The 57,671-nt window shown below is 44.1% G+C and carries 52 protein-coding genes and 2 pseudogenes (2 of these 54 running past the window's edge); 4 read left to right on the top strand and 50 right to left on the bottom strand.

Features of this window, described 5'->3' with window-relative positions:
- The 32 genes and pseudogenes from GC102_RS34695 to GC102_RS34845 all read right to left on the bottom strand — a co-directional run.
- Positions 1-169, bottom strand: partial view of an ABC transporter ATP-binding protein gene (locus GC102_RS34695; RefSeq protein WP_171693553.1) — the start only. Its footprint begins 536 nt before the window's first position; the window shows 169 of its 705 coding nt (coding positions 1-169); the start codon lies at positions 167-169; the stop codon falls past the left edge of the window.
- Positions 153-428 (bottom strand): ABC transporter ATP-binding protein C-terminal domain-containing protein, encoded by a 276-nt coding sequence (locus GC102_RS40815; protein ID WP_376769433.1) that lies wholly within the window; start codon positions 426-428, stop codon positions 153-155. The genes GC102_RS34695 and GC102_RS40815 overlap by 17 nt, the downstream gene beginning before the upstream one ends.
- Before the next feature lie 2 nt (positions 429-430).
- Positions 431-965, bottom strand: a pseudogene (locus GC102_RS34700) (ABC transporter ATP-binding protein); the annotation flags it as partial.
- Positions 958-1,902 (bottom strand): branched-chain amino acid ABC transporter permease, encoded by a 945-nt coding sequence (locus GC102_RS34705; RefSeq protein WP_171693554.1) that lies wholly within the window; start codon positions 1,900-1,902, stop codon positions 958-960. The gene GC102_RS34705 and the pseudogene GC102_RS34700, both read right to left, overlap by 8 nt.
- 10 nt (positions 1,903-1,912) lie before the next feature.
- Positions 1,913-2,797, bottom strand: coding sequence for a branched-chain amino acid ABC transporter permease (locus GC102_RS34710; RefSeq protein ID WP_171693555.1), 885 nt, complete (start codon positions 2,795-2,797; stop codon positions 1,913-1,915).
- Between the two features lie 29 nt (positions 2,798-2,826).
- A complete protein-coding gene (locus GC102_RS34715; protein ID WP_171693556.1) occupies positions 2,827-3,996 on the bottom strand; it encodes an ABC transporter substrate-binding protein in 1,170 nt (389 codons plus the stop codon).
- A gap of 78 nt (positions 3,997-4,074) precedes the next feature.
- The gene (locus tag GC102_RS34720; protein WP_171693557.1) at positions 4,075-5,268 is read right to left on the bottom strand and encodes a helix-turn-helix domain-containing protein; all 1,194 of its coding nucleotides are present in this window, start codon (positions 5,266-5,268) and stop codon (positions 4,075-4,077) included.
- A 1,018-nt stretch (positions 5,269-6,286) separates the two neighbouring features.
- The gene (locus GC102_RS34725) at positions 6,287-7,384 is read right to left on the bottom strand and encodes a GerAB/ArcD/ProY family transporter (RefSeq protein ID WP_171693558.1); all 1,098 of its coding nucleotides are present in this window, start codon (positions 7,382-7,384) and stop codon (positions 6,287-6,289) included.
- Positions 7,381-8,571, bottom strand: coding sequence for a Ger(x)C family spore germination protein (locus GC102_RS34730; RefSeq protein WP_171693559.1), 1,191 nt, complete (start codon positions 8,569-8,571; stop codon positions 7,381-7,383). Before GC102_RS34730 ends, GC102_RS34725 begins: the two co-directional genes overlap by 4 nt.
- A gap of 31 nt (positions 8,572-8,602) precedes the next feature.
- Entirely contained in the window at positions 8,603-10,048 is a 1,446-nt protein-coding gene (locus GC102_RS34735; protein WP_171693560.1) for a spore germination protein, read from the bottom strand.
- Positions 10,049-10,215: 167 nt separating this feature from the next.
- Positions 10,216-11,181, bottom strand: a complete 966-nt coding sequence (gene glpX, locus GC102_RS34740; RefSeq protein ID WP_171693561.1) for a class II fructose-bisphosphatase — start codon at positions 11,179-11,181, stop codon at positions 10,216-10,218.
- Positions 11,182-11,241: 60 nt separating this feature from the next.
- Positions 11,242-12,945, bottom strand: a complete 1,704-nt coding sequence (locus GC102_RS34745) for a methyl-accepting chemotaxis protein (RefSeq protein ID WP_171693562.1) — start codon at positions 12,943-12,945, stop codon at positions 11,242-11,244.
- Positions 12,946-13,023: 78 nt separating this feature from the next.
- Positions 13,024-13,821, bottom strand: a complete 798-nt coding sequence (locus GC102_RS34750; RefSeq protein WP_171693563.1) for an SDR family NAD(P)-dependent oxidoreductase — start codon at positions 13,819-13,821, stop codon at positions 13,024-13,026.
- A 27-nt stretch (positions 13,822-13,848) separates the two neighbouring features.
- Positions 13,849-14,724 (bottom strand): D-psicose 3-epimerase, encoded by an 876-nt coding sequence (locus tag GC102_RS34755; protein ID WP_171693564.1) that lies wholly within the window; start codon positions 14,722-14,724, stop codon positions 13,849-13,851.
- A 31-nt stretch (positions 14,725-14,755) separates the two neighbouring features.
- A complete protein-coding gene (locus tag GC102_RS34760) occupies positions 14,756-15,748 on the bottom strand; it encodes an ABC transporter permease (protein ID WP_171693565.1) in 993 nt (330 codons plus the stop codon).
- A 3-nt stretch (positions 15,749-15,751) separates the two neighbouring features.
- Positions 15,752-17,245, bottom strand: coding sequence for a sugar ABC transporter ATP-binding protein (locus GC102_RS34765; protein ID WP_171693566.1), 1,494 nt, complete (start codon positions 17,243-17,245; stop codon positions 15,752-15,754).
- A gap of 35 nt (positions 17,246-17,280) precedes the next feature.
- The gene (locus tag GC102_RS34770) at positions 17,281-18,477 is read right to left on the bottom strand and encodes a sugar ABC transporter substrate-binding protein (RefSeq protein ID WP_216628260.1); all 1,197 of its coding nucleotides are present in this window, start codon (positions 18,475-18,477) and stop codon (positions 17,281-17,283) included.
- A 212-nt stretch (positions 18,478-18,689) separates the two neighbouring features.
- Entirely contained in the window at positions 18,690-19,271 is a 582-nt protein-coding gene (locus GC102_RS34775) for a glucose-6-phosphate isomerase (RefSeq protein WP_171693567.1), read from the bottom strand.
- A 27-nt stretch (positions 19,272-19,298) separates the two neighbouring features.
- Entirely contained in the window at positions 19,299-20,237 is a 939-nt protein-coding gene (locus tag GC102_RS34780; RefSeq protein WP_171693568.1) for a shikimate dehydrogenase family protein, read from the bottom strand.
- A 15-nt stretch (positions 20,238-20,252) separates the two neighbouring features.
- A complete protein-coding gene (locus tag GC102_RS34785; protein WP_216628261.1) occupies positions 20,253-21,305 on the bottom strand; it encodes a galactitol-1-phosphate 5-dehydrogenase in 1,053 nt (350 codons plus the stop codon).
- 17 nt (positions 21,306-21,322) lie between these two features.
- The gene (locus GC102_RS34790; RefSeq protein WP_171693569.1) at positions 21,323-22,363 is read right to left on the bottom strand and encodes a zinc-dependent dehydrogenase; all 1,041 of its coding nucleotides are present in this window, start codon (positions 22,361-22,363) and stop codon (positions 21,323-21,325) included.
- Positions 22,364-22,525: 162 nt separating this feature from the next.
- Positions 22,526-23,452, bottom strand: a complete 927-nt coding sequence (locus tag GC102_RS34795; protein WP_171693570.1) for a MurR/RpiR family transcriptional regulator — start codon at positions 23,450-23,452, stop codon at positions 22,526-22,528.
- A gap of 106 nt (positions 23,453-23,558) precedes the next feature.
- Positions 23,559-24,551 carry an ABC transporter permease gene (locus GC102_RS34800; protein WP_171693571.1) on the bottom strand — a complete coding sequence of 331 codons (993 nt, stop codon included), beginning with the start codon at positions 24,549-24,551 and terminating at the stop codon, positions 23,559-23,561.
- A complete protein-coding gene (locus tag GC102_RS34805; protein WP_171693572.1) occupies positions 24,535-26,055 on the bottom strand; it encodes a sugar ABC transporter ATP-binding protein in 1,521 nt (506 codons plus the stop codon). Before GC102_RS34805 ends, GC102_RS34800 begins: the two co-directional genes overlap by 17 nt.
- A 37-nt stretch (positions 26,056-26,092) precedes the next feature.
- On the bottom strand, positions 26,093-27,064 hold the full coding sequence (locus tag GC102_RS34810) for a sugar ABC transporter substrate-binding protein (RefSeq protein ID WP_171693573.1): 972 nt from the start codon (positions 27,062-27,064) through the stop codon (positions 26,093-26,095).
- 31 nt (positions 27,065-27,095) lie between these two features.
- On the bottom strand, positions 27,096-28,592 hold the full coding sequence (glpK, locus tag GC102_RS34815; protein WP_312883466.1) for a glycerol kinase GlpK: 1,497 nt from the start codon (positions 28,590-28,592) through the stop codon (positions 27,096-27,098).
- A 175-nt stretch (positions 28,593-28,767) separates the two neighbouring features.
- Complete coding sequence (locus GC102_RS34820; protein WP_171693574.1) at positions 28,768-29,589, bottom strand: SDR family oxidoreductase; 822 nt, start codon at positions 29,587-29,589, stop codon at positions 28,768-28,770.
- Between the two features lie 142 nt (positions 29,590-29,731).
- Positions 29,732-30,556, bottom strand: coding sequence for a glucosamine-6-phosphate deaminase (nagB, locus tag GC102_RS34825; RefSeq protein WP_171693575.1), 825 nt, complete (start codon positions 30,554-30,556; stop codon positions 29,732-29,734).
- Positions 30,557-30,561: 5 nt separating this feature from the next.
- Positions 30,562-31,212, bottom strand: coding sequence for a bifunctional 2-keto-4-hydroxyglutarate aldolase/2-keto-3-deoxy-6-phosphogluconate aldolase (locus GC102_RS34830; protein WP_312883468.1), 651 nt, complete (start codon positions 31,210-31,212; stop codon positions 30,562-30,564).
- Positions 31,213-31,239: 27 nt separating this feature from the next.
- On the bottom strand, positions 31,240-32,166 hold the full coding sequence (locus GC102_RS34835; protein WP_312883469.1) for a phosphoglycerate dehydrogenase: 927 nt from the start codon (positions 32,164-32,166) through the stop codon (positions 31,240-31,242).
- On the bottom strand, positions 32,163-33,155 hold the full coding sequence (locus GC102_RS34840; protein WP_171693576.1) for a phosphotriesterase family protein: 993 nt from the start codon (positions 33,153-33,155) through the stop codon (positions 32,163-32,165). Before GC102_RS34840 ends, GC102_RS34835 begins: the two co-directional genes overlap by 4 nt.
- Positions 33,156-33,725: 570 nt before the next feature.
- Complete coding sequence (locus GC102_RS34845; protein ID WP_312883470.1) at positions 33,726-34,100, bottom strand: helix-turn-helix domain-containing protein; 375 nt, start codon at positions 34,098-34,100, stop codon at positions 33,726-33,728.
- Between the two features lie 104 nt (positions 34,101-34,204).
- Here GC102_RS34845 and GC102_RS34850 point away from each other — a divergent pair, with 104 nt between their 5' ends.
- Positions 34,205-34,855, top strand: coding sequence for a nitroreductase family protein (locus GC102_RS34850; protein WP_171693577.1), 651 nt, complete (start codon positions 34,205-34,207; stop codon positions 34,853-34,855).
- A 477-nt stretch (positions 34,856-35,332) separates the two neighbouring features.
- Here the strand turns inward: GC102_RS34850 and GC102_RS34855 are convergent, their stop codons facing one another.
- From GC102_RS34855 to GC102_RS34910, 12 genes are all read right to left on the bottom strand, one after another.
- A complete protein-coding gene (locus GC102_RS34855) occupies positions 35,333-36,736 on the bottom strand; it encodes an NAD-dependent malic enzyme (protein WP_171693578.1) in 1,404 nt (467 codons plus the stop codon).
- A gap of 48 nt (positions 36,737-36,784) precedes the next feature.
- Positions 36,785-38,230, bottom strand: coding sequence for an aldehyde dehydrogenase family protein (locus GC102_RS34860; RefSeq protein WP_246321284.1), 1,446 nt, complete (start codon positions 38,228-38,230; stop codon positions 36,785-36,787).
- Between the two features lie 36 nt (positions 38,231-38,266).
- The gene (locus GC102_RS34865; protein ID WP_171693579.1) at positions 38,267-39,238 is read right to left on the bottom strand and encodes a transketolase family protein; all 972 of its coding nucleotides are present in this window, start codon (positions 39,236-39,238) and stop codon (positions 38,267-38,269) included.
- On the bottom strand, positions 39,235-40,092 hold the full coding sequence (locus tag GC102_RS34870) for a transketolase (RefSeq protein WP_171693580.1): 858 nt from the start codon (positions 40,090-40,092) through the stop codon (positions 39,235-39,237). The genes GC102_RS34865 and GC102_RS34870 overlap by 4 nt, the downstream gene beginning before the upstream one ends.
- 108 nt (positions 40,093-40,200) lie before the next feature.
- The gene (locus GC102_RS34875; protein WP_171693581.1) at positions 40,201-41,361 is read right to left on the bottom strand and encodes an iron-containing alcohol dehydrogenase; all 1,161 of its coding nucleotides are present in this window, start codon (positions 41,359-41,361) and stop codon (positions 40,201-40,203) included.
- A gap of 25 nt (positions 41,362-41,386) precedes the next feature.
- The gene (locus GC102_RS34880; RefSeq protein ID WP_171693582.1) at positions 41,387-42,832 is read right to left on the bottom strand and encodes an aldehyde dehydrogenase family protein; all 1,446 of its coding nucleotides are present in this window, start codon (positions 42,830-42,832) and stop codon (positions 41,387-41,389) included.
- A gap of 31 nt (positions 42,833-42,863) precedes the next feature.
- Positions 42,864-43,865, bottom strand: a complete 1,002-nt coding sequence (locus GC102_RS34885) for an ABC transporter permease (protein WP_246321285.1) — start codon at positions 43,863-43,865, stop codon at positions 42,864-42,866.
- A gap of 4 nt (positions 43,866-43,869) precedes the next feature.
- The gene (locus tag GC102_RS34890; protein ID WP_171693583.1) at positions 43,870-45,363 is read right to left on the bottom strand and encodes a sugar ABC transporter ATP-binding protein; all 1,494 of its coding nucleotides are present in this window, start codon (positions 45,361-45,363) and stop codon (positions 43,870-43,872) included.
- A 43-nt stretch (positions 45,364-45,406) separates the two neighbouring features.
- Positions 45,407-46,459: a substrate-binding domain-containing protein gene (locus GC102_RS34895; protein ID WP_171693584.1), complete on the bottom strand. Its 1,053-nt coding sequence runs from the start codon at positions 46,457-46,459 to the stop codon at positions 45,407-45,409.
- Between the two features lie 40 nt (positions 46,460-46,499).
- Complete coding sequence (locus tag GC102_RS34900) at positions 46,500-47,543, bottom strand: zinc-dependent alcohol dehydrogenase (protein ID WP_171693585.1); 1,044 nt, start codon at positions 47,541-47,543, stop codon at positions 46,500-46,502.
- A 28-nt stretch (positions 47,544-47,571) separates the two neighbouring features.
- Positions 47,572-48,609, bottom strand: coding sequence for a zinc-dependent alcohol dehydrogenase (locus GC102_RS34905; protein ID WP_171693586.1), 1,038 nt, complete (start codon positions 48,607-48,609; stop codon positions 47,572-47,574).
- Between the two features lie 93 nt (positions 48,610-48,702).
- On the bottom strand, positions 48,703-49,716 hold the full coding sequence (locus GC102_RS34910; RefSeq protein WP_171693587.1) for a LacI family DNA-binding transcriptional regulator: 1,014 nt from the start codon (positions 49,714-49,716) through the stop codon (positions 48,703-48,705).
- A 422-nt stretch (positions 49,717-50,138) separates the two neighbouring features.
- Between GC102_RS34910 and GC102_RS34915 the strand changes: the two genes are divergently transcribed.
- The 3 genes from GC102_RS34915 to GC102_RS34925 all read left to right on the top strand — a co-directional run bounded on the left by GC102_RS34915 (position 50,139) and on the right by GC102_RS34925 (position 53,239).
- Complete coding sequence (locus GC102_RS34915) at positions 50,139-51,350, top strand: MFS transporter (RefSeq protein ID WP_171693588.1); 1,212 nt, start codon at positions 50,139-50,141, stop codon at positions 51,348-51,350.
- Positions 51,351-51,364: 14 nt separating this feature from the next.
- Positions 51,365-52,324 (top strand): TIGR03571 family LLM class oxidoreductase, encoded by a 960-nt coding sequence (locus GC102_RS34920; protein ID WP_216628264.1) that lies wholly within the window; start codon positions 51,365-51,367, stop codon positions 52,322-52,324.
- Between the two features lie 75 nt (positions 52,325-52,399).
- The gene (locus tag GC102_RS34925) at positions 52,400-53,239 is read left to right on the top strand and encodes an aldo/keto reductase (RefSeq protein WP_171693589.1); all 840 of its coding nucleotides are present in this window, start codon (positions 52,400-52,402) and stop codon (positions 53,237-53,239) included.
- A 122-nt stretch (positions 53,240-53,361) separates the two neighbouring features.
- On the opposite strand, the gene GC102_RS34930 is transcribed toward GC102_RS34925, so the two are convergent.
- The 6 genes and pseudogenes from GC102_RS34930 to nirB all read right to left on the bottom strand — a co-directional run.
- Entirely contained in the window at positions 53,362-54,267 is a 906-nt protein-coding gene (locus GC102_RS34930; protein ID WP_171693590.1) for a LysR family transcriptional regulator, read from the bottom strand.
- A gap of 110 nt (positions 54,268-54,377) precedes the next feature.
- A pseudogene (locus GC102_RS34935) lies at positions 54,378-54,656 on the bottom strand (MFS transporter); the annotation flags it as partial.
- 6 nt (positions 54,657-54,662) lie between these two features.
- Positions 54,663-55,322 carry a type 1 glutamine amidotransferase domain-containing protein gene (locus tag GC102_RS34940; RefSeq protein WP_171693591.1) on the bottom strand — a complete coding sequence of 220 codons (660 nt, stop codon included), beginning with the start codon at positions 55,320-55,322 and terminating at the stop codon, positions 54,663-54,665.
- A 261-nt stretch (positions 55,323-55,583) separates the two neighbouring features.
- Positions 55,584-56,351 (bottom strand): uroporphyrinogen-III C-methyltransferase, encoded by a 768-nt coding sequence (gene cobA, locus GC102_RS34945; protein ID WP_171693592.1) that lies wholly within the window; start codon positions 56,349-56,351, stop codon positions 55,584-55,586.
- A 52-nt stretch (positions 56,352-56,403) separates the two neighbouring features.
- Positions 56,404-56,727, bottom strand: a complete 324-nt coding sequence (gene nirD / locus GC102_RS34950) for a nitrite reductase small subunit NirD (RefSeq protein ID WP_171693593.1) — start codon at positions 56,725-56,727, stop codon at positions 56,404-56,406.
- A 19-nt stretch (positions 56,728-56,746) separates the two neighbouring features.
- Positions 56,747-57,671: the final stretch of a nitrite reductase large subunit NirB gene (nirB, locus tag GC102_RS34955; protein WP_171693594.1), read on the bottom strand. 1,505 nt of this gene lie beyond the right edge of the window; only the last 925 of its 2,430 coding nucleotides appear in the window; its start codon lies beyond the right edge, outside the window; the stop codon is at positions 56,747-56,749.

Here is a 57,671-nt window from a genome sequence, read left to right on the forward strand (position 1 = left end):
TGGACCCCTGGGAAGAAATGGTTCCGCATATCGCGTTCACCGTCGTCGATTTGCCTGCTCCGTTCGACCCGATTAATGTGACAACTTCACCAGCGCCAACCTGAAGGGAAAGACCGCGAACCGCATGAATGCTTCCGTAAGACACGTTAAGATCACGAATTTGCAGCAATGGGATTCACCTCCTCTTCAGACTCGTCAGTCTCGTCGATCTCGTCAGTCTTTCCGATATACGCTTCGATGACCTTCGGATGAGCGATGACCTGCTCCGGTTTGCCGTCCGCAATCTTCTCGCCATGATCCAGAACGACAAGGCGGTCGCACAGTCCAACCACCATTCCGACGTTATGCTCGATAAGAATGACCGTTGTTCCATTCTTCCTGATTTTCCGAACTAGATCATCCACTTCCTTGGTTTCCTGTGCGTTCATCCCAGCCGTAGGTTCATCGAGCAGCAGAAGCTTAGGATTCGCAACAAGTGCTCGGGCGATTTCCACTCGTCGTTGATTACCGTACGATAAGCTCCCCGCCAGTTCCTGTTCGAATCCATTCAAACCTACAAGTTCAATAGCCTTCAGGCTTAATTCTGCCACCTGCTCTTCTTCAACCCTTGAAGCTCGCATGCCGAGAATTGCCGACCACAGACCGGATTTTGTTCGGCCGAACATGCCAACTTTCACATTTTCCAGCACCGTTTCATCCTTCAGCAGCCGTATATTTTGAAAGGTTCTGGACATCCCGCTCTTCGCGATGCGAAACGGCGCAAGCCCTTGAATCGGCTTGTTTTCGAAATCAATCGTGCCTTCATCCGCTTTATAAATACCAGTCAATATATTGAAGAACGTCGTCTTACCGGCTCCATTCGGACCGATCAGACCGACAATCTCTCCTTGCTTTACTTCAAAATCTACCGCGTGGACGGCGGTGAGTCCTCCGAAACGTTTCGTGATCCCTTTCACTTTAAGCATGGCTGTCACCGTCCTTTGGCGTTCCCGCTTTATGCGGTTGCAAGGACTTGAGTTTGGCTCCCGTCTTGCCGAAAATTCCTTTCGGACGATAACGCACCACGAAAACCATCAACAGCCCGTAAATAATCATTTTATACATATCCAAATACTTCATATCGATAAAATCAAACTTGAACAAACGGAACATTTCAGGGAGCAAATACAAGAGGCTGACGCCGAATAACGTACCGCGAATACTCCCCAAACCGCCAATTACCACCATGCTGAGCACCGTTGCCGAGACGGAGAATCCGAAGGAATCCGCTCCGATAAAGGACACTTTATGAGCGAACAACGCTCCTGCAGCACCGGCGTAAGCCCCACCGATCGCGAACACAAGAACTTTATAGTAAGTCGTGTTGATCCCCATCGCCTTGGCAACGGTTTCATCCTCCCGAATAACCATCCATGCCCTGCCGATACGGGAGCTGGTCATTTTTTTTAGCGCATAGATGCCGACAGCCATGACAACTAGTACAAGCAGCAGGTATCCCGAGTTATCCAGCTTCCAACCGAACAAGGAAGGCGTGGGAATGGAATCAATCCCGTAAGCTCCCCCGGTAATTTCGGAGTTTTTGAAGAACGATTGAATAATCAATCCGAGCCCGAGCGTCGTAATGGCCAGAAAATCTTCCCTTACCCGCAGACTGGGCAGCCCCAATATTGCGCTGAATACGAAGGTGATCACAACCGCCAAAATCATAGACAACCATGTATCCAGCCCGCCTTTTACCGATAAAATGGCGGAAGCATAGGCTCCGATTCCGAAGAAAGCAGCATGTCCGAGCGATACTTGACCAGCGTAACCCGTAATCAAATTTAGTCCCAATCCCAATAAAATATAGATGACTAGAAAAACGACGATATCAACGTAATAAGGATTCAGTACACTGTCCATACAAGATCACCTATACCTTCTCGATGTTTTTGCCAAAGAGTCCAGATGGTTTTACCAGAAGGATAAGAATCAAAATGATAAACGCAATCGCATCTTTATCTACAACCATCCCTGTCATAAATCCGTCGCTTAGCGATTCTACAATCCCCAAGATGAGACCTCCGATAATCGTTCCAGGTATGGAACCGAGACCGCCCAGTACGACGACGCAGAATGCTTTCAAGCCGGGTATCGAGCCCATCGTCGGATACATTGAGTTGAAGTTCAATGCGACCAGTATCCCCGCAGCGGCAGCGAGTGCCGATCCGAGCATAAAGGTAACAGCCACAACACGGTTGACGTTTACTCCCATCAAAGAGGCTGCGCGCAAATCCTGGGATGTCGCCTGAATCGCCAGACCCATTTTCGTAAATTTAAGAAACGCGTACAAAGAACCTAGCCCGACAATGCCGGCAGCAATAATGATAAGTTTCATATTCGTAATCGTAATCGACTCCGTCAGTTGAATGATGGAGATTTCGATTCCCGTCTCCGGGAATGCTCTTGTGTCCGATGAGAACATGACTTGATAAACATTTTCCAACACGATGGCTATGCCGATACCACTGATTAAGGTTGTAATCGGATGAGCCCCCCGCAAAGGGCGATAAGCAAATCTTTCGATGAGTATGCCCATCACGCCAGATATGACCATGGCGAACAGAAACGCCACGAGAAAATGCATGTGTAAATACGTCATACCGACCATGGCTGAGAAAGCTCCGACCATATAAATCGTGCCATGGGCAAAGTGAAGCAGCTTAAGCACCCCATATACCATCGTGAGTCCAACCGCAATCAATATATAAATGAATCCGATGGAGATGCCGTTAATCAACTGCTGAATAAATACCAAAGGGATCCATCCTTTCCACTTACTGATTGTTAGTTATAGGTTTTGGATTTGATGAACTGGAACTTCCCGTCTTTGACAGTCATGAATATAACAGGTTTAATGACTTCGTGATCTTTGCCGAACGTAATTTTCCCCGACGTACCTTCCAAGTCTTTCGTATCATTGATGGCCTGCTTCAGCTTTTCCTTATCGGTCCCGACTTTTTGCATGGCCTCCATAATAACCATTGCGGCATCATAGCTCTGCGAGGAAAGCATATCCGGGATATCCTTAAATTTATCCTGCCATTGATTAACGAATATTTTCACAACGGATCTGTCATCAGAAGCATAAAATGAAGTCGTGAAAGTCGATCCTTCTGTATTGGTTTTCCCCAGCTCCAAATATTTCGGTGAATCGAACCCATCAACACCAAGCAGCTGAGCGCTAATTCCCGCTTCTTTCGCTTGCTTAACGATAGCCGCAGCTTCATTGTAATAACCAACTACGTACAAGCCATCCGGATTGGCGGCTTTGACTGCGGTCAGGATCGAGCTGAAATCTTTGTCGCCCATCTTAAAGGGACGTTCAATCGCAATATTCGCACCTAGCTTGCCGGCCTCTTCCTTAAATGCGGTATAAATCGATTTCCCGTAGTCGATATCGACGTAGAGTACGGCGATGTTCTTCTTCTTCAAATCGTTCACAGCATAATCGGCCATCGCTTTTCCTTGCAATGGACCCGTATAGATGACGCGATTCACATAATCGCCGCCTTTGGTCGCATCTGGATGTACAGCGTAGGCAATAACCATTGGCACTTTGAGCTCCTGAATTTTGGTGGCAATCGTTTTCGTCGGACCACTGTAAGCGCCTCCAACAATAGCTACAACTTTATCGTTATTGACTAGTTTCTGAACACCTTTTAACGCTTCTTCAGGTTTTCCTTGGTCGTCTTCTGCTACCAACTCAACCTTCTTGCCTTGGATACCTCCGGCTTTATTATATTGCTCTATCGCTAGTAACGCAGCATCTCTGCTGTGTGTCCCGTCCGTCGCAGTCGGCCCCGTTAACGGACCGATCCAACCCAGCTTGACCGTTTCGCCGGCTTTATTAACAGTACTATCTTTTTTCACTGAGTCACTCGGCTTTGCTGCGCAACCCGAAATCATTAGAGATACAGAAATCACACCTGCTGCAATCATAGAAAACTTTTTCAATTTATAACCCCCTATTTGATTTATGACTTCATCTTACTTTAAAAGCGCTTTCATGAATCTAGTCAAACTTGCGGAACACTAGCACAATTTTGCTGCGCGGTACTCTGACGGGCTGCAGCTCATATAGAGTTTAAATTTTCGCGTAAAATAATTGGGATCTGGGAATCCAACCTGAGCTGCAATGAGTTGAACGGGTAAATCCGTCGTTTCTAGAAAGTGCACAGCCTTTTCAATGCGAAGTTTGTTCAGGAAATCGACGAAGCTTAAGCCTACTTCTCTCTTAAACAAATGCGCGAAATGATACGTACTTAGATAACAATAACGTGCTATTTCCCCCAAAGTAATCTTCTCTTGCAAATGCTCTTTCATATATTCGATGGCCGAACGAATGACGGGGGATGCCTCCCGCGCATGTGCCTCCGCTACCTGTCTTGCCAGCTTACGCCAATAATCGCACACCTTCAGAACGTATTTATCGTAGCGGATCGTATTGTATAAATCTTGAATGACTCTGGCGCTGCCCGATAATAGCTCGGACGCGTCTCCCCCTACATCAAGCACTAGCCTTGATACAGTCATAATGAGGTCGAATGTTTCCGATTTGAACATGTCAATATTATGCTTGTACGCTTGCGCTAGCCGCTCCAGCAAAATTTTCAGATAAACGATAGAACCTTCTTCATCACCGATCCTTACACGTGCGAGCAGCTCCATTTTCTCCTCATGTGTGATGACCTGAACCCATTTCTTCTCATTCCTACTTCTCTTTTCATATTGAAAAATAAGCCGATTTCCTTGAAAAAAACGATCGATCATCGACTCCTTGGCTTCCTCGTAGGAATAATGCAGCATATATGGATTATCATAATAAGTGCCGATTCCGGCAGAAACAGAAAAACCTTGCTGGTCCATGATATTCTGAGTTTCGTGAACCATCTGCAGCGTAAGCCCCAGATAAGCATCTTTCGATATGATGTCAGTCTTGAGCTCCAGGAGTGCAGCTAACACGCCTTCGGATACCCATACCCATAGGAACGGTACGGTTATAGCTTTATGAAGTGCTTTAACAAGCTTATGCCCAATGTCCGCTCGCCATATAAAGGGTTGTCCTACGGCATAATCGTAATAACGGTCGATGGAGAAAACAATTACAACGTGCGGAGATATTTCAATGCCTAGACGATTTTGAATTTCGTTGAAATTAGCCTCATGCACTAACGTCCCGGAAATCAGCATCTGCGAAAATGCAGCTTGCGATGCGTTTAATTTCACTAAAAGATTCCCTCCTAACAGAAGTCATACTATTATATAACCGCTTTCATTGATTTCACAATGGGAATAAATTACCTGCATATGCGACGGCTGTTGAACGACTCGACAGTCTTTGGAAATCAATACAAGAGCAAAAAGACTGCCCCATCGGTCATCTTTGAACTGTGACCCGAAAGATGGACACTTTGAAAAAAATGAATGAATCTACATTCTCGGTCGAATGATGTTGTATAAAGTGCAACAATTCTGCCTAAATCCCACCTCATATCCCTCCGATGTTGTATAATGTACAACAATTTAGCCCCATACAGGCCATTTCGCGAAAAAATAGTTCGAATTGTTGTACAAACTACAACTTTTACTTGCAAAATAGCCTTTAGGCATGCGAATTGTTGCAGAAACTACAACATTGGTAATCGTTTTTCGGTAGCCCATCGAAGTTGCCAAGCTAACTGTGGTTAAAGCTTACTTTGAGCGCTTTGAACTCATTATATTGAAGTAGCAATCGTACTCTATGGACATAAAAAAGATGACTCCCGGCGAATACCGAATACCGGAGCCATCTTTTAACAGCTTAATCTAGGGTCTTTCTTTTAAGTATCCACGAAAGGGGGCACAGTTCACTTAATGACAGAAGGGCAGTCCTTTATTAAGTTATCATTTAAGCCCGGCGATTCCTTCTTCTATTGATGTGCTATTTGAACGAAAACCTCCGAAATCATGAGAAAGAGGAACGTCAATGCGTTATATCAGTGTTTTTTCCTAAAAATCGTTCAATTTGACCAAATAGTGCACTAACGTTCCCCTCATTCGATTTCAAGCGCAGATTTCCCAAAATAAAGCATCGACGTTCCTCTAACTAGAGGTCGCATGACATTCCCGTAATAACACTATCATTTCTTCCTTGGTTTAAACCAACTTATCAAGGAAAGAAGCAACGCCGCCGCGATCATTGTAACTGGCAGCAGCCAAGGCTTTTGGAGCATTATACTTGATTCCCATGGAAAGTGAAATCCCACTAAGCCGTCCTCCTATTTATAAATTTACCGAACAATGAAAGCAAAAGTATAATCCCGGGTAGAACGATATACATGGGGACCACGATAATCTTGGCTAAGCTTCCTAACCAGACCTGTAAATGTTCGGATAAATTATTAGCCATTGTCATTGCCATCACATAGGCAAAAATAGCAGTTATCCAGATGGCAATGCGATCATTAGCAGCATGTGTCAGATCTCGAATACAGAGAACAGCGGCAAACAAGTAGACGGATATCTTGATGAATGCCGAACACATAAAGTACATCGCACCAAGAACCTCCAGGTTCTCTAAAAAATCAGCAACACTTGATAGTTTTAATATCGTAAAGGCTGGAAAAATCATCTTCCGAAAAAGGTGCTCACTTAAAGACATTATCGCCAACACATCAAACAAAACAATGAATAATCCAGCGAATAAGGCCGCACCAACACTAATACGCCCCAAATATCCTTTCTTTTTTAACAAGCCCCAAAAGACAACCATTACAAAACATTCTCCGTATGTTGTCGTAACGCCGACCGGCCAAACGTCTTTTGCCACTCTTCCAAATCCTTCAGCTAATACAGGTCTCAGATAGTCGCTATGCAAACTTCCGGAAGCCAAAAGGATAATGGTTTCAAACAAAATAAATAAAATTAGCACGGGTAAAAGTACACCTGCGATTCTGAATAATACCTCAATTCCAGCATACATGACATATAAGATTAATAGGATAAGCGTTCCTATAAAAAACCAAGGAGGTGTTTTGGGAAGCAGCGTAATTGGGAGGAGAAACCTAAGATCACAAATAATACGAGCAGCTGTATAAATGAAGAAAAGTGGATAAAGCCAAGCTAGCGGGGTTCCGAGCCATTTGCCAAACCATTTGGTAAACCACCCCACCAATGAAACAAAATCATTTAACCTTGAGATGGTAACATAACCCGCAATGAGTATCCCCCCAAGTAAAGAAGATATCGATGCAGTGATCCAAGCATCTCGTCCGGAGTCCGTACCAAAGCCGAAAATAACGGTTGTCCCAAGTTCAAACAATACCATTAGTGAAAAAAAATGATAAGGCGAGATCGAAATCATCGCATATCCTCCTTCATAGCACCTTTTCCTATCAATCCTGTCTGTATAATCTTTATTTTCGCCAAAGTATTGACTTCAATGTCCGGAAACATCGTTCTCCAATTGTTGGCGTAATTGGTTTTCCATAGGTGAGGATCTTGTTTATACATGTTTTGTCCAATACCAAAAATATCAGACCTTAATTCTTTCTGTACCTTCGTACAAAGCATTTCGATATTTCCCTTTACTTCTTTAGCAAATAAGCTGTTGAGTACTGCCCTATCGTCGGATGAATTCAAATCAAGTCTCGATGTATTTTCATAGACGTTTAGTAAGGAAGAAATCTCGATATCCACTGTAACAGTGCCATTCTGTGCGATGGGTACTACTTTACTATGAACATTCGTCATTTCTGCACTTGCGTATCCCCCACCCCATTTCTTTGGAATTTCCAAAGTAACTACACCATCCTGCTTCTCATTCCTAAGCCATAGCAATTCCATAATCTCCATATCGTCGAGCCAACCGATCAACCGATCGTCTTGGAAAACAGCAGCACCTTTGGAGACCATTAGGTTAGTTGAACCATCCCCCCCTTTTTCTGAAGGGACAATGGAGATTTGTGGCGCATAAGCTTCCTGTCCTTCGTCCATTAGCATGGTGATAAAACGTCCCAATTGAACAGATGTACCACTATTCTCGTGCAACTCTCCTTTCATAACTTCAGAGGCTAATTTTTCAAATTTAGGTTTGAATTTAAGCACATCTGTCGCTTCAAACTTCGTGACTATAATGGTGCTCTTAAGCTGTGACTGCCTATTGCGTATAAAAAAATCAAGAGTGGGTAAGGTGCCGTTTCTGGCAAGTTTCTCACCAATAACGATGACCCGATTATGCGAAAAGAATATTTTGCGGGGGAGCTTTCCTTGCAGATTGTTGTACGCATCCATAACGGTTTTCCCTTGTTCCGAAACGACCCAACCAGCAGTAACGTCCAATTTGGAGTCCCCTCCGCCGTTCGCGGAAGATGTGCCAATAAGCCGTGGAACGGCTAAAAGCAGTGTTACACGAATAAAATCATTTTCCATCAAGTCTATACCTGTAGCAGTTACGATTGCGATATCGTTTACTTCCCTTCGTCCCCAGCAGCCGGTGAGCAGAACAACAGAAAGTATAAAGATAAAAATTCGCTTGATGTTAGGCAGCATCTGCAATTTTTCCTTTCGGAACTCTGAGACATTAGTTTCCTTTTGCGCGATACCACCAAGGTAACCGCAATAGAGCATCCTTAAGACCAATGCTGTTCATTGAAGCTACGGAGGAAAGATAGGGTACACCAAAAGACTTCAATTTCGTCAAATGAATAAGCAAGGCAAGCAAAAAAATGAAAATGCCGTAAAGGCCGAGTACTCCTGCAATGATCATGAGGGGAAACCGTAGAAATCGAATAGATAAACCAAGATTGTATGTCGGGAATATAAATGAAGCAATTCCTGTTGCGGACACGACAATGACAAGAGAGGAAGTTACGAGCCCTGCCTGCACAGCCGCTTGTCCAATGACCAATGCACCTACTATACTTACGGCTTGTCCCACTTGGCGGGGCAGCCGAATCCCTGCTTCCCTTAAGCCTTCAAATGCGGTTTCTATCATGATAGCTTCCACGATAGCCGGAAATGGCACAGCCTCTCGTGAAGAAGCGATACTTAGCAGAAGATCAGTGGGAAGCATTTCTTGATGCATCGTCGTTATGGCAATATACATGGAGGGAAAAATTAGGGCAATTAACGACAAACTTAATCGGAGCCACCGCGTCGCTGTCACAACAATAAAATTCTGACTATAATCTTCTGCGGCTTGAAGCATCTCATGTGAAGTCGCAGGTGCAATAAGGATGAACGGCGTATTATCAACGAGAATAACCACTCTCCCTTCTGCAAGCATGGCAGTTGCGCGATCAGGTCGCTCGGTAGACATCAGCTGCGGAAAGATAGAATAACGATTATCCATCATCAATTCTTCGATATACCCACTTTCAAGCACCACATCGATTTGGATATTCTGGATCCTTGCTTTCACTTCATCGACTAGATTTTGCTTTGCAATACCCTCTACGTACATGACACTCAATTTTGTTTGAGATAAGGTACCGACATGAAACGATTCACTTTTCAACTTGGACGTTTTCAACCTACGCCGGATCATTGTAATATTAATCTGCAAGCATTCCGTAAATCCATCCCGGGGCCCTCGAATAACAGGTTCTGATTCCGGCTCTTCAATGGATCTCGTTATTATCGAATACATGCCAATCAGTAGTGAGCCAGGCACTCCATCGACCAGCAGAAGTACATCACCGCTTAATACTGCTTGCGCTGCCTGATCCTCACGCATTTTTTTTGCGATTTTTTCTGCTGGTAGCACATCGTAAACCAGCCATGCCCACTTATCGTTTTCCGAATCTTCCTCCGATCGACCACATGACAATAAAGGTTTAAGTATGTCGGTCTCCACTCGCAGCTCTTCCACCATGCCATCCATGAATATTAGAAGAGCTCCCCGTTTACCTCCCAATCGAAAGCTTCGAAATACGATATCATCACACCGGTCGAATAGTGTACGAAAACGTGCTTCATCCCTCATCAAGTTTCCCGTAATCATGTTCTCTTGATATGGCTCTGTCACCCGTCCCCCCACCTCTCCAATCATTTATGAAATTAATATGCCCATTTTTACCAAATACAATCAGTCGGTTAGTTCTTTAAAAAAGACCGCTTATTGTAAGAAAAAAGCTAAGCCCTTCAAGTTCGAAGGCTTAGCGTTTTGAATAGTATATTGCATTTCGAGGAGTGTCATTTCTTTAATAGAGGTTTATTCGGCAAATAGTGTAAAGTGCGGATGTTGCGTATCGTTTTGGTTTTTGCACGCATGACAATGGAATGTGTTTCCGCCCGCTGATCCGGTAAATAGCGTACGCCTTCCAAGAACTCGCCAGGTGTTACTCCTGTCGCAGCAAAAATAACATCCTCCGTACCGACCATATCATCCATCGTCAAGATTTTGTTAGGATCTTTAATACCCATTTCAATACAACGGTCGTATTCGCTGCTGTCGGCAGGCATCAAACGTCCTTGCAGCTCTCCACCCAAACATTTTAACGCTGCTGCAGCAAGCACGCCTTCTGGCGCCCCACCCGAACCGACATAAAGATCGATCCCCGCTTCAGGAAATGCCGGAGCCATCGCGCCAGCGACGTCACCATCCGAAAGAAATTTAATCCTCACGCCGACTTTTCGCAACGTTTTAACAAGCGATTCATGACGTTCTCGGTCTAGAATCATAACCGTAAGATCAGAAACTTGCTTATTCAGCACCTCTGCTGCTTTCGCGAGTGTTATTTCCATAGGATCATTTAGACTTAGTACCCCAACTAGTGCCGGGCCAACAGCTAGCTTCTCCATATACATATCAGGCGCATGAAGCAAATTCCCTTTTCCTGCTACAGCAATTACCGAAAGCGCGTTGTTCAAGCCTTTAGCCACAATATCGGTTCCTTCGAGGGGATCAACCGCAATGTCTACCTCCGGCCCATTCATACTTCCTACTTGTTCACCTATATAGAGCATGGGTGCCTCATCCATTTCACCTTCTCCGATAACGACAGTCCCCCGAATCGATACAGAGTCGAACATAGCGCGCATAGCTGAAGTTGCCGCGCCATCCGCACTATTTTTATCTCCTCTGCCCATCCAAGGAGCTGATGCTAATGCAGCCAACTCCGTTACTCGAACTATTTCCAACGCAAGTTCCCGTTCCATGGTTTCTCTCCCTATCGTTATTTAGATTTCTCTAGTTTTCCCATATTAAAGAAGGACATTCTATACTTTAAATTTACTTATTAGGTTCTGAAGCTCTGTTGCCATCGTTGAAAGCGCTGTTGCAGATGCATTAATTTCTTCCATAGAAGCGAGTTGTTCTTCTGCAGCACCCGATACACTTTGTGTATTTGCTGCTGATTTCTCAGCTAAATTGGTAACAACAGCAATCGAGCTTGCAATTTGTTCGGCTCCAATCGCCATTTGCTTCACAGCCGTAGATACTTCTTTAGTCTGACTTTCTATTGATGTAACGGCCCCTTGAATATCTCTAAAAGATTTCCCTGCTTCATGGATAATAACCATTCCTTCTGTTACTTCCTTAGCATTCATCTCCATAGACTGTATGACTTTTTGAGTTTCATACTGATTGTTAGTTACCAAGTTTGAAATTTGTTTGGCCGACATACCCGTTTGATCGGCTAGCATTCGCACTTGATAAGCCACAACAGCAAATCCTTTGCCATGTTCGCCCGCTCTTGCTGCTTCAATAGCTGCATTAAGAGCCAGTAAGTTGGTTTGGGAAGCAATGTCGGTAATCACACTAATAATTTTGCCCACTTCTTTGGAGTTTTCACCCAATTTCTTCACAATCCCCACTAATTGCTGAACGGAGCTGTGAATGATATCCATTTGTTTCATTGAAGCCTGAATCGACTCCGTACCATTCAATGACAATTGGGTTGCTTGGTTTACCGCAATAGAAGCCTCTTGAACTCTTATGACAATTTGCTTACTACCCTCCAACATCTCGCCAATAGTATGTTTGCTATCTTCTAAATCTAGAACCTGTTTATGGACATCGGTTGCAACACTTTGTGCATGCACAGCCACATGTTCGGAAGCTGAGCTTGTTTGATCCGCACTAGCGGTTAGTTCTTCCGAAGAAGCCGCAACCATTTCAGAATGGATGCCGACTTGAAACATGATTTCTCTCAAATTAGAAGTCATATGATGAAAAGATTTAGCTAAATCTCCTAGTTCGTCTTTGCTTCTAATTTCGAGATCTTGGACGGTTAAATCTCCGTTTGCCAAACGCTCCGCCGCTGTTGTTACCCTAATAAGCGGTTTGGAAATCGTCCGAGAAATGATATAAGCTAAGCCAACGCCCGCAAGAATAGTGATTATGCTTAAAACGATGACAAATATCCTTCCGGATTTGAATGTTTGAATAGAACTTCCCGTCGCCAGATTAGAACCTGAATCGTTGAGACTAATTAACTGTGCTAAGTAATTCATGGCTTGATTAAAATGCGGTATCGACTGGGATATAAGAAAATTAGCCGTTATGAAATCATTGCCTTTTCTAGCTTGAATGACCTCCGGGAAGGACTTCAAATACTGCTCTTCCGAGTCGATGAATTGTTTAAACAATGTTCTTTCATTGTCATTCGTTGTATAAGCGGAATTATACTTCTTTTGAATCGTTTTCAATTCAGCAATTGAATCATTCATTTTGCTTTGATATTGAACCATTTTTTGATCATCGGTTTCCAAAATAATCGCCAACAATGAATGCTGTATGTCATACAAATCCGCCTGCATTGTTGCTAAAGTTTTAACACTAGGCATCCATTTGTTCTCAATCGAGACAGCCTCTTGTCCCATATCCGACATTTTCAGAACACTGATCCCGCTAACTATAGCCAATAAAAACAAAATGATTAAAAATCCCGCCAATATTTTTCTACCAATGGTAAACCTCATCGTGAGTTCCTTTCTACTATTATATCTATGCAAAAAACAAACAAAATTCCGGGCTTTGCAGCCCGGTATTGGTAGGAATTAAATATGACGGATGACGCCGGCGTCTATTAAAATAGAGTTGCCGTTAATCCCATCGTTGCTAGCGGCGAAAATGACCGTTTTCGCAACTTCTTCCACAGTTAGAAATCTTTGCAGCAGCGAGGTGCTGTCATTACCTTCCTTGAAATAATTAATCTTCGCTTGTTCCAAACTGATACCGCCACGTTCTGCGTAGCCTTGCAGGTAGGTTTCGATTCCCGGCGTCCAAGTCGTGACTGGCAATACACTGTTTACAGTAACTTTCGAACCCTTGGTAAGCTCTGCCATCGCCCGGCTTAACCCGAGTAACGCTGACTTCGTGGTCGAATAGTGGACGAGGTCGCCGTTTGGCCGGAAGCCTGCTTCACTATTAATATTAATGATCTTGCCCGAGTTTGCCTTCAGCATGTCGGGAAGCGCTCTTCGGCAAAGACGTACCGTACTCATCACGTTTACATTCCAAATATGATACCAATCGTCGTCTGTAATATCTTCAAATGGTTTTACAGGAAAGATACCTAAATTATTGACCAAAAGATCAAGTTTACCGTCTTTACTTGCTTCATCATAGAGTCGGTTGGCTTCTTCCGGAATGGCTAGGTTAGCCGCGATACCCGAAATCTTCACGTCTTTATACTTTGCTTGCAATTCATTTACCGTCTTATTTACGCGCTCTTCCGAAGAGCCATTAAGGATCACATCCGCCCCTTCTTGCGCAAAAGCTTCTACAATTCCTTTGCCGATCCCTGTTGTGGATCCTGTTACCAATACTTTTTTTCCTTTTAATCCAGTGTCCATCGTTGATATCCTCCAATTAATTATGATTTAGTTTTCAAGGGACTTCAGGAATTTCAAGGACTCTCTTATCGATACATCGAGCTGACTGTCATCTTTCCCGAACGTAAGGTCCCGATACAAGCCGATATCCCTTCCAATCTGTCCACCTGTGGTAATAAAAGATTCAATCGTTAGAACTCCACCGAAATGAATCGATTTCAGCGCTCGATACAAGCCATTCCAATCCGTTCTTCCTTCCTTACTCGGAAGGCTGCGATTGCATTCACCCAGATGCAGGCATGCTAATTGATCTCCAGCCGTAATAATGGCATCCGATAAAGTAACTTCTTCGATGTTCATATGGAACGTATCGAGTACGAGTTTGCAATTCGGACTTCCGACTTCTTCGATGAACGCTATACCTTCTGCGGCTGTATTCATTACCGTCGTCTCGAAGCGGTTTACAACCTCAAACATATACGTAATCCCGAGATCTTCAGTCGTTTTCGCCAGCTCCTTCATACTCTTGATGCTATTCTCGATATAGGCTTTGGGATCAAGCTCGCCTGATTCAAGCTTCCCTGCCCATGCGGCGTAATTGACACCGCCAAAAGATTTACCGCCCATGCTGGCTATGATCTCTAGAACGTTTTTGACGTACTCAATCGCTTGTCTGCGGACATGCTCATCCTTGGATGACAGATCGTGTTCTTTCGCTAAACCCGTTGAGTAAGTCATTTCAATGCCGCATTCGTCGGCGAGTTGTTTCAATTCTTGATACTCATGCTTGGGTCTGGTCAAAAGTGTAGGAATAAAAATTTCCACAACATCAAACCCGTTCTGCGCATGTCTTTTCACAGCTTTAAATAAGTCGAAATTCCAATCTTTCTCACCAAAAGAACTGTGTACGCCATATTTATACATGGGAATAACCTCCTCAATGATGGGGTAATCTCTATTTCGAGACTCTCCTTCTAAACGTATCAAGTGCTACTACCGTAATAATGACCAGGCCTAAAATCACTTTTTGCCAAAAAGCCGAAATATCCAGGAAATTCAGTCCGTTACTGAGCGTACCCATCGTGATGACACCAATAATCGTTCCACCAATCGATCCAGCCCCGCCAAAGAGACTAGTTCCGCCGAGAACGACGGCCGAGATTGACAGTAATTCCATTCCGTCACCCATTAATGCATTTGCGGAGTTAAGACGACCTAACATAACGATACTTGCAATCGATGCGCAGAATCCTGAGAACGCATACACGAGCGTTTTAGTCAGATTGACATTAATGCCCGAAACCCATGCTGCTTCCCGGTTTCCACCTAACGCATAGACATTGCGCCCAAACGTCGTATGCTTTAAAATGACCCAACCAATAATGGCAACTCCCACAAATACTAAGAATGAAATCGGAATCTTGGCGACATTCCCATTACCTATCACTAGCAATCCTTTGGGAAGTCCCGAAATCGGCAGTCCTCCGCTCGTCAACAAGGCAAAGCCTTGAATTGCGGTAAGCGAGCCTAGGGTCGCAATGAAATCTTGAACTTTAATTTTGGTAATAATCAAGCCAATCAGTGATCCGACAATAACTCCGCACACAATGCCAATCAAAACGGCAACGACTGGATTGACACCGCCATTGATAATAGCTACTGCAGTAATACAGCCGGTAAGAGCCATTACTGAACCTACGGCCAAATCGATTCCCGCAGCGATGATCACCATGGTTTGACCTATCGCCAAAATCCCCATAACCGAAGATTGCTTGGAAATATTCAAGAAATTGTTCACCGTAAAAAATTCGCGATTGGCAATGGCCATATAAATAATTAAAATCAGCAACGGGATAATAGGACTAATTTTGTTGATGTAATGCAGCAATGTTTTCTTTTTCACTTCGGCCTTTTCATTTTGAATAGCATTTAACTCTATGCTTTGCATGGATTACAACCCTCCTGCCGCTTTATCCATAATAAGTTCCTGACTGCACTCACGCGCATTGAAGCTGGCCACCAGCCTGCCTCTGTTCATCACGACAATGTTGTCAGACAGTCCGATTAATTCTGGCAGTTCCGTCGATACCAGGAGGATCGATCCACCCTGTTCGGTTATTTGATTTAGCAATTTATAAACTTCCACTTTAGCCCCAATGTCAATGCCGCGAGTCGGATCATCCATAATGAATATCTTGGTTTGATTGCAGAGCCATTTGGCAATGGCGCCTTTTTGCTGGTTACCGCCACTTAACTTTCCGATAGGACTGAACACGCTCGGCGTACTAATTTTCAACAATTTCTTATAGTCTTCCGATACGCCATGCTCCTTTTTCTTGTTCCTAAACCCCCATCTGCTAAAGCCAAAAAAACTGGAAACCGTGATATTTTCGGCCACTGACATGTGCAAAAGAAGCCCTTCTTTACGATTCTTCGTAACAAAACCCAGTTTACGTTCAATTGCGCTTTTTGGGTTATGAGGCAAATAAGCTTCATTGTTTAATAAAATGCTTCCTTCATCAGCTTTCCTTAGCCCGAATAAGGTTTCAACCAATTCAGTGATGCCTGAACCGACCAAACCGGCAATACCCAAAATTTCACCTTCATGCAGCGTGAAAGAAATATCCTTTATCGCTTTTCCATCTCCAAGTCCATTTACTTTCAGTACTTCTTTGGAGGTGCAATGATTGAATTTGGGGTACTGTTCATCAATGGAGCGGCCAACCATCATACTCACAAGGTTGTCTTGTGTAACGCTTGAAATATCGCTGATTGTATCAATGGAATGACCGTCTCTTAATACCGTTACCGTATCGCCTATTTCAAAAACCTCATCAAGCTTATGCGTAATATAAACAAAAGAAATTCCCTGTTTTTTCAAACGGTTGATGGCATTAAATAGAGATCTGACCTCTTTATCCGTCAAAGCGGAAGTCGGCTCATCTAGGATGATTAATTTCGCATCTCTTGAAATCGCCCTTGCAATCTCCACTAATTGTTGAATACCTAAATCATAATGAGATATTTTTTCATGAAAATTAATATCTAACCCTAATGTACTCAGTACTTTTCCGGTGTTCTCGATCACCTGTTTCCAATCCACGAACGGAAAAACTTTGTGATTAGGCATTCGCCCCAAGAAGATATTTTCCATCACGCTGAGATCTTTGATCATCGTCAGTTCCTGGTAGACCATACCAATACCTAATGCTAGCGAGTCAGAGGGACCTTTGATGGCAGCAGGTTTACCTTCCCAGTAAATCTCGCCTTCATCGGGTACATAGGAGCCGGATAGAATCTTCATCAATGTGGACTTGCCCGCACCATTTTCACCTAAAAGGATATGAACTTCGCCTTTCTTGATTTCCAAATCCACTTCAGCCAGTGCCACTGTTTCATAAAACCGCTTTTTGATTTTGCTCATTTTCAATAGGGTTGTCGCCATCTCCACCCCTCCTGTTTCCAAATGTCATTATGAAACTATTTGAGCTTCGCATTGGTGATAATTTGTTTCCAGTCGATCGGATCCAATACGGGATTCGGATAGAAATCATTAGCGTTGGCTTTATACTCTGTTCGTGGTCTGATATCGTAGGTTTTCGGCGTCTCTTCTCCCAAATGGAGCATCACTCCGAATTTCACACCGTACCAGCCCCACTCAGGGAAGCCATGCCATGTTTCCGACAGGATTTTATCTTCTCTGATTCTGTCTACGCTCTCCGACGTCCCATCATTCGTCGTAACGAATACTTTTCCTGTAAGCCCTGCGTTTTGAACCGCATTAATCGCACCCAATCCCATTTCATTAGAAGCAGCCCAGATACCATCAATATCTTTGTGCTTTTGAAGAATGTTTTCTGTGACCGACACCCCTTTTTGTCGATTCCAATCCGCTGGAAGCTTTGTAACGACTTGCACATTCGGGAACATTTTCAACACTTTATCGAAGCCTTTTTGACGTTCGTTATCGTAAAAGCTTCCGGGAACTCCTGAAAGTATGGCAATTTTCCCCTTAATCGAATTAGGATCAACGTCTTTATACACGTTCTGCCACCACTTCAAATCCAACTCTTGATGTGGCTGAACATCCACTTTTTTTCCTTTTCCATCCAAGACGCCTGGCCCGCCAAGAGCGTTTAACATGGCGTATGCGGAAACTTCTGCCGCCTGTGCATTATCAAAACCAATATAAGTATCAACTTGTGTTCCCTCAATCGGTGTTAACAGATTGACGATAATCACGGGTATATGAGCATCTTTTGCTTGTTTGAGCACAGGTTTCAGCGGTTCTACATCTGCTGGAGAAATAATAATCGCGCTGACTTTTCTTTGAATCATATCTTCGATGTTATGAATTTGAGCATTCGCATCGCCATGGTTATTGCTCGCTTTCGTAAGGATTTCAACATCCAACCCCGATTTCTTAGCGTCTTCTGCTGACTTCTCCATATAGGTAGTTGCGATTTTATAAACGCCCGTAATATCCGGCGGTACCCAACCGATCACGATTTTCCCTAGTTTTTTAGCGGGATCATCATTCGTGGAGGGTGCTTGGGTTTGTCCCGCTTTGTCATCTTTGTTCGTAGGATTTGCTTGGTTAGAACAAGCAGCCAATAAAGCCGTAATCATCGTGAAGATAAGCAGCATGTACGATTTACGCAATTGAATTTTTCTCATGTACATTTCCCCTTTTTTTGGAAATATTTTTAAAGCGCTTTCAATTTGAATTAATAAAACGGAGTTCAACCTATTCCACGATATCGTTCATTTAATATTACCTCCCTTTCATTCTAGGATGACTGATATCGCAAGTAGTTAGATTTAGACAAATCCCCCATGATGGGGGGGGACCTGAACGTTGATTCAGGTCCCTCGTTGCCATCTGTTTATTAAACTCCCCATTTGGGATTGTCTACGATTTCAACCTTACCTTCGTTTTCAACAATTAATTTTCTATAGCCTTTAGTTTCAATGGTTCCATAATCATGACCGGCATCAGCTCGGAAAACAAAGAAAGTAATCATAGGCTCATCGCCCACATTAATGCTTCGATGTGCATAGCGGCCCGGAACATACACAGCTTTTCCCGGAGTCATTTCTTCTGCTATCCAATCCCCTTCAGGATTTTCCATGAGCATATAGCCCTTACCGCCCAAGCAGTAATAGACTTCAGCGGTATCCAAAATCGTGTGAAAATGTCCCTTGGTCATGAAATACTCATTTCCTACTTTGCCTGGATATACGATACTTGTACCAAATAATAAATGACCGTCTTTTTCCGGCATTTCCAGTTCGAAAAATTCATACATCAACGAATTCTCTTTTTCGATCATCGCTTCCAACGCTTCACCGTTTGAAAACATGCCTCTCATATTAGAAAGATGTCGTTTCGTTGTACTTCTCTCGTTTGACATTCCGCTGATTAAATCAAAATACATGGAAAATGGCTTGACTGTTAATTCCTGACTCATTCTGAACACCCCTCGACGGTTAGTTTGTTATTTGATACTTTCTGCAATTTTGGCGCATTTCTCTAATACTTCACCTTGGATATCAACATGGAATACTTCCGCAATGACTTGCGTCCAGCCATGGATAAAATAGATCCATCCGTCTTCGACATGCAGATTACGTTGTTCTTTTTGTCTCAAAGCTTGATGCATAAAATCAAGTTCGCCGCGGTAGTTCAGCTCCCACACCAAGCCGTTTTGCGGATATTTACCTAGATCCGTGAGAGGTGATCCAGGTCTGTCTTTTCCGAGACCGGTCGCGTTAATAACTAACGAATAAGGCTTAAGTGCTCCCATGACTTCATCATTCTGGGCCGGATCTGGGCAAAGATGATAGTCAAATTGAACTTGGGTGTCGAGCTGTGATAACAATTCCTTGGCCGAATCCAGCCTTGGCTTGCTTCGGTTCGTAAGAATAATTTTGGATGGCAGGTTATTACCATGATCTTTTTCCGTTAAATAAGAACTGATCGCTAGGGCACTTCCTCCGCAACCGAGAATCAACACTTCACCGCCGTTGTTCCAATAATGGTCCGGAATAAATGCTTCCATCGCCAATCCGCTCGATATTGGGTCCTTAGCGTAACCTTCCAATCTACCATTTTTCTTGGAAATGGAAGAAAGCTCTTTGAACATTTGCGCATGGGGATCCAAATAGTCGAACAAGTCGCTGGCAGCGTCATATAAGTCGATTTTATGTGTTGTTACCAAGGCACCAAGGGACAATTCATCGTTCTTAATAAATTCCACGACTTCTCTGTATACTTCCGGCTTAGCATGAATGTCGATATCTATTCCTTTAATCACGGCGTCCTTCAGCCCGAGTGCCTCCGCCCAAAGCGGGAAAAGTTTCATAATCGAGGACTTTGTCGTGGTTACCCCAATGAAGTACATGGTAGGCTGAGTTGCTTTTGATGGAAGATTCATAGTTATTCTCCTTTATTAAATCTCGTAAATAACTTTGGTAAAAGGATACTTGCGTTCTACAAGATCAACGAACACGTTTGGAGCATCAGAAAGATGGAAGGTATGAGTAACTAGCGGTTGAAGCTTTAAAGCGCCGCTCTTGACATAATCGATGGTTGCTTGCCATTCTACGCCTGGAAATGGTGCACTGTAAGAGTTCCATGAGCCGACAAGGGTTAGTTCATTTCTGACGATACATTCAAAACTTTTAGGCGGTAGAACGACATCCCGGTGTGCAGTTCCCAAATAGAGAACACGTCCTTTTTTCTTAGTAATTCTCAAACATTGCTCTTGAGTTTGCACAACCCCGGCGGTTTCTACGGCGACGTTAACCCCTTTACCGCCAGTCAACTCCTTGATCTTTTGAGCAGCGTCGAGTTCACCTGAATTTATGACTACATCGGCACCAAGCTGTTTCGCTAGCTCTAGCTTATCCGCAGCAACATCTGCCGCTATGACCTGAGTCGCGCCCATAATTTTGGCAAACTGTATCGCGAACAAACCGATTGTGCCGCATCCAAGAACCGCAACCGTATCGCCAACGTTGATGCCTACACGCATCATGCCATGCAGAGTGACAGCCGCCGGTTCAACCATGGCTCCTTCGACGAAAGATAAGCTGTCCGGCAACCGAATCAGGTTTCTGGAAGGAGCAACCGTGTACTCGGCATATCCGCCGTGCGTTCGAGATCCGAGATAATTATAGTTATCACAGAGCCCGTAATCTCCCGATTCGCAAAACTCGCAGGTTCCACAAGGGAGAATAGGAGCGACGGCCACGCGGTCTCCTGGTTTGAAATCCTTCACACTAGCACCGACCGCGGCAACTTCGCCGCAAAATTCATGGCCAGGAATCGTTGGAAAGCTGTACGTTCCAGTCTTCATGACGCGTCCCAAGTCGGAGCCGCAAACGCCAGCTGCCCGGACGCGCACCAGAACTTCGTCCTCTTTATAGGACGGCACCGCTACCTGCTCATAACGCAGATCGGCAGGTGCATGTAAGACTGCAGCATTCATAAGCTTGTTCATATGCTTCCTCCTAAATGTTAAAGTTCAGATGTAATCAGAGCCTTCATGCCCGCTCCCTGAGCCGCATAATCCAAAGCTGCAACAGTATCTTCAATCGAAAATTTCGCAGTAATGAGCGATTTCACATCGATTTTACCAGTAGAAATCATGTCCATGGCCTTGTGTACATCCAGCAAACTAGAGCCTGTCGTAGCCGTTACAGTAAGTTCCTTATAGTGAATGAGATTCGTATTTAACATCACGAATTCTTTGCCTTTAGGTAATCCTCCAAATAACGATACGCGTCCGTGATAACCTGCTACTTCGAGTGCGACCTTCTGCATCTCAGGGTCAGAATTGGACGTGATCACGACATCTACGCCGCGTCCTTCCGTGATTCTATCTATCTCTTCTTTTAAGTCGGATTCTCTGTTATTAATGACAATATCCGCACCGTACTGCTTGATTTGTTCAAGACGAGCGTCCGATCTCCCCGCAACAATAATGCGGCCGCCGGCCATTTTGTTCATCATCACATGAAGGGCGCCGATAGGGCCGGGTCCAATAATAAGCACGGTATCTCCGGGAACTGTTTTATGAGCTTCATAGGCATGCAGCACGCAAGAAAGCGGTTCTGCAATGGCTGCTTCCTCGTAGCTTACATGGTCCGGAATTTTAATCACGTTGCTTACCGCAAAGGAAGGAACTTTGACATATTCCGCGAAGCCGCCGTCCATGCTAATCCCGAAAGCTTGATAGTTCGGACATAGCTGGTTATAACCTCGTACACACATATGGCAGGTGCCGCATCCCACATTGGGCGGCAGAGCAACGCGAGCTCCGACCTCAAAGCCTTTGATCGCTGAACCCACCTTGACGACTTCTCCGGAAGTTTCGTGTCCAAGCACTCGTTTTACACCCTCAGGAACCTTGAAATGTCCGTGCCTATAAATGCGATTGTCCGTTCCGCAAACCGAGCAAGCCTTAACCTTTACAAGCATCTCGTTAACTTGAATTTCCGGAATGGGTACATCTTCTACACGAATATCGCCAATGCCGTAATAATACGCTGCTTTCATTTGTAAGCTCCTCTCTGGTTAACATTTTGAATAATTGAATTACAAGGAATTTTATTCTTCAAAATATATCGTAAAATATTATTTTATTCGATTTAAGACGCAAGGTCCCCTATCAAAGTAACTTTCGCCTACTTTGACAGAGTCAACTAAGAGATATTGTTATCATTTCTCTCTTGAACTGCGCAGCACCTTAAAGGTTTCTTCCATATAATTCAACGTTTTAGTGAAATTTTTCGCTGCGTACGATGCGTAAATTAAATCTAGCACCAGAATTTGAGCCGTTTTGGATGCAGCAGCTTCCCAATAGAGCGCAGATCCCTCGTTTGACGATTTGGCTGAAGTGAACAAGGTAATATCCGAATACTTGGTTAAAGGTGAATCTTCAAAAGAAGTAATACCAATCGTTCGTGCCCCTTTGGATTGAGCAAGTCTCATTGAATCGACAACATCCTTAGAACGACCCGAGTTACTGATCCCAATCAATACGTCTTCAGGGCTTGCAATCGCCGCACTCATCAGTAGAGAGCTTTGGTCCCCGAGCAGCATACTTTTCTTGCCGGCCCTCGTGAAGCGCATAACGCCTGATACCGCCGCTGCCCTTGAAGAACCCATGCTGCTGAAGAGAATGGTATTGGCTTGCTCGATTGCTTCTACAGCTTTGCTAAGCTCCCCGATGTTTAAGCGCTGCTTGGTTTCTGTCATCGTTTGAACATTGCGGTACAGCACTTTCTCCAGAATCATTTCTGGTGTATCCGTTTGGGTAATGTCCTCATAAACATAGTTTTCTTCCGTGGACAAACTAGAGGCATCGTTCATGGTTAATGCCTCGGCTATACCGATTTTCAGCTCCTGATAGCTATCCAAGCCGATCTCTTTGACGAATCGCGTGATGGTGGATTCTGCAACATTACAAGCGGCAGCTAATTCCTTGGTGGTAATACTTTTACACTGACTCGGATTTTCTAGAATATAATCAGCGATCCGACGAAGAGCAGGATTCAGATAAGCGATTTTTTTGTTAATAAGTCTAAAAACATCCTGGTGTAGGGTATGATTTCCTTCTTCCAATGGCGGTGCACCTCGTATCATGAATATTCACCGGGATTTATGTTAATCCTAAGGAGGCGATAAGCCTATTCTATTCAAGTAGGAACTTTTTTTCAACTCGATTTGCTCCTTTTCAACAGGAAACCTATCAAGCTCGCTTTTTCTTCTTCAGTGAATCGACGTATACAGCGGTTACGATGACAAGTCCTTTGATGATCATCTGCCAGTAAGACGATACATGCATTAAATTCAACCCGTTATTGAGAACCCCGATGATCAATGCACCGATGAAAACTCCACCAATCTTACCTATTCCCCCAGAGAAGCTTGTTCCACCCAAGACTACTGCTGCTATGGCGTCTAACTCGAATCCACTGCCAGATGTTGGTTGTGCGGAGGACATTCTCGCAGCTAGAATAACACCGCTTAATCCTGCCAAAAGTCCCGAGATGGTGTAGACGATCATTTCAATCTTTGAGATTTGAATACCCGAGAACCTTGCAGCCTCCCGATTCCCGCCAACCGCATAGACATGTCTTCCAAACTTCGTTTTATTTAGAATAAATGAGGTGATAATCAGACAAATAACCATAATAATAATGGGCACTGGAATGGGCCCGATGTAGCCATTCCCGATGAAAGATAAGATCTCATTATTAAAACTCATCGGTCTGCCCCCGGTTAATACGTACGCGAATCCTCTGGCCATAATCATCATGGACAACGTTACGATAAAGGGTGGAATCTTGCCTTTTGTGATGACAAATCCGTTAATAAGTCCTAGAACTGCGCCTATCAACAACCCAACGATAAGAGCCGGAACAATCGGGACACCCATAAATAATAAACCGATGGTTATCACTTGTGAAACAGCTAGAATCGAGCCAACTGATAGGTCAATTCCATTGATCAATATGGTAAAAGTCATTCCAAACGCGATGATGGCATTAATCGATATTTGTCTCAAAACATTTAATACATTGCTAGTAGACAAAAATGTCGACGTCGTCAAGGCAAAAAATACAATCAGACTCACCAGAGCAATCAAAATTCCCGAGTTTGATACGACATAATGTACAACGGGCCATTTTCGCCATGAATCATTTTTCTTCCGTTCTATCTCGCTAAGAACTTGATTCATTTTTCACACCTCCTGTTGCGTGAATTAGAATATTCTCTTGTGTAATCTCGCTTTCCATCGTTAATTCACCGCTGATTTCCCCTTGATACATGGTCATAACGCGCGTGCTCATATTGATGATTTCCGGCAGCTCCGACGAGACCATAATGATGCTGACTCCCGACTGCGCCAAAATGGACATGAACGAATAGATTTCTTTTTTGGCGCCGACATCGATACCTCGCGTGGGTTCGTCTAGAATCAAAATATCCGGTTTCATGGCAAGCCATTTCGCGATGATCACTTTCTGCTGATTCCCGCCGCTTAGATTCATCAATTGCTGCTCTGGAGAGGGGGTGCGGATGGAAAGCCTCTCAATATATTTATCCACTAACGTTTCTTCTTTTCGTCTATCCACTTGGAAGAACTTTACCATGGAGTCCAGTACGCTTAAACTTATATTGTAGGAAATGCTTTGAATCAAAATGGCCCCTTGTTCTTTGCGATCCTCTGGAACAAATCCGATACCGCTTTGGATGGCATCCTTCGGATTTTTAATCCGTATCTTTTTCTGATTTAGATAGATATCCCCGCTGATGGACTTGTCGATTCCAAAAATGGTCCTCATAAGTTCCGTTCTTCCTGAACCCACCAAACCGTAGAACCCAAGAATCTCTCCCTTGTAGAGACTGAAACTTACATTTTTGACTCTCGTACCGCTGGAAAGATTCCGTACCTCAAAAATTTTCTCTCCCGGCTGCACAACCGGTTTGGTATAGATCTCTGACAGCTCTCTTCCGACCATCAATCGAACTAGATCTTGGTAACTGGTATCCTTCATGTCTCGAGTAGCGACATAAGTACCATCCCTTAAAACGGTCACTTTATCTGCGATTGCAAACAATTCTTCCATACGGTGAGAGATATAAATAACAGAGACACCCTTCAGTCTCAGCCCCCGTATCGTTTCCAGCAGTTTGATAACCTCCTTCTCTGTTAACGATGAAGTAGGTTCATCCATCACGATGATTCGGTTATCCTTTGACAAAGCTTTTGCAATTTCAACCATCTGCTGCTGCGCAACCGTCAAATTACTTACATACTCGCCAGCATCGATGTCCAATTCAAATTGATCGAGAATCTTCTGCCCATATCGAATAATTTCTTTCCTATTTACTAGTTGCAAGGGGCCCTTTGAGGGCTCCCTGCCTAACACAATATTTTCTGCTACCGTCATATTCGGCGCGAGACACAACTCCTGATGAATCACACTGATTCCGATACTTTCTGAAAAACTCACATCTTTAATTTCTACTTTGTTACCGTCAAAGATGATCTCACCTTCGTCTGGAACCAATATTCCGCCAAGAATCTTGATCAGTGTAGACTTCCCCGCTCCATTCTCGCCAAGCAGAGCGTGAACCTCACCTACATGAACTTCAAGATTCACGCGATCAAGCGCTTTGACTCCAGGAAAACTCTTACTGATATGTTTCATTTGCAAAAGAGGCATATTGTTTTCCATAGGATACCTTCCTTTATTACAGCGTACAGCAGGCTATTTACTTCAAATACTGTTGATAGTTGGATTGATCAATGAACAAGCTTTCGACCTTAATCCATTTTTCAACGTTTTCTTTGTTTAGAATCTTGTAAACTAGATCGCCAGCAACTTGCCCCATCTTGACAGGGAACTGGGCAGAAGTACCTGCAATCTTATTATCCTTGACTAGTTTTATCGCATCTTGTGACCCGTCAATGGAATAAATCTTGATGTCCGTTCGCTTCGCCGCTTCAATGGCTGCCAACGCTCCAACAGCTGAGGGATCATTTATCGCAAATACAGCATTGATTTCAGGGTTGGACTGCAGGAAATTCTCCATGATCGGCAGCGCGGATTCCGTAGACGCTTTACCGTCTTGTCTGGCGACAACTTTAATGCCAGGAGATGCTTTGACAGCAGCCGAGAAGCCGTCTGTTCTGTCCACAACAGCCTGAACGACAGACCAATCGATAATGGCCACGTTGGCTTTGCCGCCCGTATTTTTAACCATGGCTTCACCAAGCACCTTACCGGCCATGAAGTTATCCGTCGTTACCATCGCTGTAACAAGATCTGTGTCTTGAGGTGGAACATCCATAATAATAACCGGAATGTTGGCTTTCTTGGCGGACAGCAATGCCGTCTTGATCCCCTTGCTATCAACCGGGGCTATAAAGATGGCGTCTACCTTCTGTTGAATGAAGTCTTCGACATCTGATATCTGCTTGTTAATGTCCAATTGTGCATCGACTTCAATCAGCTTGTCGCCGTGCTTATCAACAATCTCTGACTTCAATCCTTTGCTCCAATCGATAAAATGTGGATTATTCAAGGTGAAGTAGGAGGCCGCAAACGTATGTTTTTTGGTTTCTTTTGAACTGGTTGTCGTACTCGTCTCTTGCGTCTTTCCTCCACAAGCAACCATCGTAACCATGATTAGAACCAAAGCGAGAATAAGTGATGCAGACTTCATTTTTTTACTTGATTTCATAGAAAACATCCCCTTTTTAATATAAATGGTATTAATGATCTTCCCAATCCTTCGATCTATCAACAGCCTTTTGCCAACCAGCATATAGTTGATTGCGCTTACAAATGTCAAACGTAGGTTCAAACCTGCGATCTAGTTCAAAGGTATCCAGCAGCTCGCTTTGACTCTGCCAAAACCCAGTTGCTAGACCAGCTAGAAATGCTGCCCCTCGCGCGGTTGATTCTACAACCTTCGGACGGATAACGGGTACGCCGAGAAGATCAGATTGAAACTGCATAACGAAATTGTTGCAGCAAACGCCACCATCGACCTTCAACTCACTATTCTTGATGCCGGAATCCTGTTCCATACACGTAATGACATCACGAATCTGATAGGCTATCGACTCAAGTGTTGCACGGACGATGTGGTTGCGATTCGCACCGCGAGTCAAGCCAAGGATAGCGCCGCGCGCATACTGATCCCAGTAAGGAGCCGAAAGTCCGACAAAAGCCGGAACCACATAAACACCATTGGTATCCGCAACTTCTTGTGCAAGCTGCTCCGTCTCTTTGGCATCGGAAATAAGTTTCAATTCGTCCCGCAGCCATTGTACAGAAGCACCTACCACATAAAGCAGACCTTCCAACGCATACTCTACCTTGTTGTTTAATCCCCATGCCACCGTGGTAAGAAGCCCGGAATCAGAACGGATCGGCTTAGAACCGGTATGCATTAACAGAGATCCTCCTGTTCCGTAAGTGGCCTTCACCATTCCTTCTTGAAAGCATGCCTGTCCGAAAAGGGCACCCTGCTGATCCCCAACAGCGGCTGCAACTGGAATACTTGCGCCAAATAGCGATTCGACGGTCAAGCCGTAAACGTCACTGGAAGGGCGGAGTTCAGGAAGTATGGCCCGTGGAATGGCCAATTCACGTAATAGTTTGTCATCCCATTCAATCCGATTAATGTTAAACAGCATGGTTCGTGAAGCATTGGAATAGTCGGTAATATGCACCTTGCCACCAGTCAAATTCCAAATCAGCCAAGTATCCACGGTACCGAAAAGCAGTTCTCCCTTTTCAGCCTTTTCTCTCGCGCCTTCGATGTGATCAAGGATCCATTTAATCTTCGTTCCTGAGAAATAAGAATCGATCAACAAACCTGTATTTTCTTTGACATATTCACTCAATCCCTGTTCTTTCAGTTCTTGACAAACGTCTGCTGTTCGGCGATCCTGCCATACGATTGCGTTCATGACAGGCTTGCCTGTAGCCTTATCCCATATAATGGTGGTCTCTCTCTGATTGGTGATTCCGATCCCTACAATATCCGACGCACTGGCATTTGCTTGCTTCAGAGCCTCTTTCGCTGTTTTTAATTGAGCTTCCCAGATATCCATCGGATTGTGTTCCACCCAACCGGGCTTTGGATAGATTTGGGCAAAATCTTGATAAGCCACCGAAACAATATTGCCATTATGATCGAACAAAATCGTCCTTGTGCTAGTTGTTCCACAATCAAATGACATCACATATTTCTCTGTCACGCCAACCTCCCACTTTCCTATGCATTTATAGCTTGGAGTTCACTTGATTTAACCGCTTACAATTAATGTTTTTAAATACGTGATTAGCTCAATGAACCGCTGCAACATTTCATAATTGCCATGCAGGACTTCGAGCTAATCATGTCCGTTTATCTTTTACAATGCCATCAATGCTCTATACTTCCATTCCGTAACGGTGTACCTTATGCGTCGGATAGAAGGAGAACGAAGGAATCGTAACATCAGGTGTTCTTGTTGCTACGAAAAGAGTCGCTTCGGCAACATTTTCTACATCGATGCAGCTATTATAGATTCCCTCTTTAAGTTCTTTTTCATCCAGCCATCCATCCGTATAAGCAGCAAGATCACCGTCATAAATCCCTGTATCGATGACTTTGGTCATTGGCGTCTTCACATGAGAAGGATTGATCACAGTTACACCGATATTTTTATCCTTGCCTTCCAACAAAATATTTTTGCTAAGTCCCATCATGCCATGTTTGGAAGCGCGATAAGGACTATGTCCCGGACAAGATGCGACTTTGGCTGACGAAGATCCCATATTAATGATTCTGCCGCCCATTGTTTGTTTTTCCATGTAGCGGAACGCTTCTCGGCAGCAAAGGAAGACTGCAGTTAAATTGGGTCCGAGTGTTTTGTTCCACTCTTCGAGTGTCGTCTGGCTGATAGGAGGAGATAGAGAATCGCGTCCTGCGCTATTCACAAGAAGATCAACGCTGCCCCATTTATCATTGGCATACTTGAAGAAATTAGCAACTTCAGCTTCTTCCGTCACATCGCCGACAATCCAATCACAGATGCCATTCTCAGCTTCGATCTCAGCAGCAACCTGCTTCATACGTTCTTCATCTATATCCACTAATAAAACTTTACTGGCATTGGCAGCGAAAATTTTCGATACGGCTTCACCGATTCCAGAAGCGGCTCCTGTGACGATTGCAACTTTACCTTCTAATTGAGTTCCTTTAGGATACATATAATTCTTCCTCTCTGGTTTTGAATTCTATTCTGGTTGTGTTTATGGATTGAATAAGGACTTATACTCTTATTATAGAATATTATTCTTTTATGTCAACATTAAAATAAAATTTTATTCGATAAAGGATTTACAAGAATGATTACGATATATTTTCCCCGATTATTTCCTGTATTTTCGGATCAAAAAGAAATGCTATTCGTCTATTACCTATCATCCGAAATGATGGTCTGCCGCCATTCAACAAGCCTGCTGCCGCATCTTCATCCAACAACACGATTACATTCGGATGTAATTGAAGTAAGGATGCCGGGCAACTTGTCGTTACAGGTCCCGTAAATGCCTCTTGAATAATGGTACTTTTAGCTTCACCATGCGCGATAAACAGCACGCTGTCAGCCTTCATAATAGGACCAACCCCCATCGTAATGGCATGCCTAGGAGTTTGTTCATCAGAAGGAAAATTTTTAGCATTTGCACTTCGCGTGCCTTCAGTTAATGCCACAATATGAGTCTCACTTGAAAGATGATTGCCCGGTTCGTTGAAACCAATATGTCCGTTTAACCCAATACCAAGCAGTTGGACATCCAGCCTTCCAGCTTCCCTCAGCAGCGTTTCATATCTATGGCTTTCCGCTTCAATCGAATGAGCCGCTCCATTTGGAATATGAATATGATTCGGCAGCATATCGAGATACTGGAATAAATGTTCTCGCATATAGGCAGCATAACTTTGAGGATGATCCGCTGATAGACCGACATACTCGTCTAAATTATAGGTAGATACATGTTTATAGCTGCAAGGGCTGATTCTGATCCTCTCAACCAACTCTTTATAAATCCCTATAGGCGATGAACCCGTGGCAAGGCCAAGCTTGGGATGGGCTTTTTCACGAACAATCCTTTCTAGGATTTCCGCTCCTATGCGATCAGCTTGCTGGGCATCGCGAAAAACAGCGATTCTCATGATCGTTACACCCCTCGGAAGGCTTTCACTTTATCAACAAGCTGACGGCTTTTTTCTGTAATAGAAGCATAATCCCCTTGACTGGCCGAACTAATCAAAGAACCACCGACACCTACAGCAACGGCACCCGCTTCAAACCAATCTGTAATGGTACTCAGATTTACGCCGCCAGTTGGCATGAGATTCACCTGGGGCAGCGGTCCTTTCAGCGACCGGATCATAGATGGTCCATAGGTCTCTCCTGGGAACAGTTTAATAATATCCGCACCAGCTTCCATCCCTTCAATCGCCTCTTTTACGGTCATGGCTCCCGGCATACATGGAATACCATAGCGGTTGCATAAGCGAATCACTTCTGTGTTAACAAAGGGACTGACAACAAATTGCGCGCCTGATAGAATTGCGATACGAGCAGTTTCCGTATCCAATACAGTCCCCGCGCCAATTGTAACTTCTCCAGGCGAGAAATGGTTCGATAATTTCTCAATCACTTGATGCGCATACGGCACAGTGAACGTAATTTCCAGACTGGAAATACCGCCTTGCAGACACGCTTCGGCAATCTTAATCGCTTGCTCGCTATTGTCAGCACGGATGACGGCGACAATTCCTTCCTCACACAGTCTGCTAATCACTTGCAGCTTATTCATAGCCATTTATCATTTCCCCTTGTTCTTTAATGATTACCTCAAATACTCTAGGACATTCGCCGCAGCCATGACTCCCATGTTCTCGATGGCTTGATACGTTGAAGCGGCACAATGTGATCCGATAATTAGGTTATCCAGTTCCAGAAAGCCTTTATCTTGCGGGGGCTCCTGCTCGAATACATCCATGCCTGCTCCCCATATCCGATTTTCCCTCAAAGCCTCAAGAAGCGCTTGTTCATTGATTAGCCCGCCCCTAGCCGTGTTCACAATGACAGCGGTTTCTTTCATGCTTGCGAGTTCCTTCGCGCCTATCAAATGATGCGTTTGTTCCGTTAAGGGCAAATGCAAGCTGATAAAGTCAGCTGTACGTAGAAGCTCATTTAAACCTACATAATCGATCTGATGTTCAGCCGCATAGGTTTCATCTTTGACCAAATCATAAGCAAGTATGTTCATGTTAAAACCGCGCGCCCTTGCGGCAACGCCCTTGCCTATGGCTCCAAGACCGACGAGACCCAGCGTTTTACCCCATACATCGACAGATGTGATCTTATTCCAATTCAATTGTCTGCAAGCTTTATCAATCGGAATCATTCTTCTAGCAGCAGCCAACATAAGAGCTATCGTATAATCCGCAACGGCATCCTTGTTAGCTCCGGTAGTCACGGTTACGGGAATCCCTTTCTCCCGCGCATAATTCAAGTCAATATTATCGGTACCGACACCGTATTTTGAAATGACCTTCAACTTAGGCGCATGCTCAAGCACCTCTTGATCGATGGGATCGACCCCGACAATGACCGCGTCTACATCCTTGATCAATTCAACCATTTCCTGCTTGTTCATAATGCGGCCATATGGATTAAGAATTAGCTCGCAGCCATTCTCCTTTAACATGTCAATCGGTTGAGAGTTTCCCTTTCCAAAGGAGCGAGGGGTTACCATTACTTTATAAGTCACTTGTTTTCACCTCTCTGGCTGTTCTGTTTTTTTCGTGTAAAAGCATGGGAAGGATTATGAATCATCATATCTGCAATAGCAGACTCCGAAACACCGCGCTGACGCAAAAGAGGGATAAAATTGACCTTCATGTGATCCAATCCGATCTCGCCACCGTAACTCTTCAGTCTCGCCCGGGTCGTATCCAATCCTAGGAGAAGAGAATCCCCATAGCCCCAATCCAGCATCTGCACGATTAGTTCCGCTTCTTCCTCATCGCTGTGATATTTAAATCTGCCGATCGTATCATACTCCAGATAAACACCGAGATGAGCCAGCTGTCGATGGACGCTGTAATCGTTAAGTGTCCTGTCCAAATGACAAATGATCAGATTCTCGGGAGCAACACCTAACTTCATAAAGTGTTCAGCCACTACAATCCCTTGACGATGAGTTTCTGTATGGCACATGATGGGAATCCCCGTTTCGAGAGAAGCAATCGCTGCGGCATTCAAAAGGTGTAAACAGATTAAACCCGGTGAGTCCTCATCAATTGCCGTTTTGATTTGCCCAGCTTTGGCTTTTATTTGGAGTTTCGGGTCCTGTTTATCCGCTTGGATATACATGCCTTCTTCAATTTCAGCGATAAACGTATTCGCTAAACGCTCAACATCCGCACGAAACAGCCAATGATTATCGGGATAAAAGCTTCTCTTGTGAAAACCGGTAGAGGCTATGATATGGATACCCGTCTGCTTGGATACTTCGGTCAACATGTCCGCCATCCGTCCGCATCCGACAGGCTGGGCATCCACAACGGCTTTGCCACCCAAGCTTTTGAATAGCAATAATTCTTCCTTTGTTTTGCCAAAGTCATCAATTTGCAAAACGGGATTCAGCCTTGATGGCGTTCCCTCCGCAATGAAGAGATGTTCATGACTATGACAGAATCCTAATTGTTCTTTAGAGATATCCCCTAAGACTGTTCGAATAATTCCCGTAGCGGCCACCCCCTGTAAACGCTTAATCCTTTCCGTAAATGGATGCGCTCCATCTCGATTTCATTATAGAATTAAATTCTTTCATGGTCAATATAAAATAAAATTTTATTCTATATTTGATTTATGATTATAAAAGTTAGCATTTGATCGTGCCTCTAAAAGTAAAGGTGTCAGCAGCAAATAAAATATTAGACTGGATGATCTCATTCCACGCGGCTTTTCGAATTGTACTACCGTCAGACTCCATAAAATAAGTTTTAGATTGAGCCTAGAATTTGAAACAGCGACAGCCTAGGATGAGAAAATAAAGTCCTAGACTGTCGCTATTTTATTGAACTATGTTCCCCGTTAGAATGGCTTCACCTGTTAAGAATCTTTATTTTCAATGTTAATTATTATTATTTTTCTAATTTCAATCAATACATGATTCCCTTCTAAGCTTTGCAATTGAATTCGATTCAGTAAATTCCAAATTTTTTTCAATTAAATTTCATATTACGCAATGACTCGGAGTTTAGTGGCTCTAGCAAGTCATTTAACCCTACTCCCAAAACCACGATACAATCAGGGTTGTTGTGCTTAATATTTTCCGAACCCATCCTCGCATGTAATATTCAATTCAAGAATATCGTATAAGTTTTTTTTGGAAGTATCTAATTTTTTTTGAGCGTCTTCTATTTCTGATATTTTTTCTTTAATGATGCGTGTTTGTTCATCTTTTGACATTCCATTTTTCAAGATCATAGCTTTAATGTCATTAATTGAAAAACCGACAGCTAAACAATTTTTTACAACTTCTAAATGATGAGTAACTTCTAAAGTATAATCCCGGTAATTATTCAGTTCCCTCCGTATGAAATCGTCAGTAATAATGCCTATTTTCTCATAGTAACGGATAGTTGATATAGGAAGGTCAACCCTTTTTGCGACTTCACTTATCTTTATATTAATCACCTCAATGCTTGCTATTGCTATAAAGTATACTTCATAGTTTACAATATTCATAGTGAGGTCAAACGAACACTCACAACTAATATAGATGAAGGAGAGAACATTACATGAGCACTATCGTCGGAGAATTCCACAAAACCAACAATTTCAATGAAATCGTCCTGGAGCGCCGTTCGGTTAAAGTCTACGATCCAGAAGTGAAAATTAGCCGGGAAGAAATGACCGAAATATTAGCGAAAGCTTCCCGTGCCCCTTCTGCCATTAACATGCAGCCATGGCGTTTCCTTGTCATAGACAGCGCTGAAGGCAAAGAAAAACTTGCGCCGCTGGCTTCCTTCAACCAGACGCAAACTTTGACTTCCTCGGCTGTCATTGCGGTATTTTACGATGCTAACAACATTGAATATATTGACGAGATTTTTGGCAAAGCAGTGGAACAAGGGTACATGTCACAGGACATCATGGATATGCAGTTGCAACAAGCGAAACCCTATTATGCGAACATGTCCGCATCCGAGCTACGAGACATGAACCTGATTGACTCGGGTCTCGTATCCATGCAACTCATGCTTGTTGCACGCGCCCATGGATATGACACTAACCCGATGGCCGGATATGATAAAGAACGGATTGCTGAAGCTTTTGGTCTTAATAAAGACCGGTTCCAACCGGTTATGTTGATCTCGATCGGAAAAGCAGCCAAAGAAGGCTATCCTTCCTACCGCATGCCCGTTGAAACGATTACTACTTGGGCATAATCATCCAATGCTAAAAAAGCCGCAATGAAGCTGCCGATCGGTGCCAGCAGCTTCATCCTGAGTTTATTCAACTATCGTTCCCCGTCGTATTATGAGGTCAGCCAGTTTTTACTGGTTGACCATTTTTGTTTATGGTGTATTTGTCAGTATCAGAGCAGATCGGTCGTTCCCCTGGGTCCGCAACCCGTCGCTAAAACTGATCGCCCCCTACTTGTAGAAACCATGTTCCAATACTTGCTAAGAAGGTTCTTTAGCACCTAATTTTAGTGTATTGCCTTCGCCAATTAAATTTAAGAGAAAAATATTGACAAGATATTAGCTGGTTTTAGGGAGCTTAACGAAGTACTGGCAGTCTAGCACTTTATTTTTTAAGTCTACAACTTTATTTTTCAGTCTAATACTTAATTTTCTTTAGACAACAGACAGATCTGCGATGTACGTAGATCTGCCTCTTTACAAAGTCTGTCTTGCCGATAGCTAGCGAAAATCAGGAGGTATGCGTCTTGCCATTCCTGTCAGAATAGCTGCTTCTATAACCGCATGTCTAACCTTGGTTACAATCTGCTCATTAAAAATGCTTGGAATAATATAGAGTTCGTTCAATTCCTTGTCAGAAACGACGGAAGCAATCGCACGAGCTGCTGCCAGTTTCATAGGTTCATTGATTTGCTGAGCCCTACAGTCCAAAGCACCGCGGAAAATGCCTGGGAAGACTAGCACGTTATTGATTTGATTCGGATAATCACTGCGGCCAGTCGCCAATATGCGGACATAGGGACCAGCTTCCTTCGGATCGATTTCAGGTTCGGGATTAGCCATCGCAAATACAATGTTATCAGCAGCCATTTCCTTCATATCTTCTGCTTGAAGCAGTCCCCCTCTCGACACCCCGATGAATACATCCGCACCTCGAATCACTTCCTTTAAGCGGCCAGGTTGATTCTCCACCTGTGGTTGTTCAGCTAGCCATTGCCACATCGGCTGCGAATAATGTTCGCCACGAACAATGGCCCCCTCTTGATCAACAGGAATCAGATGCGTGACACCTGCGGATAGCAGCATTTTACAGATAGCGACACCCGCGGCACCTATACCATTGACCACGACCCGAATCTGGTTGATTCGTTTCCCAACCAGCTTTAGCGCGTTCAACAATCCTGCTAGGACAACAATGGCCGTACCATGTTGGTCATCATGAAAGACAGGAATAGCCAACTGCTCGGACAATCGGGCTTCGATTTCAAAGCAGCGTGGAGAGCTGATATCCTCCAAATTAATACCGCCAAAGATCGGACTAATATGGACGATTGTTCGGATGATTTCTTCTGTATCCTTGGTATCCAGACATATGGGGAACGCATCAACATCCGCCAGCTGCTTGAACAGCATGGCCTTTCCTTCCATAACCGGCGAGGCCGCATGTGGACCAATATCGCCTAAGCCTAATACGGCTGTTCCATCCGTAACAACGGCTACCGTATTTCGTTTGATGGTGAGTGAATAAGCTTTACGGGGATCTTCATGAATGGCATTGCACACCCTTGCCACGCCAGGTGTATACACCCTTGATAAATCGTCCCTGTTCTTGATCGGCATGTTCGGATGAATCGATATTTTCCCTCCCAAGTGGGCAAGGAATGTTCGGTCGGAAATATTAATAATTTTAACGCCGTCGAGTTCCTTCAGAAATTCAGAGACTCGTGATTCCTCCTGATCCGATACCTGAACCGTAATGTCGCGAATGGAGCTTTCCTGTGTCGTCCGGATGACATCGATCGACGTCATATCGCCCCCCGCCTTACTGATCGCGGTCGCGACCTCGCCGAAATGATTCAGCTCATGGTTCAGCTCCAACCGAAGGATTATACTGTTGTACGCCACCGAGGTTTCTCCCCCCTTGTATTCAACCAATTCACTCATGAAGCGTAATTATAGTATTTTAATACCTATAAATTTGCTTTCCATCATATCTTGAATCGCATATTTTACGCCTTCCTTGCCGATACCGCTTAATTTAACGCCGCCGTAAGGATGATTATCCTGTCGATAAGTGGAAATCTCGTTAATCCAGACGCCGCCGGTAACTAACTGGTCAGCCAAGCGCAGGGCGCGGTTAATATTATTCGTAAATACGCCGGCCTGAAGTCCGAAATCCGAATCGTTCGCCATCCGAACTGCCTCCTCCTCCGTATCGAACGGAATAACGGACACGATGGGCGCGAAGACCTCCTGACAGACGACTTTCATGTTCGATTTGACGTTAGCCAACACCGTAGGCTCCATGACTGTACCGTTTCGTCTCCCGCCCGTCATAACTGCCGCTCCCTCGAGTTCAGCTTCCTTCACCCAGGTCTCAGCGCGCTTCGCTTCGTCCTCGCTGATCATCGGACCGATATCAGTCGTCTCTAACATGGGGTCTCCGATATGCAATTGTTTGACTTGTTTCACGTATTTGATTAGGAAATCGTTGTAGACTGAGGATTGAACGTAGATCCTCTGCACCGAGATGCATGCCTGCCCGGAGAAAGCGAACGCCCCTCGTACCAAGCCTGCAATAGCCGTATCCAGATCAGCATCGTCGAATATAAGGTTTGGGGAGTTCGATCCGAGCTCGAGTGTCATTTTTTTTAATCCAGCCCATTTTCGAATCTGAAGACCGATCGGAACACTGCCTGTAAAAGATACCTTGGCAACGCGAGGATCGGTAACGAGCGGTTCCCCGATTTTCGAGCCTCTACCGAGCACGACATTCAACGCCCCTTTGGGAAGACCTGCTTCCTCGAACAATCGAGCCAAGGCAATCGATGAGAGTGGCGTCTTATCAGCAGGCTTTAGTACGACGGTATTGCCGGCGGCAAAGGCCGGCGCCAGCTTATGCAGTACCAAATTCAACGGGAAATTGAACGGCGTAATGGCAGCCACTACCCCTACTGGATAGTGTCGTACCATCCCGATCCGGTTTTCCCCGCCGACGGCGGCATCCATCGGTACAAGCTCGCCGCCTAGCGTTTTTGCCTCATCCGAGGCAAATCGAATGACCTGCACGGCGCGGCTGACCTCACCCCGCGCATCGCGAATCGGTTTACCCGCTTCAACCACTAGCGTCCTGGCGAATTCTTCCGTTCGTGCCTCCAATAAATCGGCAGCCTTGCGCAAAATGGCAGAGCGCTGGTAGGCAGGGATATGGCGCATAGTCTCATGAAATACGCGTTCGGCGGTTGCGATCGCGCGGTCCAGATCGCCATCCGTCACGTAATCGATTTTGCCTACAACTTCGCCGTTATAGGGATTTCGAACTTCCTGCGTCGTACGGTTGCCACCTTTAAGCTCCTGACCATCAATAATTGAACCTACATGCATGACTTTAGCAGACATGGTTTCCACTCCATTCCTTTTTATCAATCTTCAAACCTATTGGGCCATCTTCTTTCTTGCCATCACTTTTCTAGCCTTCTCCGCCACATGTTCAGCCGTTAAACCGAATTTATTCAGCAATGCGTTGTTAGATCCCGATTCTGAATTTTTATCTTGTACGCCAATCCTCTCCATGGGAACAGGGAAGTTTTCCACCAGCACCTCTGCCACCGCGCTACTTAATCCGCCATAAATACTGTGCTCTTCAGCAGTCACGACAACTCCTGTTTTCCTTGCGGATGCGATAATCGCTTCAGCATCTAACGGTTTAACGGATGGAAGGTGAAGCAGTTCAGCGGATATGCCTTCCTGCTTCAACTGTTCAACTGCCTCCAGGCAGCGACTTGTTTGCGTTCCGGTCGAAATAATCGTAACGTCCGTTCCGGAAGCAAGGGTAACACCCTTCCCAACTTGGAATCGGTAGCTTTGCTCGTCAAACAGCACGGGATACGAATCGCGTGCCACACGAATATAAACGGGACCGTCATATTGATTGGCATACTCCATCATTTGCTGCAGTTCGACGGAATCGGCCGGCGCCAAAACGATCATCCCTGGTTGTGTACGCATAATGGCCAAGTCTTCAAGCGACTGGTGGGTTTTTCCCGTACACCCATTCAGAAGACCACTGTATGCCCCGATCATCTTTACATTCATCTTCGGCTGCGCAATGCTTACCACAATTTGATCAAAGGCGCGTTTGACGATAAAAGCTGCAAACGAGCAAACCCACGGCTGCAGTCCTACTGACGCAAGGCCAGCAGCGACACCCAGCATATTTTGCTCGGCAATGCCCATTTGCAGAAATTTACTCTCATTATTTTCTGCTACTTTATCCAACTTTGTTGAGTTAGCTAAGTCACCATCTAAGGCGAATACACGCGGATCCCTCTTCGATAGCTCGAGCAATTTGTCGCCAAATACGTCACGCATGGAAACGAATTGAGGGGAAGTTGTCATTTGACTCATTGTACGTTACCTCCTTGAAGTTCAGTTAAAGCAAGAGCCAGCTCCTGCTCAGTAGGAATCTTGGAATGCCACAAATAATTGTTTTCCATATAGTTGACGCCTTTGCCTTTGACCGTATGAGCCACGATAATCGTTGGTTTGCCGCTAATTCCCTCTGCGTCACGAAGTGCTTTGACGATCTGCTTGAAATCGTGTCCATCGATAGAAATGACGTGGAAGCCAAATGCCCCCCAGCGGGAGCTTGGACTGAAGACGGGGATTTCCCTCGTTCTTCCTTCTGTGCCCTTCCATCCATATTGCTGTAAATGGTTGTAATCCAGAATGACCGTTAAATTGTCGAGGTTATATTTTACGGCAATGTCAGCGGCTTCCCAAACCTGGCCCTCTTGGGATTCTCCGTCGCCAATCATGCAATATGTGCGAAATGACAGCTGTTTGAGCTTTGCTCCGAGCGCCATGCCTACGGCTGCTGAAATGCCCTGTCCCAGTGAACCTGTTGACATATCCAGACCCGGCAGCAAATTCATGTCCGGATGCGCCTGCAAGCGTGAATCGATTTCATCAAACGTATGAAGCTCCTCTTTTGGCAAATAGCCTCTTTCAGCTAGTGTGCTGTATAAGGCAATCGCCGAATGCCCTTTGGATAAAACAAATCGGTCCCTTTCCTCCCAAGCCGGATTTTCGTGATTGATATCCATCACTTCGAAGTATAACGCCGTCAATATGTCAATTGCCGACATGGGGCCGCCCAAGTGCCCCGCTCCTGCGTGATGGACAGTCTTGACCACATTTCGGCGGATTTCCGCAGCAATCTCTTTTAATTTCTTCACATTTTCGTTTGTCAGATGTTCCATTTTTATTCACTCCTTTAAAGGGTTCCACGTCATCTAATCGATTAGATATGTGGTAAAAAAAAAGGGGATAATCGTTTAAAACTCTTACATTCCCCTGTCTTTAGATCTTTATAAACAAGCTTTATATATTTGACGTATTTCTTCTCTAGTGACTTTCTTGGGATGACATTCGATATCGAAATAATAGCCGGTCAGAGCGATCGAAGTTGCTTTATCAATATCATTCTCCGTCATACCGAAAGTTGAGAATTTAACATGCAGATTAATATCTGACAGCAATCTACTCACTAGCTCAGGACACTTCTCGGCTCTTTGTCGCAGCGTTAACGAACTTATCGAAGGATCAATGATCGTAGAAATAGCAGCAAATTTCTCCAAATCGGACTGCCAACTAACTTCCAGCACATTTACCATACATGCAGCTATACTGTCACCGTGCGGTACCCCAAACATGCCACCAACAGGCTGAGCTAAAGAATGCGGCAAAGTCACGCCAATATGAGCAATGGCGGCACCCGCTAGCGTGCTTGCCCAAGCCAGATTTTCTCTAGCTTTAACATTGCCTCCATTTGCCACAGCCTCAGGAAGATTTCTAACAACAATGCTCATGGCTTCCTTGCTTACCATTGTCGTAAATGGATTCGCCTTTAAGCTGATGAAAGATTCAAGCGCATGGGCAAAGGCATCAAATCCTGTCGATGCTGTAATTTTGGAGGGCATAGAGATCATCAATTCCGGATCCACGATCGCAATCCTCGGAAATATCCGCTCATTGACAATCGTACTTTTCTCTTTCAAAGCAGGGTTATTTAATACAGAGAAAGGCGTAGATTCCGAACCTGTTCCCGAAGTAGTTGGTATCGCAATAAGGGGGAGGGTATCACTTCCAGGCCGTAACACCTCATGGTCATTGCGTTCTGTGTAATCCCAGGAAGAGCCTCGGCCATTAACCATTACAGCCAATCCTTTTCCAAAATCAATTGCGCTTCCTCCACCTATCGCGATTACAAAATCACATTGTTCAGCCTTGGCTCTCTTAGCCATTTCGTCCACTTTAAAACAGCTGGGATTCGGTTCAATATCTGAAAATATGACACTCTCAATAAACACCTTTTTCAATTGAGAGGCAATTCGATCCCCTAAGCCAATTGAATGCATATAAGGATCAATAGCGATTACCGCCTTCGTCCCCATTCCCTTCACATAATCCGCGATATGATTAACTTTACCTGCACCGAACTCCACTTTTGGTAAGAAACATGTAAACAATGAGATTCCTCCATTTCCGTAACGATTAATATAATTTCAGACAATTTCTAATGGCCACGCTCTTGGTTTGCGTTACTTCCTCCAGCGCTCCAATGAGTCCTTCTCTGCCGAGACCACTCATTTTATATCCCCCGAAGAAAGCCACATCTGGTCGATAAGTACCTGTACTGTTTACTGCAACAATACCTGATTCTATTTGATAAGACACATTCATCGCGCGGTTAATATCTCTTGTAAACACGGAAGCATTCAGACCGTAAATGGAACTGTTTGCAATCTCTACAGCCTCCTCATCGGTGTTAAAAGAAATGATCGGAAACACGGGGCCGAAAATTTCCAAATCACGCGCCACTTCAAAAGAAGGCATAACGTGAGTTAATACGGTCGGCAAATACCATGTATTGTCCACAATCTCTGCGCCTAGAGCTACTTTAGCGCCTTGGCTAATCGTTGTTTGAACCTGGCTATGGACGGTACGCAGCGCTTCTTCATCAATTAAAGGCCCCATGCCCACACCACGATTTAATGGATCGCCGACCTGGATTTGATTTAAGCGCTCCGTTAAAAGATCCGTAAAGTCGTTTACCTTCGAACGATGAACAATCATGCGTTTATTTGCACAGCAGGTCTGGCCATTCATTAATGTTCGGCCAAAAACCGTCTGCTCGACAGCCAATTCCAGATCGGCATCCTCGAATACAATCAGTGGATCGTTCCCGCCAAGTTCAAGCTTCAAGCGACTTAAGTTTTTGGCAGCGTTCATTGCGGTTCTTATCCCTGTTTCTGTACTCCCCGTTAAGCTAATTGCATTGACCAAAGGGCTTTGTGTCAACATTTCGCCAACCACTTTGCCCGCTCCCGTGATGATTTGCAGCACATTTTCGGGTAAGCCAGCTTCATAAAGCAGTTTGGTCATCTCCAGAATGGTTAGAGGCGCAACATTCGCAGGTTTGATAATGACCACATTGCCTGTTACTATGGCGGGAGCTACTTTTTGAGAAAACAGTTCTGCTGGAAAATTGAAGGGGACAACGCCGACAATGACGCCAAGCGGCTCTTTGCGTGTAAGATATATATCATTTTCGACGCCTGCTTGCTGGTCAAGAGGTATGTTCAGGCCGTACATCGTTTTGGCTTGCCCAACGAAAGAGTTGAATAACCTAGCAACCGATTCAATCTCACTTTCTGATTGCAGGATAGGCTTGCCTACCTCTTGGCTTAACAAGGAAGCCAGGCGCTCCTTATTTTGAAGAACGAGTTCCGAAAAACGGAGCATTGTCTCTCCCCTTTTCCAGAGCGGTGTGCGTGCCCATCCTTTTTTAGCCGACTGGGCCGCCTGTAGCGCATCTTGAACATCTTCACTCGTTGCAAAAGGCACGGTATCAATAACCTGTTTCGTTGTCGGATTGAAAACCTCAACCGCTTTACCATCTCTGCTAGCTCTCCATTTTCCATTCGTATACATGTCCATCGTTCAACTCTCCTTATCATTCATTCGATTATTAGTTGATTTTTTGTTTTGCTCCTTGGAAAAGTACGGCAAATATAATAATGAAACCTTTGATAACCTGCTGGGGATAAGCGGGTACATCCAATAAATTCATGATGTTGCCAATCATGCCAATAATTAAAACACCGATAAGCGTATTTAGCGCTGTACCTTTTCCACCATTCAAACTAGCTCCACCGACAACGACAGCTGCAATAGCGTCTAGCTCGATGCCAATGCCGACCAACGGGGAGCCTACTCCCGTTCTTGCCGTGCTGATAATACCCGCAAGCGCAGCAAACCCGCCGGAAATCATGAATACTAACAGCTTATAAGGCACTACATTAACCCCAGAGTAAGTGACTGCTGCTTCATTGCTTCCGATAGCCGTTATCATCCGTCCCCATACAGTGAACCTCAATATAAATAGAGTGATAGCGAAGACCAAGAACATAAGAATAACCGGAATTGGAATACTGAAAATAAAACCATTGCCAATGTATTCGGTCATGATCTGATTGTCACTCCTGATAGGAGCACCTTTGGAAATGATGTACGACAAACCGCGAGCGATTGTCATTATCGCCAATGTGGCAATAAAGGAAGCGATTCTTCTCTTCGACACCAAATATCCCGATAGGCTGCCTATCAAAGCGCCTGCTAGTATCGTAACCAATACAGAGACTGGCCATGACCAGGATTGATTCGTTAAAAAATAGGCACTGAGGACGCTGCCTAACGCCAAAATGGATCCGACTGAAAGGTCGATGCCGCCAATCAAAATAACGAGCAGCACACCCATACTAATAATGCCGATACCTGAAAGCTGCCGCAACAGGTTAAAAATATTGCGTTCGGTTAAAAATACGTCCGAAATCAAACTTGAAATAATAAGTAATACAATTAAAACAATGATGGTATTATATTTCTGAAAAATGCCAAGTGCCTTATGCCCAAGGTCTGACGATGAAAGCGAGTTTTTCTTCATGTCCGCTCCCGTACTCAATCCACTCATACAACTATCCTCCAATCGCATAACGCATGATGTTCTCTTCCGAGATGTCCTGTTTGTCTAGGCTGATTTGGATGGCTCCATCTTTAATGACAAGTACCCGGTCACACATGCCGATTACTTCCATCATATCCGAGGAGATCATAATAACACCTGTACCATTGGCCACCAATTCGTTAATCAAGTTGTAAATTTCCACCTTGGCGCCGACATCTACTCCCCGGGTCGGTTCATCGAAAATAACAACACTGCAGTCTGTCGTATACCATTTGGCAAGTGCTACTTTCTGCTGATTGCCGCCGCTTAAATGGCCGACTTCGGTATGGATCGTGTTCGTCTTAATCCGCAGTTTTGCCACAAGGTCTTGGGCAATTTGAGCTTCTTCCTTCTTACGGATTGTCCCGAAAAGGCCGGTCACTCTTTTCATATTAGGAAGATTGATGTTATTGAGTACGGACATGGTGAGCAGAATACCATGTTCTTTTCTGCTTTCCGGAACAAGTACGATGCCGTGCTTTACCGCATTTTGGGGTGATTTAATATGCACGGGCTTTCCGCGAAGTTTAATACTACCTTTGTCTTTCTTATCAATACCAAAAATCGTTCGGACTAATTCCGTTCTTCCGCTACCCATAAGTCCAGCGATGCCCAGAACCTCACCTGCCCGTAAGGTGAACGATGCATTTATCACCTTGTTTCCTGAGCTTACATCGTCAACCTGTAAAATGACTTCATTCTTCGGATTGACTTTCCGACTAGGAAAAAACGCTTCCAAATTTCTGCCGATCATCATTTGAATTAACGTTTCCTTTGTTGTTTCAACTGGCAGTACTGAACCTACCTTGGATCCATCCTTAAACACTGTAATTTGATCCGACAATCGGAATATTTCTTCCAGTCGGTGGGAAATATATACGATGCTTACTCCTTGCTCTTTTAATTTGAGTAAAACTTTAAACAGATTTTCCGCTTCGTTTGGGGAAAGCACCGCTGTAGGTTCATCTAAAATAAGTACTTTCGTTTGCCTTGATAAAGCCTTGGCGATTTCTACAACTTGCTGATACGCAACATTGAGACTTCCTACAACTGTTCGCGAATCAATCTTGAATCCGAGACTTTCAATTAATTCATCGGCTTGTTTAAACAACTTTTTCCAATTGACTAAACGCCCTTGCTCTTTTAACTGAGCCAAATAAATGTTTTCCGCTACCGTAAGATCGGGGGCGAGAGCAAATTCCTGATAAATAATACCAATTCCAAGTTTTCGCCCTATCTGTGGATTATTGATCGAAACCGGTTCGCCGTCAATTTTAATAATACCGCTGTCATTTTGATAGGCACCTGACATTATTTTCATTAACGTTGATTTTCCCGCCCCATTTTCCCCAACTAGAGCATGAATTTCTCCGCGTTTCAAAGAGAAGGATACGTCTTTTAGCGCCTGTAAGCCACCGAACGATTTATTAATGTTCAGCATTTCAACCACAAAATCCGCTGCCATTTTCGTTAACCACCCGCCATAATTACATATTCATCCCACTAAATTAAAATTTTGCATTCGGGTCATAATATTTGGCCACGTTTTCTTTGGTAATTGCCACTGGAGGGGTATAGGTAGTCTTGGGAAATTGACCGCCTTCCTCTAGCATCTTGACAGCTGTCTCTACGGCTGTTTTTCCGATCAATGCTGGATTATTCATTCCGGTAACGCCGTAATCACCGGATTTAATCAATTCCAATGCTTCTTTCTGTCCATCCGCTGCCGCAACGATAAGGATATCATTTTTCTTACCTGCCGCTTGGATCGCTTTCATTGCGCCTAACGCCATGCTATCGTTTTCCGTTACCAAGACATTGACATCCGGATGTGCAGTGAGAATATCTTCCATCGCTTTCAATCCGCCCTCATTACCCCAATTTCCCCAACCTTGGGCTACAATTTCGAAGCTGGAACCACCTGACATATTGATTTGTGTTTCTGTCAATCCGCGGATGACACCTTGACGACGTTCTTTACCGACAGGATTGCCCTGAGCTCCGCTAAGAAGCGCCATTTTGATCTTCTTGTTCTTCATTTGTTTGGCCAGCCATTCACCTACCAGTTCTCCATTAGCCAGATTGTTGGATTGGATGGTGGTTACGAAATCAGCAGATGGATCAATCGAACTATCAACGATAATAACAGGTACACCAGCTTTCGTAGCTGCTTTAGTAGCAGGAACCTGAGCTATCGGGTCTTTCGGATCCATGATAAGCACATCGATATTTTTGGCAAGCAAGTCGTCAACGTCGGAAAGTTGTTTGTTGATGTTGTCTTGCCCATCAATGGAAACGAACTGAACGCCCATTTCTTCTGCTGTCTTTTTGGCTGCTTCCACAATAGCCACAAAATAAGGGGCTCCCAGCGTAAATTGCGAATATCCGATTTTAATTGATTTACGATCTTTTTTCAGGACAGGCTTTTGTTCGGCAATAGCAGTTTGACTGGTTTTTTTATTTGCATCTGAGGAAGAACTGACCATTTGGCAACCCGTCATCGCAAAAGCTGTCAAAGACATAACCATAACTGTTGCAAAAAGTTTTTTATTTTTAGTCATTTCAGAACACCCCTTATAATTTATAATCAACCTTTCCCAATCACTCAAATGTAATGATTGTTTTCTTCAAGCCGCTGTTCTGACCGATCATCTCGAATGCTTCCAGAATCCGCTCGAAGCCAAACACATTAGAGACGAAGGTTTCCGGCTTCAGAACACCAGCTTCAATCCAGTTCATCACCTGCAGATGACTTTCCGATTCATCCAGCTTCGACGGCCATTGATTGAAATCCAAATGCCAGTTATATGGCGCTTTACTCCAATCTAATCGCATGTCTGTTTCGGGTGAGATGCCATAGACGCAAATATGTCCGTAAGGCGCCAGCAATTCCATGCTTTGATTGATAATTTCATTCTTACCGACGGCATCCACAGCGAAATCCACGCCATCCTTGCAAACATTCCGTACCTCAGCAACCAAATCACACTTTTTACTGTTGAAAGCGTAATCTGCTCCAGCCTCAAGAGCCTCATCAATCCTTGCGTCGCTAGTCACTAAGGCAATCACCGGTCCCATGCCGAGCAGTTTAGCAAATTTCATGAAGGTCAATCCGACGGGGCCGGCGCCAAAAACAACTACGCTTGCATTTGGTCGGAAGTTAAAGCGCTTACAAGCACCAAGCACTTCACGGAATGTGACGATCATTGGCGCAGCCACAATATCGATATCGGCCGGCAGCACCTGCTGGGCATAATAGGCTTCTGAGAACTCAGGAGCGCCTGGACCTTTGCCATCCTCAAGCAGAGACTTACTATCCGCTACGACCGCGTATTCGGAAAAAGCCCCCCAACCGGAATGAACACCTTCGATCTCACCTTCCAAGAATGGCAGTATTACCAGATCGCCCACATTCAGATGCCGTGCTTGCGCTCCTTTCTCCACTACACGACCAACCCCTTCATGCCCAAGAGCTGCGGGATACGTGTCAAAGCCTTTAAATTCTCCATGAATGAGCTTCAAATCGGTTCCGCGGCAAATACCGCAGCTTACCATTTTGACCAGCGCCTGATACTCACCGTATACTGGTCTAGCAATTTCACGAACGGATAGCGTTCCGCCATTGTCTACTATCAAACTTTTCATTCTTGTTAGCTCCCTTCCATGCCATTTTTTATTTTTCATCGTATGATAAAAGCACTTTTCCTCCGATTTTCTGCTCACAGATCTCAAACGCCTCTTTCCACTGACTTAACGGAAGTTTATGCGTAATGATTGGCTGCAGGCGTATTTTGTTTTGCTTCCATATGTTCATTACACGATCCCATGTTTCAATGGAATGCGCATAAGAAGCAACTAACTGTAGTTGTTTATACAGAATGGTGTCATAATCAATGGAGATTTCTTTCCCCACAATCCCCACCTGAATATATGCGCCTCTTTTCTTCAGTGCCCGCAAGCAGCTTGATACAGAAGGTCCCGCTCCCGCGCACTCCACGGCTACATCAACACCTTTGGACTCAGTTTCCCGATTAATGACTTCATCCAGGTTTTCTTCGCTTACATTGACAATAACGTCAGCTCCAAGTTCCTTCGCAATTTCAAGTCTTGAAGCGTCTGCGTTGGTTCCGGCCACGATGACCTTACAACCTTTCATAACGAGTAAAGATAAGCAGATCAGACCAATAGGACCAGGACCTGAAAGTAAAACGGTATCACCTACATGTATAGGCGTTAATTCTTCAATTGCTTTGACTGCACAAGCTAATGGTTCGGTTAAAGCAGCTTCCTCGAGAGATAAATGATCAGGAATTTTATAAACCATATCTTCCCGAACAACAACATATTTCGTAAAGGCCCCATCTACACCTGATCCCAATGACTTTCGTTTCGTGCAAAACATGTAGTTTCCTGTCCGGCAATGTTCGCAAGCTCCGCAAGTAACTGCCGTTGAAGGAAGCGCTGTCACTTTATCGCCAATTTGAAAACGCTGCACGTTTTTTCCTATTTCCGTAATAATTCCTGAAAACTCATGACCTAGAATGACAGGCGGATTGCTTTTATAAGTATCGTGATAAATATGTAGGTCTGTACCGCATATACCCGTGTATTTTATTTCAATTTTTACTGAGCCAGAATCACAAGCAGGTTCTTGAACATCCATTAATGTGACATTCCCATAGCCTGATTTTTCTTTTACAATAGCCTTCATATAGCCCTCCACATAAGTTAATTTGTCATCTAATCGATTAGATATTGTTAAAAGAAAGTGCATGAAGTTGGTTACAACCTTCACACCTTCATTTTATTTCTGTTTACCGCAGGTTTTACGAACGATTAATTCTACAGGAAGAACAATCTCTTGAAATTCTGGCTTTCCGCTCTTTTCCAGTCTTTCCAAAAGCAAAGAAGTAGCCAAATTCCCCATTTCATACCTAGGAATGCTAACCGTAGTCAATTGAATACTGCGCGTCCCGGATATAAACAAATCATCAAACCCTATAACCGCCAAATCGTCAGGGACCGATATGCCAAGATCTGTTGCCGCATCCAATACACCTAGTGCACCAATGTCAGTAAGACTGAGTATAGCCGTAGGCCTCTTCTCTTCAGGCAGCCCTAATAGAAACTTCGTAGTATTATAGCTTCCTGAATATCTTGCTTCTCCCGAAGTTAGCCATTCAGGATAGATGGTTAGCCCTGCATCTTCCATCGCTTTTAGATATCCATTCAATCTACTCTCCGTAATAGAAGAACCGATAATACCGGGCATGAAGGCAATCTTTCTATGTCCAAGCTGGTATAAATGATTCGTTGCCATTACAGCACCACTGAAATTATCTGCCACAACAGAGTCCACTTGAAGTCCCTTTATAAAGCGGTTTGCCAATACAATCACATAACCTTGCTCCATAAATTTCTGAAAGTGTTCTCTGTCCTGCTCCAAAGCGGAAGTCACAATAATCCCATCCACTTTACCTTCTCTTACTTGGTTTAGAGCAAGTTGTGTTCGGTCAGGTTTATCATCCGTATTCAAAATATTGATGGTAAAACCCTTTGTTTGAGCCAAATCCTCGCATGCCTTGGCTAAATCCGGATAGAACGGGTTCGTGATATCGGAAACAACAAAACTAATCGCCTTGCTTTTCTGTACCCTCAAACCTCTTGCTACCGCATTTGGCACATAGTTCAATTCAGAAATCGCTTCCAAAACTCGTTTTCTCTTTTCTTCATGAACCCAGCGCGTATTATTTAGGACATAAGATACGGTGGCAACGGAGACTTTTGATTTTTGAGCTATGTCCTTAATTGTAGTCATCGTTTATCATCACCTGTGTTCAAATTGATAGGTATGGCAATAACCATCTAATCGATTAGATTTACAATATCACACGCTTTTTCTTTTGTCTAGCGTTTATTCAATCAGGATCTTTTTATTTGCCGCAGCTCATTCAAGTGCATTTGGGCTGCGCTAAGCAGTAGTATTCCCCAAATTAATGGCACCATACTTTGTCTAACATCCTAAACACCTCATATAAGAGTAGTACTTTGGATGCGGGACAAAATAAGCTGTAACTTAGGTGGTACCTATTTGCAACTCGCTTAGAAGGGTACTTTCAGGTATCTATAGTACTTAAAAGTACGTACTTACCAAAAACAACTTAATGGTTTTATAATAGCACTTGTGAAGCGAAAGTAAAGCTTACAGCTGTTCAAAATACATTCATTAGGAGGCAAAACATGAACCAGTCATTATCACAATCTGCATCACAACATAAAGTGAAGCAAAATACAGGAACATGGGCGCTTCTTGCCCTTGCGATTAGCGCATTTGGAATCGGAACAACAGAGTTTGTTCCAGTAGGCCTGCTCGCGTCCATCGCGAATGACTTAAACATTGGCATCACGCTAGCTGGCCTTCTTATTTCTGGTTATGCGATTGGCGTCGCGGTCGGAGCGCCGATTCTCACCGCGCTCACCAATCGGATGAGCCGGAAATCCTTGCTCATGTCGCTGATGGTTGTTTTCATCATCGGTAACGCTGTCGCTGCACTTTCACCGTCATTTGAAATATTGCTTGTTGCACGTTTCATCACCGCATTTTCTCATGGCGTCTTTTTCTCCATTGGAGCGACCATTGCTGTTCAGCTCGTATCTCCAGAGAAAAAGGGCAGTGCCATTGCTCTCATGTTCACTGGTCTTACCATCGCCATTGTTACCGGTGTTCCATTGGGGACATTTATCGGGCAAGCTTTCGGTTGGAGAGCAACTTTCTGGGGCGTTGCCTTACTGGGTGTAATTGCGATCATTTCCAGTGCCGCACTCATCCCTAAAAATCTCAAGCAATCTCCGCCTGCTAAATTTTCAGACATGTTCCGTTTGCTCACCAATGGCCGTTTGGTCCTGGGCTTTCTTATTACGGCATTCGGTTATGGAGGGACGTTTGTTGCTTTCACTTATTTAACTCCACTCCTGCACGATGTGACTGGCATAAGTTCAGGCATGATTAACATTATCTTGATCATTTATGGTGTTGCTGTAGCATTCGGTAACTCTGTTGGTGGCAAATTAGCGAATAAGAACCCTTTACGCGCACTATTTTGGATGTTTATTATTCAAGCAGCCGTTCTGATCCTTTTAACATTCCTTGCTCCATTTAAAGTGGCTGGCGTGATTGGTGTTATCTTAATGGGCTTGCTTGCTTTCATGAATGTGCCTGGTCTTCAATTATATGTCGTCCAATTGGCTGAAAAGTATGTACCTTCAGCGGTCGATGTTGCATCAGCTATCAATATTGCAGCGTTCAACGTAGGTATTGCTATCGGCTCGATCGTCGGTGGGGTTGTTATCGACTCCATGGGTCTTGTTCATACCCCATGGGTTGGTGCTTTAATGGTTCTCGTTGCCATCCTACTCACTGGTATTTCTGCTAAGCTGGAACGGAAATCATAATAGGAGGCATTTATATGTTTGAGCATCATCAAACTTATCAAAGGATGTACAAAGAAGGCGAGTTAACGCTTGGCCTCCACATTCCATTAGAAAACTTTCAATCAAATACACCTACGATGGCTAATCAGGTTGAGCTTGCTCAAGCTGCTGAAGGATACGGATTTACTACGCTTTGGCTCCGAGACGTTATTTTGGAAGATCCCCAGTTTGGGGATCCGGCTGTCGGTCAAATTTATGATAGTCTAATTTTCGGTACGCACCTGCTTAGTCAGACCAAACAAATTGCGATTGGAACATCCGCGCTGGTACTTCCCCTTCGCCATCCACTGAGGTTGGCGAAAGAAGTTGCTACCATCGAAGCCCTCTTTCCCGAAAGGTTCATCATGGGAATATCATCTGGAGATAGACGAGCTGACTTCAAAGGGCTTGGCGTAAATCATTCTAGCCGCGGCAGCCAGTTCCGTGAAGCCTTCACCTATCTAGAAAAGGCGCTTTATGAATACTATCCTAGAATTGACTCCAGTTATGGTCATATCGAGCAAGCGACACTCGTGCCAAAACTGAAGAATAGAATTCCTACTATGGTTACCGGTTTTGCACAGCAAGAGCTCGATTGGCTTGGACAGAACGGCGATGGATGGATGTACTATCCACAAGGACCTATGCGGCAGCTAGAAGCCATAAGGGCATGGCGTGAGTCTGCTGCCCGCCATAACCATACAGAGTTTCGTCCATTCTCTATGCCTATGCATCTCGATTTAGCGGAAGATCCAGATGAACAAGCAACACCCATTCGGCTTGGTTTTCGAATAGGAAGAAATAAACTAATCGAATTAATTGAAGTTTACAAAACGATTGGTGTTAATCATCTCTTCTTCGCTCTCTTTGACAGTGATCGACCAGCTGGCGAGGTCATACATGAGCTTGGAGAATACGTGCTTCCGCAATTCCCACCGCATCGAATCAGTCTTTGAAATCATATGTCTAATTAAAAAAACAGTAACGGGTGGACATCGTTTTTTTCACCCCAATATTAGGAGGATAATCAAATGAAACACTTACAAGATACAATTCAATTAAACCATGGGAAAGCTTTTCCTTGGCTAGGTCTAGGCGTCTTTCAGGTCGAGGATGGCGATACCGTCATTGCAGCCGTTGAAGAAGCCATTGTCGTTGGTTACCGTCACATTGATACTGCAGCTATTTATCAGAACGAAGAAGGCGTTGGGGAAGGTATCAGGCGTGGCATGAAACGCACGGGCCTTCAACGTGAAGACTTGTTTATCACCTCGAAATTATGGAATGCAGACCAAGGCTATGATAGCGCAATAGCAGCTTATGAGAAAAGCTTAAAGAATCTGGGATTAGAAAAGCTTGATTTATACCTTATACACTGGCCTGTTGAAAATAAATATCTTGAAAGCTGGAAAGCGCTCGAGTTTCTGTATAACGAAGGACGTGTGGGGGCTATTGGGGTTAGTAATTTTCACATCCACCACCTTGAAAACCTGCTTAAAGATGCAACTGTGAAACCAGCAATAAATCAAGTAGAGCGTCATCCGCGACTCGTTCAGAATGAACTTAAATCTTTTTTAGATAAAAATGGGATTCAAGCCGTCGCTTGGGCACCTCTGATGCAGGGAGAGATTCTGCATGAACCCGTCATCCAAGCTATCGCAGACCGCGCGGGAAAATCAGTTGCCCAAATCGTCCTGCGTTGGCAGCTGCAAAGCGGCTGGGCAACGATTCCGAAATCCATTCAAGCTAAACGCATTCAGTCCAATGCAGAAATCTTTGATTTCTCATTAAATGATACGGATATGGCAGCTATTTCTGCCCTTGATCAGCATCGCCGTGTGGGTCCAGACCCTGATAATTTTGATTTTTAAGTTTAAATTGATTAAGTTTTTAAAATTAGATTTAACAAACGAGGCTGTCCCAAAAGTCATTTGGGGATAGCCTCGTTACCTTTTACTGCTCTTGATCAAATAGTGCCCTCACATTCTGCTAACTAGAAGTCAGGTGATTTTTGTGAGTAAGTAGGAAGCATATTACCTTTAAGAGCTTCTATCATCATTCTTATTTTTGGCATTGTTGAATTTTTAATTTTAAAGGCAAAGTATAAATCATTCGTTACTTTAAAAGGGTCACAAATTATTTTAACTTTGTTTGTTTGTATGGAGTTCGCCAGCATATACGTAGGCAATAAACTAATTCCAGCCCCATGCTCGATAGCAGACAAAATAATATGCAAATCGGGTAAAACATGTTCTGGTTTCATCTGAGGACGTTTTTGAAAGTTTTCTCTCCAAAATCTTCGTATAATGGGCAATTCTAGACCGTAACTAAGCCATGTTTGTGAACATAACCATGCTTCTAGCTGCTTCGAGTCATTGAAATCAGGTTCCTCATAATCATAAGGTGCTACTACAACAAACTCTTCTTCTACATAATGCAGATATTCTATCCCAGGTGCTGAATACTTTTGTGAGGTCACGATGATGTCGACCTTATCTTCCGTTAATAGGTCTAAAATATAGGCTGCCAGCCCGTAATAAGCAATTACACGAATATGTAAGCTTCCGAGATATGGAGCCATTCTTTCTCTAAAAAACTCATGCGCTGTACCGATTTTTACAACCGGAAGTGTAGGCGATGAGACGGCTTTGAAACTTAGCGTTGCCTCCTCAAGTGACTCAATAAGAGGTGCCAAATAGGAATAAAGTTCTTTGCCTCGTTCAGTCGGAACCATTTTCCTTGAGGTCCTTGTAAATAAAGGTTCGCCAACCTCAGCTTCTAATGCAGCTAGATGTTGACTCATGGCCGGTTGTGTCATAATCCTCGTTTTGGCTGCTTCCGATACAGAATTATGTTTATATATAGTAATAAAACTCCGATACCATTCAAAATTCGCCATTTACAAAATCCTCTCGTACGATTCTGTCTCATTCATCTATATTATATCCCCCCTCCATTCTGTTTTCACTTCGCCTACGATTTACCTTCAAAGACAAAGAGAGCCTCGACTCAAACTCGAGACTCCCTTTTCATTTGCTGCTTTCCCCAGAGGGTAGAGAGAATTCCTACGACAGTAACCAGTGCTGCCACCCAAGGTACTGCTTGAAGTCCGCCACCAAATTTCTGCTCAATCACAACTCCCCCAAGGTATGCACCCAGAGCATTTCCCAGGTTAAAAGCGGCTATATTCAGCGTAGATGCTAAGGTAGGCGCTTCTTTGGCCGTATTTAACATGTGAAGTTGCAACCCAGGTACGATACCAAATGCCGCTATTCCCAAAATGAAAATGAAAAACTAGTTCAGTTTGGCGATAACTTCTTTGGCTACGCTAAGTGTTGATTGCGGATTTTGACCTGTAATTAAATTTCCATCAACTTCAAAATGATCGCTCCAATCTGGTGCGGCAACAAAGATCGGGCCCGCCTGACGAAGCTTGGACTCTAATAAGAAAGGCATTTCTTGATCCAAACCAGCCGCTTTTTCTTCCGTATCTGTAAAGGCTGTAATACGTTTACCTTCGATTAGATATTTTCCGTCAGATAACTTTGCATTTACCAAACCTGCTGGTCCATGACATACTGCAGCTACGATTTTTCCGGCCTCATAAAATTCTCTGAGCAAGGATTGAAGCTTTTCGTTATCCGGCAGATCAAACATCGTTCCGTGACCGCCTGGCAAAAAAATCACATCATAATCCGCAGCCTTAACCTCATCTAGTTTGATAGTATCCGCAAGAAATTGTTCAGTATCCAATATTTCCTGATGCAAATCAGCACTCAAACTATTTTTATCAATAGGTGTTTTACCTCCCAAAGGACTAGCTACTGTGATATCAAATCCTTGCTTTGAAAACTCAATATAAGGCTCAGCAAATTCCGAAAGCCAAAGTCCTGTAGACTTTTCACTGTTTATTTGACTGGCTGAAGTGACCACGATTAATATATTTTTTTTCATTTTGTTTCCTCTCCTCTGTATCTGTTTTCTTGTTACAAGCCCTATTGTATCTTTAGATAATCTATAAATCCAATTAGATATTTGGCATTTATCCATAAAAATATTTATACGTTTAGCCAAGTAATAAACAACCAAATAATCACCAAAAAAGCATAAAAAATCCCCTCCGGTAAACAGCGTTTAGTCCATGAAATCATGAACTTTTTTCTCACTGTCTACCATAAGGGGATAATACGATTAGGCAGCCCTTCCATTGCCTGGTCAATCTCTGCTATTTTCGGCGAACCAAGATAGCCTTTCTCTTAAATGAACGACGTCACCAACCAGGATGATAGCCGGGTTGGGCATATTTTGTTCCTGTAGTGTTTTCTCTAATTTATTTAACGTACTTATTATTGTCCTTTGATCCTCGGTTGTCCCCCAAGATACGACTGCAACCGGCGTCTCAGGGTTCCTTCCATAGTGAATAAGCTGGTTACACAAATAAGTGCTATTTCCCATTCCCATATAAAATGCAATAGTATCAATGCCGGTAGCAAGCGCCCTCCACTTGTCAGGTGATATCGTGTCGTCTTGACACAAATGCCCGGTTACCATGGCAAACGTTGAAGCAACCTTACGATGTGTAACAGGTATGCCTGCATAAGCGGGTGCAGCGATTCCAGCAGTAATCCCAGGTATGATTTCAAATGCTACTCCGTGCTCAACTAATTTCTCCGCTTCTTCTCCGACACGTCCGAAAACACAAGGATCTCCACCTTTTAGACGAGTAACTATCTTTCCTTCAAGAGCTTTTAGGGCAATGATTTCATTGATTTCCTCTTGCTGAATCGAGTGATGGTTCGGCTGCTTTCCACAATAAATGAACTCCGCATCTTTACGGGCCATATTTAATAACTCCGGATTGGCAAGGCGGTCATACACGATCACATCAGAAGATTGAATACATTTTAAACCTTTGACAGTAATTAACTCGGGATCTCCCGGCCCAGCTCCAACAAAAAATACTTTGCCTCTATTATTTTCCATCGATTTGTCACCTCAATAACAAAAGTTATTATTCCTTATCCTTATGGCTGGATTACCGGTGATTGTCCATGTGCAAATATATATATCCGCTCGCGTCGTCGATCTCCACCTTGAAGGACGTTACACAGCCCTCATCCGGCGCTTGAACAAGCCCGTCATGCAGGTCGATTTTCCAATCATGCAGAGGACAAAATACGTGATGATCACAAACGATTCCTTCAGAAAGCTTGCCAGCTTTGTGCGGGCAGCGATTCTCAATCGCTTTGATAGTACCGCCCGAAAGTTTAAACATCGCGATTTCCAAGGATCCAATCCGAACAACCCTCGACCTTTTTTCAGAAATTTCTGCAATATTCCCAACGTGAACCCGTTTCATATGTGTCATCCCCCTCTATTTAAACTAATTCTGCCGCCGACTGCTCTTCCATCGGTACGAACGTCTCGCGCAGCATTTGTTGTTCAATGATTTCTTTCCAAGGATCTTTCATTAGATCCAGCGTTTTCTCAATGCGTTCCACAAGTGCAGTGCGATCTTCTTTGGTTTCTAGCGCCTCTTTGATCGTATCTAAACCGACACGTTCCACCCACTCGGAAGTCCGTTCGTTGTATTTCCCAGTTTCGCGATAGTATTGTAAGTAAGCACCTGACCATTCAAGCACTTCTTCTTCGGTCTTTACTTTGCAAAGCAAATCGGTTCCGCGAAGTTTTGTCCCCCCGTTACCTCCGACATGCAGTTCCCAACCCCCGTCAATGGCCACAACGCCAAAGTCCTTAATTGTTGCTTCTGCACAGTTCCGCGGACAGCCCGATACTGCCATTTTCACTTTTGCCGGTGTGTTCAGACCCTCAAATCTCTTCTCAAGCTGAATACCCATGCCGATAGCATCTTGAGTTCCGAAGCGGCAGAACGTTGAACCTACGCACGTTTTCACTGTACGCAGCGATTTGCCGTACGCATAGCCTGATGGCATATCCAGATCAGCCCACATACCGGGCAGGTCTTCCTTCTTCACGCCTAGCAGGTCGATGCGCTGTCCGCCTGTCATTTTCACAAGGGGCACTTCATATTTCTCGGCGATTTCCGCGATCTTCTTCAAATCCTTCGGTGTTGTTACACCGCCGTACATTCTCGGAACGACGGAGTATGTACCATCCTTCTGGATGTTCGCATGATTTCGTTCATTCACAAATCGCGACTCTCTTTCGTCCTCATGCTCTTCTGGCCATACCATACCGAGATAGTAATTCAGTGCTGGGCGGCACTTGGAGCACCCCTCCGTGTTGGACCATTCGAGCACGTTCATGACTTCTTTCGTGGTC

Source organism: Paenibacillus germinis (assembly GCF_013141785.1).
In the GTDB taxonomy this organism is placed as follows: domain Bacteria; phylum Bacillota; class Bacilli; order Paenibacillales; family NBRC-103111; genus Paenibacillus_E; species Paenibacillus_E phytorum.

Coding starts and splice junctions, on each gene's coding strand:
- GC102_RS40815 (WP_376769433.1), bottom strand. CDS start 428: ATGAACGCACAGGAAACCAAGGAAGTGGATGATCTAGTTCGGAAAATC.
- GC102_RS34705 (WP_171693554.1), bottom strand. CDS start 1,902: ATGGACAGTGTACTGAATCCTTATTACGTTGATATCGTCGTTTTTCTA.
- GC102_RS34725 (WP_171693558.1), bottom strand. CDS start 7,384: ATGATTTCGATCTCGCCTTATCATTTTTTTTCACTAATGGTATTGTTT.
- GC102_RS34730 (WP_171693559.1), bottom strand. CDS start 8,571: ATGCTGCCTAACATCAAGCGAATTTTTATCTTTATACTTTCTGTTGTT.
- glpX (WP_171693561.1), bottom strand. CDS start 11,181: ATGGAACGGGAACTTGCGTTGGAAATAGTTCGAGTAACGGAGTTGGCT.
- GC102_RS34745 (WP_171693562.1), bottom strand. CDS start 12,945: ATGAGGTTTACCATTGGTAGAAAAATATTGGCGGGATTTTTAATCATT.
- GC102_RS34750 (WP_171693563.1), bottom strand. CDS start 13,821: ATGGACACTGGATTAAAAGGAAAAAAAGTATTGGTAACAGGATCCACA.
- GC102_RS34755 (WP_171693564.1), bottom strand. CDS start 14,724: ATGTATAAATATGGCGTACACAGTTCTTTTGGTGAGAAAGATTGGAAT.
- GC102_RS34760 (WP_171693565.1), bottom strand. CDS start 15,748: ATGCAAAGCATAGAGTTAAATGCTATTCAAAATGAAAAGGCCGAAGTG.
- GC102_RS34765 (WP_171693566.1), bottom strand. CDS start 17,245: ATGGCGACAACCCTATTGAAAATGAGCAAAATCAAAAAGCGGTTTTAT.
- GC102_RS34770 (WP_216628260.1), bottom strand. CDS start 18,477: ATGAGAAAAATTCAATTGCGTAAATCGTACATGCTGCTTATCTTCACG.
- GC102_RS34775 (WP_171693567.1), bottom strand. CDS start 19,271: ATGAGTCAGGAATTAACAGTCAAGCCATTTTCCATGTATTTTGATTTA.
- GC102_RS34780 (WP_171693568.1), bottom strand. CDS start 20,237: ATGAATCTTCCATCAAAAGCAACTCAGCCTACCATGTACTTCATTGGG.
- GC102_RS34785 (WP_216628261.1), bottom strand. CDS start 21,305: ATGAACAAGCTTATGAATGCTGCAGTCTTACATGCACCTGCCGATCTG.
- GC102_RS34790 (WP_171693569.1), bottom strand. CDS start 22,363: ATGAAAGCAGCGTATTATTACGGCATTGGCGATATTCGTGTAGAAGAT.
- GC102_RS34795 (WP_171693570.1), bottom strand. CDS start 23,452: ATGATACGAGGTGCACCGCCATTGGAAGAAGGAAATCATACCCTACAC.
- GC102_RS34800 (WP_171693571.1), bottom strand. CDS start 24,551: ATGAATCAAGTTCTTAGCGAGATAGAACGGAAGAAAAATGATTCATGG.
- GC102_RS34805 (WP_171693572.1), bottom strand. CDS start 26,055: ATGGAAAACAATATGCCTCTTTTGCAAATGAAACATATCAGTAAGAGT.
- GC102_RS34810 (WP_171693573.1), bottom strand. CDS start 27,064: ATGAAATCAAGTAAAAAAATGAAGTCTGCATCACTTATTCTCGCTTTG.
- GC102_RS34820 (WP_171693574.1), bottom strand. CDS start 29,589: ATGTATCCTAAAGGAACTCAATTAGAAGGTAAAGTTGCAATCGTCACA.
- nagB (WP_171693575.1), bottom strand. CDS start 30,556: ATGAGAATCGCTGTTTTTCGCGATGCCCAGCAAGCTGATCGCATAGGA.
- GC102_RS34830 (WP_312883468.1), bottom strand. CDS start 31,212: ATGGCTATGAATAAGCTGCAAGTGATTAGCAGACTGTGTGAGGAAGGA.
- GC102_RS34850 (WP_171693577.1), top strand. CDS start 34,205: ATGAGCACTATCGTCGGAGAATTCCACAAAACCAACAATTTCAATGAA.
- GC102_RS34860 (WP_246321284.1), bottom strand. CDS start 38,230: ATGTCTGCTAAAGTCATGCATGTAGGTTCAATTATTGATGGTCAGGAG.
- GC102_RS34865 (WP_171693579.1), bottom strand. CDS start 39,238: ATGAGTCAAATGACAACTTCCCCTCAATTCGTTTCCATGCGTGACGTA.
- GC102_RS34870 (WP_171693580.1), bottom strand. CDS start 40,092: ATGGAACATCTGACAAACGAAAATGTGAAGAAATTAAAAGAGATTGCT.
- GC102_RS34880 (WP_171693582.1), bottom strand. CDS start 42,832: ATGGACATGTATACGAATGGAAAATGGAGAGCTAGCAGAGATGGTAAA.
- GC102_RS34885 (WP_246321285.1), bottom strand. CDS start 43,865: ATGAGTGGATTGAGTACGGGAGCGGACATGAAGAAAAACTCGCTTTCA.
- GC102_RS34890 (WP_171693583.1), bottom strand. CDS start 45,363: ATGGCAGCGGATTTTGTGGTTGAAATGCTGAACATTAATAAATCGTTC.
- GC102_RS34895 (WP_171693584.1), bottom strand. CDS start 46,459: ATGACTAAAAATAAAAAACTTTTTGCAACAGTTATGGTTATGTCTTTG.
- GC102_RS34900 (WP_171693585.1), bottom strand. CDS start 47,543: ATGAAAAGTTTGATAGTAGACAATGGCGGAACGCTATCCGTTCGTGAA.
- GC102_RS34905 (WP_171693586.1), bottom strand. CDS start 48,609: ATGAAGGCTATTGTAAAAGAAAAATCAGGCTATGGGAATGTCACATTA.
- GC102_RS34910 (WP_171693587.1), bottom strand. CDS start 49,716: ATGACTACAATTAAGGACATAGCTCAAAAATCAAAAGTCTCCGTTGCC.
- GC102_RS34915 (WP_171693588.1), top strand. CDS start 50,139: ATGAACCAGTCATTATCACAATCTGCATCACAACATAAAGTGAAGCAA.
- GC102_RS34920 (WP_216628264.1), top strand. CDS start 51,365: ATGTTTGAGCATCATCAAACTTATCAAAGGATGTACAAAGAAGGCGAG.
- GC102_RS34925 (WP_171693589.1), top strand. CDS start 52,400: ATGAAACACTTACAAGATACAATTCAATTAAACCATGGGAAAGCTTTT.
- GC102_RS34930 (WP_171693590.1), bottom strand. CDS start 54,267: ATGGCGAATTTTGAATGGTATCGGAGTTTTATTACTATATATAAACAT.
- GC102_RS34940 (WP_171693591.1), bottom strand. CDS start 55,322: ATGAAAAAAAATATATTAATCGTGGTCACTTCAGCCAGTCAAATAAAC.
- cobA (WP_171693592.1), bottom strand. CDS start 56,351: ATGGAAAATAATAGAGGCAAAGTATTTTTTGTTGGAGCTGGGCCGGGA.
- nirD (WP_171693593.1), bottom strand. CDS start 56,727: ATGAAACGGGTTCACGTTGGGAATATTGCAGAAATTTCTGAAAAAAGG.